The following is a 56925-nucleotide window of genomic DNA, read 5'->3' on the forward strand; positions in this document are numbered from 1 at the left end:
GCTGTGTGGAGGTTATGCAAATGTGAGGATCAGACTTCCGTCAGGGTAGTTTCCTGCGGCAGACGTGATTTTGGCAGCGCGGCGTTGAAGTCTTCTACGCTGTGGTGGCCCACCGGGACGATAACCACGCTGGTGAATCCTTTATCTTGCAGACCAAATTCTGCATCGAGAACCGCGGCATCAAAGCCTTCGATGGGTACCGCATCGAGATCCATTGCAGCCACGCCTAACAGGAAGTTACCGACGTTCAGGTACACCTGTTTTGCCATCCAGTGCGCATCATCTTTGAGCTCTTTGCGGTGCAGATCGGCAAAGAAGGTTCGGCCTTTGTGGTTGGCGGCTTTGGCTTCCGGCGTGGCGAAACGACCATCGACTTCTTCTTGATCCACTACACGTTCCAGCCAAGCATCGTCCATCGCTGTTTTGGCGCAGAACACTACGACGTGGGACGCGTCGAGGATTTTACGTTCGTTGAACACAAAACCGCCGGCGGCGGCTTTGGCTACGCGCGCTTTGCCTTCGTCAGTGCTGGCCACGATAAAATGCCACGGCTGCGAGTTGGTGCTGGACGGACTGAACTGCAGCAGCGTTTTTAATTTTTCTGCCTGCTCAGCGGTCAGTTTTTTGGTCGGATCGAATGCCTTGGTGGAGTAGCGTTTTAAGGCGACAGAAACAATATCCATAAAAACTCCTGGTCGTTTTTCTTACCCTGCGGGTGCGTTTTGTTTCAGCAGGGTACAGGGAAAGCGGCAAAAAGATAAGACAGAAAAAGGCATAAACACTTATCGGGGTTAGCGATAAATCAGACGGGACGCAGGCGTTTTTGTTCCCGCTTAGGTAGGCCGTCCACCACCCGATGCCACGAGTCGTTCACCAGGTCTGCCAGTAAGGACTCGGTAATATCGTCACCGGGATAAACTGAAATCCAGTGCTTTTTATTCATGTGGTAACCGGGTTCGATACTGGGGTAGATCTGCTGATTGAGCAGCGACTTTTGCGGGTCTGACTTCAGGTTGACCAGCGGGCGTCCGTGATGCTCTGAGACCAGCATAAAAATCTTGCCGCCGACCTTAAAGACGTCGTATTCCGGGCCAAACGGCCAGCAGTGTTCGGTAAACGGCAGTTCAAGCGCAAGGCGTTTTGCGCACGCATGTAATGTCTGACCGTCCATTATTTTTCCTCGCGGGTGAGGGCGCGCCACATGGTTTCAAACCCCATGGCAATGTATTCATCGGCGCGGGCAGGGGTGCGGGTAGCAAATTCCATTGTGGTTTCAGCCAGTGACAGGAAAAACGCGTCACCAAAGGCGCGATACTCGTCGGACATAAACTCCGGGCGCACCGAGCGATGACAAAAATCACGCAGTTCGGGGAACATATCCTCAGCCCGTTGCTCGGTTTCTTTGGTGATTTTCTCGCTGACGGCAAGCTGACGGATGGCGCGATGTCCGGCGGTGTGATGCAGGCCCCAGCTAATGTAGCTATTCCAGATGAAGTGAATCATGGTTTTGGCATCGGTCACTGAACGGTCCAGATTGGCCATCATTGACTGGCACATATCGTGCTTTAAATGGAGGTAAAGTTCGTTGATGAGGTCATCTTTTGTCGCGAAATAGCGAAACAAAGTTCCCTCAGCAACGCCTGCATTGCGGGCAATGACGGCGGTAGAGGCCGCAATGCCGGACTGCGCAAATGCTGTGGTTGCTGCTTCCAGTAATGCCAATTTTTTATCTTCACTCTTCGGACGAGCCACTACACTTTACCCTTAAGCCTGTTAAAAACACGATTGAATCACGGCCTTCGCAGCACCGCAACGGTGAATGTCAAAGATTGAAAATCATCTTGACGGCGAACTTGCGATTTCTATAATGAGTGCTTACTCACTCATAATCAAGAGTCAGTCGCGCAAACCAGCGGAAAGGGGCGCGTTTAAGGTCAGGATATGAGGCGTCTCACCGTTTGTGTGGTTGTTATTATGCTCATTGCTGCAGCTGCAAGTTTACCGTTTGTACTCAATGCCGGATTCGGTCAGGCGCCGCAAGGGGCACAACTGAGTGAGGTTGAACAGTCACCACACTACCGTGACGGACAGTTTCATAATCAGGTGCCCACGCTGGGTTACACCGGCAACAAAAGCATGCTGGCAGCATGGTGGGAATTTCTGGTCGCGAAGCGCGAAAATGCCCGCCCTGCGCAACCATTGCCGCTGGTGGCAACCGAACTCGCGCGTCTGTCACCGCAGCAGGATACTCTCGTCTGGCTGGGTCATTCCTCGTGGTATTTGCAGCTGGCGGGTCAACGCATTCTGATCGACCCGGTATTGAGCAACTACGCTGCGCCGTTTTCATTTCTGAATAAAGCCTTTGCCGGGGAGTATCCGTGGACGGCTCAAAACATGCCCGAAATCGATCTGCTCATCATCTCGCACGACCACTATGACCATCTGGATCTTGCCACCATAAAGGCGTTGATGCCGAAGATTAAGCGGGTGATTACGCCGCTTGGCGTCGGGTCGCATCTGCGGTACTGGGGAATGAACAGCGAGATAATTGAAGAGCGGGACTGGAATCAGTCCGTCAGAGTGACGGACTCACTGATTGTGCATGTCCTGCCGGCACGGCATTTTTCAGGGCGCGGCATCAAGCGTAACCAGACCCTGTGGGCCAGCTTTATGTTGGAAACGCCAGAGCAAAATATTTATTACAGTGGAGACTCCGGCTACGGGCCGCATTTTAAAGCGATTGGCGAGCAGTTCGGCACGGTCGATGTGGCGATTATGGAGAACGGTCAATATGACCAGGACTGGAAGTTCATTCATATGATGCCGGAAGAGACCGCGCAGGCATCCGCCGATCTCCATGCCAAAGCCGTTGTGCCCGGTCATGCCGGTCGTTTTGTACTGGCGAAACATAGCTGGGACGATCCCTACAAGCGTCTGGCGCTGGCCAGCCGTCTCAAAGATTACCGTCTGCTGACGCCGATGCTGGGTGAGCCGGTAGTACTGTCCGAACCGGACCAACCGTTCACGGCCTGGTGGCAGCCAGCGGCTCAATGAAAAAAGGGAGATAACGATGACGATTTCTGCACAAGTTATCGAGACGATTGTCGAATGGATTGATGATAATTTGAATCAACCATTGCGCATTGATGATATTGCCCGCCACGCGGGATATTCAAAATGGCATCTGCAGCGTCTGTTTATGCAGTATAAAGGCGAGAGCCTTGGGCGCTACATTCGCGAGCGTAAGCTGCTGCTGGCGGCGCGTGATTTGCGTGATACCGACCAGAAAGTGTACGATATCTGCCTGAAGTACGGCTTCGATTCGCAACAAACCTTTACGCGTATCTTCACCCGTACGTTCAGCCAGCCACCTGGGGCGTACCGCAAAGAAAACCACAGCCGTACGCATTAACGACGAAGGGTTCTCGCGGGGCTAATCCGCCAGCGAGAACCAGCGTCGCCAGATAAAGCGCAGAATAAAATACTCAATCACCCCAAGCAGTAAAAACCACAAGCAAAATAGCAACGTATAAAACTGGTTAAGATCCATCAAATGTAAAGTGGCGACGAGTTTTTGCGCCAGCACCAGGCCAAGCGAAGGCGCGGGCAGCAGCAGGCAGGACAGAAAGGCCAACAGCAGGATCCCGGCGGCGGTCATCAGTGATTCAAGCGGGTGTTTCATAACATTGTTAAACTTGAGTTAAAATACCATTGTCCGGGATCTCCTGTGCTAACGCAAACCCCTCGCTTAACGCCCCGCCCAGATTTCACAATGTTTTTTCACCAGTCCGCTTAGCGATCCGCCATCGGCCACAAAATCACGCATGCGCTGCGCTTCGTTGTGCCCATTTTTTACCTGCTGGTGTAAGGCGTCAATGGCACTGGCGGCACCCACTTTATCCGCCGAGGGGGCGATAAGCTCCAGCAATCGAAGTGTGTCATCCGCCAGTCGGTGATGAGTGCCGGTATGCACGTCGGTAACGATCCCCTCCATACCAAAGCGGCAGGCCTGAAAACGGTTAAATTTATACAGCAGGTAATCACGCTCCTGATGTTTGAAGGGACGCTCTTTCAACAACCAGTGGGCCGTAGCCTGAATGAGCCCGGCCATGTTGATCGCATGCTCGAGGGTGAGCGGGGTGTCCATTACGCGAACTTCTACCGTGCCAAAGTGCGGACTGGGGCGGATGTCCCAGTGCAAATCCTTAATGCTGTCAACGAGGCTGGTGTAGGCCAGTCGACGAAATAATCCCTCAAACTCCTGCCAGTTGTTAACCCACGGCATCGGACCGTTATCGGGAAATCCTGAGAAGATATTGAGTCGAGCACAGGCAAATCGCGTATCGGCTTCTTGCATATACGGTGAGGCGGCAGAGAGCGCAATAAAATGCGGCACAAAGCGTGACAGGCCGTGCAGCAGGTAAATGGCGTCGTCGCCATGGGTACAACCTATGTGAACATGCTGGCCAAACACCGTTGCCTGCTGGATGAGATAACCAAAGTTCTCCAGGTTGCGCCGGTAGCGCTCGTCATCGCACACCTCCTGACGCCGCCATGTCTGAAACGGGTGAGTGCCGCCGCCGCAGATGTCGAGGTGATACTCCGCCGCGGTCTGCAGGATTATCTGCTGCATGGCGGAAAACTCTGCTGCCGCTTGATCAATATTACGACAGACGCCGGTTGCCATCTCCAGCATACTTTCGGTGATATCGTGCTTCACTTCTCCGGCGGTGAGCTGCGGTTTTACGGTGTCAATCAGTCGGGAAGAGTCCTGGCTCAGGTCATAGCCTGGCGGATTAACCACCTGCATTTCCAGCTCAATGCCCAATGTAAACGGTTCGGAGACATGAAAGTCGGGTAGTGACATAGCGTTCCCTTGAGCGTTGATTTTTAATCAGTATTTACTCGTCGTCTTTCGAGCCGCAGGTGCGTTGACAGCGCTTGCTCATCCTGGTCACTTACTTTAGTAAGCTCCCAGGAATTTGCAGTCTTGTCGCCTTCCTGCAACTCGAAATCCTTAGAGTATAGAAGGACTGGCGGTTTTCCGTACGATAAGGGAAATCCACATCCTGCGCTTTGAACGCAAAATGACAGGTGCTATAACTGTTTTTTGCTTTCACAACGGGGGTGAGCAGTGCCGGAAATTAATCTGTATGGACAGACGGTAGGCGATGTCCTGCCGGACTGGAATGGGGCGTCAGTGCTGCCTCGGGTTGTACTGGAGGGTCGTTATTGCCGTCTTGAGGTGCTGGATGCAGACCGCCATGCCGCCGATTTATTTGACGCCTATGCGCAAGCGCCGGACGAACGTGACTGGACCTGGCTTGCTAGCGAGCGGCCGACGAGCGTTGCGGCAGCGGCCCACTGGGTGAAGGGAAAATCTACTGACGCCGGGCTGGTTCCCTACGCGGTTATCGATTTGCGCTCGGGGCGCGCCGTCGGGCTGGTGTGCTTTATGGCGATGGACCGCGAGAACGGCTCGGTCGAAATTGGTCATGTAACCTGGTCGCCGCGGATGAAAAATACGGTGCTGGGGACGGAAACCGTCTGGCTGCTGCTGCGTCAGGCATTTGCCCTCGGGTATCGTCGTGTGGAGTGGAAATGTGACTCGCTGAACGATGCGTCGCGACGGGCGGCAGAACGCTTAGGTTTTGTCTTTGAAGGGCGTTTCCGCCAGAAAATTGTGCGCAAGGGCCGTAACCGCGACAGCGACTGGCTATCGATGATTGACGGTGAATGGCCACAACGTGATGCCGTTTTACAACGCTGGCTGGCCGCGGAAAACTTTGATGCGCAGGGTCAGCAGCGTCAGTCGCTGGCTGCGTGTCGGCAGGGATAACGCCGTCATCCGCCATAACCGTTCAGACAGATTATTAGCAACGGCTATACTCTTTCGCGAAACGGTTCAACGGAGAACGTACCATGAAATCAGGTAGCCGATTCGGGTTATCCGGCAAGGCCTTAGTTCAACCCGCCGCAGTCGCCATGGCGGCGAGTCTTTTCAGCGCAGCGGTCAGCGCCGACGCGTTGCAGGAGCAGCAACAGCGCTATCAGCAACGCTGGCAACAGGAACATGGCCCGCTGACGCAAGCCCCGCCAGCACCTCTGGCGGCATTTCTCGCCGCCCAACCCACGACGGATAAACCGGTTTACGACACGCTCAGTTCGCGAGCAGGATTAGCGGCGCTGACCAAAGCCAACGTCACCACTTCTGACCCCATGGCAGCGGTCATCAATGATGAAGTGGATACCGGGGAACGTCGCATCCCGGTACGTATTTATCGTCCGTCATTAGCCGGTTCGCCTGCGGTGCTGGTGTTTATTCACGGCGGCGGACACCTGAGTGGATCAGTGGAGGTCTACGATCCCGTAGCCCGGCATCTGGCGACGGCAACCGGCAATACGGTGGTGTCGGTCGACTATCGGCGGTCACCGGAAAACCCGTATCCGGCGGGTCTCTCCGATGCCAAAGCCGCGGTTGAAAGTGTCTATTCAGTGCTCGAGCGTCAGCACATACCCTATCAGCGTCAACTGACCCTGGTCGGTGACAGCGGTGGTGGTGCTTTCAGCGCAACGCTCGCCGCGTCGCTTTCCCGTCATCAGCCGGGGCTGATTAATCGGCTGGTGCTGATCTACCCGAGTCTGGATTACACGCTAGGCTGGCCGTCCGTGAAGGAAAATGGCACAGGGAAACTGCTCGATGAAAGCAAAATACGCTGGTACTTCCAGCAGTATTTCCAGAATGATGAAGATCGTAAACTGGCATCACCGCTCTATTTTCCATTGCATAAAGATTTTCCGGCCACATTACTCTTTAGCGGCGGGCTGGATCCGTTGCGCGATGAGGACTTTGCCTTTATTGCCAAACTGCAAGCTGAGGGCATTCCCGTACAGCACGTTCACTTTCCGGGGATGACTCATGCCTATTTGATGCTGGAAGATAAAGTCCCGCAGGAAGCACAGGCCACGTATCAGGCGATTGGTGAGTTTGTTAAAAAGTAGCGTCACACAGGGTAATGACGCTGTTATCGCGAGATGCCCAGCGCACGTTGACGTTCAGTCCGCCGAGGTTTGCCGAAAATGACGGCATTATTTGCACCGTTAAGTGCGTGGCGGTGAGGGCGATGATTTTGGCGCTGGCAAAGCCCGGCAGTCCGCGAGTTTGCGCACTGAACGCTTTATATACGCTCTCTTTGGCGGAGAACGCCAGGGTTAAAGCGAGCGGAAAGGGGACCGGGCAACCTTGCAAAACCTGTCGTTCATGGTGGTCGATAATGCTGTCAGCCAGTTCGGCAGCGGTGTCGGGTGTAAAAATAGCGTCAATGTCTAGCCCTATGGGGCGCGGCGAGACAACTGCTAACGCGGTCGAGGCGCTATGGCTGATGCTGCCAAACAGACCCGGTGGCCACAGCGGTTGGCGGCGCTCGCCGATGGCGGGCACGGCTTTACTGCCATATTCACGCAGCGCATGGACGGCGGCAATACGCCCCGCTAAATGCTCCGCTTGTCGTTTACGCCCGCAGGCTGCGAGCTGGGCGTAATGAGGAAGCCACAGCAGATCGTGTTCATGCAGGCTGTCGGGGGCAAATTCAACGAGATGCAGCGTATGGCTGGCGAAGGACAGTGGAATGTGGGTTGTGTGCATGATGGCTCACGAATTCCCTCTCCTCGATGGAGGAGAGGGAAAAACGTTATCAGAAGTGCGTGTTAACGCTCATGAACCAGGTGCGGCCCGGTTCGTTATAGGTGTACGCGCCTGCGCCCGCCATATAATTTCCGGTCACAATATCACCCGTGGTCTGGGCATTCCCTTCGCGCCATAGGCGTTTGTCAAAGACGTTATCCACGCCACCGGTCAGGCTGACGTTTTTGGTGACATCCCAGGTCGCGTTCAGGCCGACAATGCTGTACGGGCTGACTTCATCAGCCGAGCTGCCGGTCACTGGTTTGCCCTGGTAATCGTATTTCTTCGGCTGCTGTTTGCCATACCAGGTGAGGGTGGACTGCAAGGACAGATCGTCGCGCGCCTGCCAGCTCAGCGTGGAGTTCAGCGTGTACTGCGGAATAATCGACAGACGTTCACCGGTCTCTTTATTCTTACTTTGCAGCATGTAGGTGATGTTGTTGGTCCAGTTAACGGTTTGGCTAACCGGGACGTTCAACGTACCTTCCAGGCCTTCTACTACCGCTTTAGGAATGTTTTCCCACTGGTAGATATCTGTTTTACCGTTGTTAATACGGTTCAACGGCACGGTACCGGCTTCGATTTTATCGCGGTAATCGTTGCGGAACCAGGTGACTCCGGCCAGCCAGCCGTCGCGTTTGAACTCCAGGCCAATTTCTTTGTTGATGCTGGTTTCCGCTTTCAGGTCGTCGTTGCCCATCATGTAGCAGCCGATGCCGCTGGCGGAACCGGTGGCGTAGCAGCCCTGGCCTTTACTGTACAAAATATAGTTCGGGTTGAGCTGGTACAGGCTCGGCGCTTTATAGGCCCGCGCGATGCCCATTTTCAGGGTAAAGTCGTCGCCCAGTCCCTGAGACAGGTTCAGAGACGGACTCCAGTTATTGCCCACGATGCTGTGGTGATCGAAACGCAGGCCCGGCGTCAGCATGGTGCTGTCGGTCAGTTCCATGTTGTTTTCGGCGAACAGAGAGAAGATCTCGGCATCCGAGTACGGGCTGCGGTTGGTGCTGCTAAAACCAGGAATATTACCGCCCATAAAGGTTTGCGAGTTGGACAGCATGTCTTTCATACGCTGCTGGTTCCACTCGGTACCGAGCGTCAGATTTTGGTTGACCAGCAGATCCAGCGGAATGCTGACCTCACTGTGCAGCATGACGTCACTCAGGTCGGCGTCGACATATTTTTGCGACGCTTTCGGATCGAAGATCCCTTCCGTACCGCCAGCTAATCCTTCCGGGGTGCGGGAGTTACGCGTGTGTTCGTACTGTACCCAGTTGCTGGTGGTGACGCCGTTATCCCAGCCGCCGTTCCAGGTCAGGGAGTAGTTCTGGCGATAAAGACGGTTGGTCTCTTTACCGTAGTTATCTTTCACCAACTGGTTGGTGTTGGTGTTTTGGGTGTCACCCGCGTACAGGTTGCCCTGACGGCTGTAACCGGCTTCCAGTTCGAGAGACTGGAGTGGGGCAAAGTCCCATCGCACTACGCCGTTAATGTCTTTGTTGATGACCCCTTCACGACCCGCCGGTAAGGTGTTGGCATAGGTCCCGGTACGTTCTGACTGGTGACCCTGGTTGATGTCCCAGGCGTCAGCCTGCGTTTTATCAAGATTACCGTACAGACGGAAGCTGAAATCCCCGCCCAGTGGGCCATTCAGGCTGAAGTTGGTGCGTTTGGTGGAGCCTTCTTCTTTGTGTTCCGGGGCGTTGAAATAGGTATCCCAGGAACCATGCCACTCGTTGCTACCTTTTTTGGTGATGATATTTACCACACCACCCGCAGCACCGTTACCGTAACGCGCCGCAGCAGGACCACGCAGCACCTCAATACGCTCGATCATTTCCGGCGGCACCCAGGCGGTATCGCCACGGGTATCACGCTCGCCGCGCCAGCCCTGACGTACGGAGTTGCGGCTGGTGACCGGCTTGCCGTCGATCAGAATCAGGGTGTTTTCTGGCCCCATGCCGCGAATATCAATCTGACGGTTGTTGCCGCGCTGGCCGCTGGTTGAGTTACCGGTCAGGTTAACGCCAGGCATGGTACGGATGATTTCCGCCACATCGCGCGCGGGAGGATTCTTACGGATTTCATCAGCGGTGATGGTGGAAACACCTGGCGCCTGCAGGTTCTGCTGGGCGGCGGTAACGACGATGGTATCTTCATGCGAGACGGCGGTGCTATCGGTTTTATCTTCTGCCATGGCTGGCAGCGCTATCCCGTAAATCCCTAAATTGACCAATAAGGCCAGTGAATGAATCTTGTTGTTCATTGTATGTCCTGCTTTCTTTTAGCCACGTGAACCAATGTGCCGTTGTGGGGCATTTGGCCTGATGTCGCCCGCTCCTGCGAAAACCATCCGTTCCAGAAAAAGTTCGCAGCGTCAGGTCGGTTTATGAGTGGTGAAAAACTGTACGCGCTTCCCACAGCGCGACAATACGCTATTGCAAATGCAAATAGTTATCAATAATATTATCAATATATTTCACGATTAGATTTAAAATTGCACAATAAACATGGGGTTATGACGGTGGCGGCGTTAATGATGGGAAGTGAGGCGTGGTGGCAGTCAAAAAATGGCCCGGAATGGGTGTGTGAGGACAGCGGCGATTACCGCGTGACGTTTTGGTGGCGTGACCCGCAGGGAACGGAAAAACACTCAACAATTCGTCGCGTGTGGGTCTACATTACCGGCGTGACCGACCACCATCAAAATGCCGTTCCCCAGTCGATGCAACGTATTGACGGTACAGATGTTTGGTGCTGGAGCATTACCCTGAACTCCCGCTGGCGCGGCAGTTACTGTTTCATCCCTTCTACACGAGACGACATTTTTGCCACGTTGAACGCAGGCGACACTCCGGACAGAACGTTATTACGCGAAGGCTGGCGACAGTTGCTGCCGCAGGCCATCGCCGATCCCCTCAATCCTCAAAGCTGGCAAGGCGGGCGCGGGCATGCGGTCTCAGCGCTGGAAATGCCCGACGCCCCCGTTCAGCCTGGCTGGGACAGTCCCCAACCTCCGGATTCACCAGCGCTTTGCTTGCAATGGCACAGCGAAAGGTTAGGTAATACGCGCCGCGTGTGGGTGTTTACCACCGGCGAGGCAAATCCCGGGGAACGTCCGCTGGCAGTCCTGCTGGACGGACAGTTTTGGGCGCACAGCATGCCGGTCTGGCCCGCGCTGACCTCACTGACGCGACAACATCAGCTCCCTCCTGCCGTTTATCTCCTGATTGATGCCATCGATACGCCTCATCGCAGTTGCGAGCTGCCGTGCAATGCCGATTTCTGGCTGGCGGTACAGCAGGAGTTATTGCCGCTGGTGAACGCGACTGCCGCGTTCAGTGACGATCCGCAGCGCACGGTCGTCGCCGGGCAAAGCTTTGGGGGATTATCCTCGCTGTATGCCGGTCTGAACTGGCCGGAACGTTTTGGCTGCGTGCTCAGTCAGTCCGGATCTTACTGGTGGCCGCATCGCGCAGGGCATCAGGATGGGATCGTGATTGAACAACTGAGGGCAGGAACGTTGAGCGCGCAGGGGCTGCGTATTGTTCTGGAAGCCGGAATTCGTGAACCGATTATTTTTCGCGCCAATCAGGCGCTCTTCGCACAGTTACCGCATGCACCACGGTCTATTTTCTGGCGTCAGGTTGAAGGTGGACACGACGCGCTTTGCTGGCGCGGCGGCTTAATGCACGGGCTGATGACGCTCTGGCAGCCGCTCACCGATACGATTTAACCGGACGATGTTCCACGACAGGAGTTGAGTATGGAATTCAGTAACCCTTTCGATAACCCGCAGGGTCAGTTTTACATTCTGCAAAACCCCCAACGTCAGTTTAGCCTTTGGCCGCAGCAGTGCTCGCTTCCTGCTGGCTGGGCCATCGCATGCGAACCGCAATCCCAGGAAGCCTGCCAGCAATGGCTCGCGGAAAACTGGACCACGCTAACACCTGCAAATTATGCCGATGTACAGGAGGCAGAATGACTCAGCGCTTACCGTTAGTCGCGGCCCAGCCGGGGATCTGGATGGCGGAAAAACTCTCCACGTTGCCTTCAGCATGGAGCGTCGCGCACTACGTGGAATTAACCGGGGAACTGAACGCACCGCTGCTGGCGAAAGCGGTTGTTGTCGGTCTGGGGCATGCTGATACCCTGCGTATGCGGTTTTGCGAAGACAACGGCGAGGTTTGGCAGTGGGTTGATCCAACGTTCACTTTTACGCAACCCGAGATTATCGATGTCCGTGACATGGCCAGTCCGCACGACGCCGCTCGGGCGTTGATGCAGGCTGACTTGCAGCAAGACATTCGTGCCGATGGCGCAAAACCCCTGGTCTGCCATCAACTTATTCAAGTGGCAGATAACCGTTGGTACTGGTATCAGCGCTATCATCATTTGCTGGTGGATGGTTTCAGTTTTCCTGCCATCACCCGCCAGATAGCCGCCATTTACCGCGCATGGCAGCACGGCGAACCGACGCCGGAATCACCTTTTACCCCTTTTGCCGAGGTGGTGGAAGAGTATCAGCAGTATCGCCAAAGCGAGGCGTATCAGCGTGACGGCGCATTCTGGGCCGGGCAGCGAGAGCAGTTGCCGCCACCGGCTTCGCTGTCGGGCAACCCCCTGCCGGGCCGGGCGACCAGCGCGGATATTATTCGCATGCAGTTGACCGCCCCCGACGGCGTATTCCGCCAGCTTGCCGCGCGCATGCCTGACATTCAGCGTGCGGATTTAGCACTGGCGCTGGTGGCACTATGGTTGGGGCGTTTATGCAGCCGGATGGATTATGCCGCCGGGTTTATTTTCATGCGCCGCATGGGATCGGCGGCGCTAACGGCAACCGGGCCTGTGTTGAATGTGCTGCCATTCGGTGTGCATCTTGATGCCGCGGAAAGCCTACCTGAACTGGCGAAACGACTGGCCGGGCAGCTCAAGAAGATGCGTCGTCATCAGCGTTATGATGCGGAGCAAATTGTGCGCGACGGCGGCCGAGCGGCCGGTGAAGAGGCGCTGTTTGGTCCGGTACTGAACGTGAAAATCTTTGACTACCAGCTGGATCTTCCCGGCATCCAGGCGCAAACCCATACGCTGGCGACCGGGCCGGTTAACGATCTGGAACTGGCGCTGTTCCCGGATGAAAACGGCGGTCTGAGCATTGAAATTCTCGCCAATAAACAGCGTTATGATGAGGCGACGCTGGCGCAACATGCGTCGCGTTTAACCGCGCTGATGGGCCAGTTTGCCGACAACCCGGCGCTGCGCTGCGGCGATGCCGATATGTTGTTGCCGTCAGAGCAAGAACAGCTGGCGCAAATAAACGAGACGGCGATTGATATTCCGTTCACCACGCTCAGCGCGCTGGTGGCGGAACAGGCCGCGAAAACACCGGATGCGCCGGCGCTGGCCGACGCTCGCTATCAGTTCAGCTACCGCGAAATGCGTGAGCAGGTTGTTGCACTGGCGCAGGTGCTGCGTGAACGCGGCGTGCGACCAGGCGACAGTGTTGCTGTGGCCTTACCGCGCTCTGTGTTCCTGACGCTCGCATTGCACGGCATTGTGGAAGCGGGTGCCGCCTGGCTGCCGCTGGATACCGGCTACCCGGACGATCGTCTGCGGATGATGCTGGAAGACGCACGTCCTACGTTGTTGATCACTACCGAAGAACAGCTGTCCCGCTTTCGCGATATTCCGGGGCTGGACAGTGTGTGCTATACCACGCCGCTGCCAACGGAAAATAGCGTCCCGCTGGCGTTATCGCGTCCAGAGCATACCGCTTACATCATCTTTACCTCGGGTTCGACCGGCAGACCAAAGGGAGTGATGGTGGGGCAAACCGCCATCGTTAACCGCCTGTTGTGGATGCAAAATCACTATCCGCTGACCGCCGATGATGTGGTGGCGCAAAAAACGCCATGCAGTTTTGATGTCTCGGTGTGGGAGTTTTTCTGGCCGTTTATTACGGGCGCAAAGCTAGTGATGGCGGAGCCTGAGGCGCATCGTGACCCGCTGGCGATGCAGCAGTTCTTTGCACAATATGGCGTGACCACTACGCACTTTGTACCGTCGATGCTGGCGGCGTTTGTTGCCTCGCTGACGCCGGAGACGGCGCGGGAAAGCTGCGCTACGCTGAAGCAGGTGTTCTGCAGCGGTGAAGCCCTGCCAGCAGAACTATGCCGCGAGTGGGAACGGCTGACCCATGCGCCGCTGCACAATTTGTACGGCCCGACCGAAGCGGCGGTGGATGTCAGCTGGTATCCGGCATGCGGAGATGCGCTTGCCGCCGTGACCGGTAACAGCGTGCCGATTGGCTATCCGGTCTGGAATACGGGCCTGCGGATCCTTGATGCCATGATGCGCCCGGTGCCCGTCGGCGTGGCGGGCGATCTGTACCTGACAGGGATCCAACTGGCGCAGGGGTATCTGGGGCGCCCGGACCTGACGGCAAGCCGTTTTATTGCCGATCCGTTTGCGCCCGGTGAACGCATGTACCGTACCGGGGACGTGGCGCGCTGGCTGTACAGTGGTGCGGTGGAATACCTCGGGAGAAGCGATGACCAGCTAAAAATTCGCGGGCAGCGCATTGAACTGGGTGAGATTGATCGGGTAATGCAGACGCTACCGGATGTCGATCATGCCGTGGCCCATGCCTGCGTATTCAATCAGGCGGTAGCTACCGGCGGCGATGCGCGCCAGCTGGTAGGGTATCTGGTGTCGCATTCGGGGTTACCGCTGGATATTCCCGCACTACAGGCGAGACTGCGTGAAACGCTGCCTGCGCATATGGTGCCGTCCGTGTTATTGCAGCTGGCGGAGTTACCGCTCAGCGCCAACGGTAAGCTGGATCGTAAAGCCTTACCGATGCCGCAGTTGACGCCGCGCACGGCAGGACGCGCGCCATACCCGGGCACGGAGACCACCATTGCCGAGGCCTTTTCCGCGCTGCTGGGCTGTGAAGTTAATGATGTAGCAGCAGACTTCTTCGCGCTCGGCGGTCATTCGTTGCTGGCGATGAAGCTGGCGGCGCAGTTGAGTCGCATATTTGAACGTCAGGTGACGCCAGGGCAGGTGATGGTTGCTTCCACCGTTGAACAACTCAGTACGCTGTTGGACAGCAACGATGACGCACAGTCACAGCAACTGGGGTTTGAAGCGCTGCTACCGCTGCGCACCAGCCACGGCCCAACGCTGTTCTGTTTCCATCCAGCGTCCGGCTTTGCCTGGCAGTTTAGCGTGTTATCGCGCTATTTGAACCCTGAGTGGTCAATTACTGGCATTCAGTCGCCACGGCCTAGTGGGCCGATGCAGACGGCAGCAAATCTCGATGAGGTCTGTGAATACCATCTTAAAACGTTGCTGGAGCAGCAGCCTCACGGCCCCTACTATTTACTGGGGTATTCGCTGGGCGGCACGCTGGCGCAGGGTATTGCGGCACGCTTGCAGGCCAGGGGAGAGAAGGTTGCATTCCTGGGGTTGCTGGATACCTGGCCGCCGGAAACGCAAAACTGGCAGGAAAAAGAGGCCAATGGGTTGGATCCTGCCGTATTGGCGGAAATCGAACGCGAACGCGAGGCGTTTCTGGCGGCGCAGCAGGGCAATGCGTCCGACACGCTGTTTAGCACCATTGAGGGTAACTATGCCGATGCGGTGCGTCTGTTAACCACCGCGCACAGCGTGGCTTTTGACGGTCACGCCACGCTGTTTGTCGCTGAGCGTACCTTACCGCCGGGTGTCAGCCCTGAACATAGCTGGTCGCCGTGGATAGCCAGTCTGGATATCTACCGTCAGGACTGCGCGCACGTTGATATTATTTCGCCGTCGGCGTTTGAGAGTATTGGGCCGATAATAAATGGACTAATCGATAATCATACATAGAAAATATTTGGTTATTGTATGATTTTAGTAACTCCATAATGCAAGATAAATGTTATGGAGTTGTTTTTTTGTGTCACTGAAACTTGATTGCAGGCATTAATAAATGCTGAATGTTATTTTTGGTAGCCAGTATGAAGAAAAGAGTGTTTCGGAAATTTCTGACTAGCTGGTAGACTTCGCCTACAGAAGCACATTTCTATAGCGAAGACTTCAGGTTACACAACATGTCATCATTAAAAATAAAGAAAGATAATGATTCAGAATTAGCTGCGTATCCGCAGACTACGGTAAGCGGTAATGAAATTGATTTATTCAACCTGCTCGAGATTTTGTGGCGCGCCAGGAACAAGATTATTGCTACCGTCTTCGCGTTTGCCTGTGTGGGGATTCTGGTGTCTTTCCTGCTTCCGCAGAAATGGACCAGTGAGGCAATTGTCACCCCGGCCGAAGCTGTACAGTGGCAAGGACTCGAGAATACGTTGACCAGTTTACGCGTACTCGATATGGATATTAACGTAAGCCGTGATGATGTATTTAACCTGTTTATCAAGAAATTTCAGTCGCCATCGCTGCTGGAAGAGTACCTGCGCTCTTCACCTTATGTGATGGATCAGTTGAAAGGCGCTGACATTAACGAAATGAATTTGCATCGGGCGATAGCATCACTCAGTGATAAAATGAAAGCGGTTGATGCAAATCAGGGCAAGAAGAATGAAACCTCGCTGTATACCGCGTGGACGCTAAGTTTTACCGCACCGCTGGCTGAAGAAGCGCAGGCCGTGCTGGCAGGGTATATCCAGTTTATTTCTGACCGTGTTGTGACAGAAACGCTGGAGAATATTCGCAATAAACTGGCCATCAAAACCAGCTTTGAGAAAGAACGACTGGCGATGGACCGAATCAGACTGAAGAATCAATTGGATGCAAACATTCAGAGATTGAATTACTCACTCGAAATTGCGAATGCGGCTGGGATCAAAAAACCGGTTTACAGTAATGGACAAGCCGTGAAGGACGATCCTGATTTCTCTATTTCGCTGGGTGCAGATGGCATTGCGCGTAAATTAGAAATCGAAAAATCAGTAACCGATGTAGCAGAGATCAACGGTGAATTGCGTAACCGCCAGTATCACGTTGAACAGCTCTTGGCGATGAATGTCAGTGACGTCAAATTCGCACCGTTTAAATATCAACTTGCCTCGTCCCTACCGGTGAATAAAGACGGTCCCGCGAAATCCAGGATCGTTATTCTGGCGGTGCTGTTGGGGGGAATGGTGGCGTGTGGCGGAGTGCTGCTGAATTATGCCATGCTATTGCGTAAACGTGATATTGCGATCCTTGGGCAGCAACTGGTGTGATTTATTATTGTATGGCGACGAATATGTCGCCATACAATAAATAACGTTATTTCTGACGCCCGAGAGGCACCACCAGTGGTGTTCCGGCCACCGGGTCGTCAATAATCATGCAGCGCAGTCCGTAGATCTTTTCGATAAGCTGCGGCGTAACAATTTCCTTCGGCGCACCCTCGGCAATAATCTTCCCTTCACGAAGCGCGATTAAATGCGTGGCATAACGGCAGGCCTGGTTCAGATCGTGCAGCACGGCGGCCAGCGTATAGCCCTTCTCGCGGTTTAACTCGCTGAGCAGTTCCAGCAGATCTATTTGATGGCTGATATCCAGCCAGGTGGTCGGCTCGTCAAGCAGCATGATTGACGTTTCCTGCGCCAGCACCATGGCGATCCACGCTCGCTGGCGCTGTCCGCCGGAAAGCGTATCTACGCTTTGTGCTGCCAGGTGGGTGATCCCGGTAGCCTTCATGGCGTTCATCACCGCGTCTTCATCTTCTTTACGCCAGCGGGTGAACAGCGGCTGATGCGGATAACGGCCTCTGGCGACAAGCTCTTGTACGGTAATATCGCCCGGCGTAGTGGCGTTTTGCGCCAACAGGCCAATGCGACGCGCCACCTCTTTACTGGCGTAATGTTGAATATGTTCGCCATCCAGCCACACCTTGCCGTGCGCCGGCGTCATCAGACGGCTCAATGTGCGCAGCAGCGTTGATTTCCCGCAGCCGTTGGGGCCAATAATGGCGGTGAAGTGGCCGTCGGGGATCGATACGTCGAGGTTTTCTGCCACGGTAAACTTGCCATACCCTAGCGTTAACTGGTCGCCACGCAAACGGGCTACTGATTCGGTCATTTTTTGCGGGACTCCTGAATTAACAAGACGATAAGATAAATACCGCCGAGGCTTACGGTGACAACGCCGACCGGAAGCTGATAAGGCAAAAATAGCTGCTGGGCGCATAAATCGGCCATCAGCAGTAACAGTGCGCCGCACAGCGCTGACTGGGTTAATCCCCAGCGTGCAGTGCCGCTAAGGCGACGGGCAATATGCGGTGCGACAAGGGCAATAAACGAGATAGGCCCCGCCAGCGCAGTGGCGGCGGCGGTCAGTACTACCGCCACCAGCATCATCATTAAACGCGAACGTTCGACGCTGACGCCCAGCGCACAGGCGCTGTCATCACCCATTTCCAGCAAGCGCAGGCGGCGCACCAGCAGCGTGGCGCACACCAGCATCAGAATAATCAGCGGCGCGGATGGCCAGGTTTTCGCCCAAGTCAGACCATTGAGCGATCCGGCGTTCCACAGTCCGGCCGTCAGCGCGGTTTCTAAGGAGGCTTTCAGTAGCAGCCAGGTGTTAAACGCCACCAGCATGGCGCGAATGCCGATGCCGATGATAATCAGGCGGAACGTTTCTATACCGTTGCGCCAGGCCAGCGCCCAGACGACCAGCGAGGTCAGGACCCCGCCGAGCATGGCCGCCAGCGCAATGGCGGTAAGATGCTGGCCAAATAGCACCATCGCCACAAGCACGCCGCTCCAGGCGCCGGTATTGAAGCCCATCACGTCCGGGCTGCCCAGCGGGTTACGCATCAGTGACTGGAATATTGCGCCACTGACGCCCAGAGCCGCGCCAATCAGTAGTGCCATCAGCACGCGCGGTAAACGCCATTCCGTCACTACCAGCGTAATGTTGCGCGGTGCATCGCCCAGCAGGGCGGCAATGATCTGCTGCGTTTCCAGCGTCACAACGCCGCTACGCAGGCTCCATAATCCGACGGCGATACAGCCCACAACCAGCAGCAGGCAACTGATCATCAGTCGACGAGAAAGGTGCATCATGCACCACCTCCACGCTGCTTACGGCGTACCAGAAAAATAAGCACCGGCGCGCCGATAAACGCACTGACCACCGATACGCGCAGCTCACCGGGCACAATCAGGCGACCGATAATATCGGCAATTAACAGCAGGGAAGGCGTTGCCAGTAAGGTGACGGGCAGCGACCAGCGGTGATCGGCTCCCACCAGCCAGCGCGCCATATGCGGCATCATCAGGCCGATAAAAGCGATAGGGCCGACAATCGCGGTCGCGCTTCCGCACAGGACGGTGATTACCAGCAGACCGATAAACTGCGTACGGGCGACTTTACTGCCCAGCGCAGTGGCGGTATCCGTGCCCAGGCTCAGACTGTTCAGACCACGGCTGAGGAACAGGGCTACGGCTCCGGCGATCAGTACCGGGATCAGGACCACTTTCAGGGTTTGCAGACTGCGAATGTCCAGCGAACCGGCCTGCCAGAAACGCAGTTGATCGTAGACGTCAGGGTTGAGCAGGGCGATGCCGCTGGATAATCCCTCCAGTACTGCCCCCAGCGCCACGCCAGCCAGCGTCAGGCGAACCGGGCTGAGCTGACCACCCCCTTGGCTGCCGGTAAAGGCGACAATCAGCGACGCGGCTAGCGCCCCGGAAAAGGCCATCAGCAGTTGCTCTTGCGGGGAGGAGAAACCGAACAGCGAGGCCCCCAGCACAATGGCGAAGCTGGCACCAGAATTGACGCCAAGAATACCGGGGTCGGCCAGCGGATTCCGGGTCAGCGTTTGCATCAAGGCACCCGCCAGTCCCAGCGCGCCGCCTGCGAGCAATCCTGCCAGCGTACGCGGGAGCCGCGCGTCCAGCACAATGGTGCAATCAGCGCTATGACAACTGCCGGTGAGCGCATCCAGCACCACGGAAGCAGGGAGCGACCTGGCGCCAATAACCAGACTTAATACCGTGGTGACAACAAGTAATAACAACAGTCCGGGCACGGCAAAGGCGCGTGTCGCGGAAACAGAGCATGACATATCAACTATCCTTGATAATGATAGTAATTATCGTTATCGATCTTATTTAGGTATGTTAGCATGTGCAGCCATTGAATGGATATTGAAAAAGTACCTGGTAAGGCTCTGTAATGAATCGACAATCCTGGCTGCTCAATCTCAGCCTGCTAAAGACCCACCCTGCATTTCGCGCCGTTTTCCTTGCCCGTTTTATTTCCATCGTCTCTCTGGGACTACTTGGCGTGGCGGTGCCGGTACAGATCCAGATGATGACCCAGTCGACCTGGCAGGTTGGTTTGTCGGTAACGCTCACCGGCAGCGCGATGTTTATTGGCTTGATGATCGGCGGCGTGCTGGCCGACCGCTATGAGCGTAAAAAAGTGATCCTGCTGGCGCGTGGTACCTGCGGCATTGGTTTTATTGGTCTGTGTCTGAACGCGCTGCTCCCGGAACCGTCGCTGCTGGCAATTTATATCCTCGGTTTATGGGACGGCTTTTTTGCTTCATTGGGCGTTACGGCGCTGCTGGCGGCAACGCCGGCGCTGGTTGGGCGTGAAAACCTGATGCAGGCGGGGGCCATCACCATGCTGACGGTGCGCCTGGGATCGGTGATATCGCCGATGGTAGGTGGGGTACTGCTCGCCACCGGCGGCGTGGCCTGGAACTATGGTCTGGCGGCGGCAGGCACTTTTATTACCTTACTGCCGTTGTTGAGCCTTCCTGCATTACCGCCGCCGCCTCAGCCACGTGAACACCCATTGAAATCCCTGCTGGCAGCATTTCGTTTCCTGCTTGCCAGTCCGCTGATTGGCGGCATTGCGCTGTTGGGCGGCCTGCTGACCATGGCCAGCGCTGTGCGCGTACTTTACCCGGCGCTGGCGATGAGCTGGCAGATGTCGAGCGCCCAGATTGGTCTGCTGTATGCGGCGATCCCGCTGGGTGCCGCCATCGGCGCATTGACCAGCGGGCAACTGGCGCACAGCGTGCGTCCTGGTTTGATTATGCTGACGTCGACCGTGGCGTCCTTCCTCGCAATTGGTCTGTTTGGACTGATGCCGGTCTGGCAATTGGGCGTGGTCTGCCTGGCGCTGTTTGGCTGGCTGAGCGCGGTGAGTTCTCTGTTGCAGTACACCCTGTTACAGACGCAGACGCCGGAAGCGATGCTCGGGCGTATTAACGGTTTGTGGACCGCACAGAACGTCACCGGTGATGCCATCGGCGCAGCGCTGTTAGGCGGTTTGGGTGCGATGATGACGCCGGTCGCGTCGGCAAGCGTCAGTGGATTCGGCCTGGCTATCGTTGGTCTGTTGCTGCTGTTGCTGTTGAGTGAGGTCCGTCGTTTTCGGCAGATGCCGGTGAATGCCGGATAAGGCGTAAACCTCATCCGGCACTAAAGATTAAAACAGTGCGGAGAGGCGTTGCAGCAGCAGCGTGGCGCTGTAGTAATCCAGACGGAAGGTTTCAGTGCCCAGTGCGTAGACGCGTTTATTCTGCACGGCTGGCAGGTGTGCCAACAGCGGGTTCGCGTAAATGGCGTCGGCATCTTTGCTGTCGCCCGCAAACAGGAACAGCGCCTCGCCGTTCAGTCCGGTTGCCAGGTTTTCACCGCCAAGTTGCACAATGTCGTGACGTTTACCCTGACTCTGGCTGGTATGCAGTCCGGCAGGCAGCGGTGCCAGCGTGAAGCCGAGCTGCTCCATCAGCTGGCCCTGCGCAGACTCTGGCGTCCACAGGTTGGCGCTGTGCGCGGCGGCGGTGTACACCAGCGCGCTGACCGGCTGTGGCGGCAGGGTAATGCGCTGCTTAACCGCCTGCAACTGCTTATCAAACTCGGCAATGCGTGCCGCCGCCTGTTGTTCATGCCCGGTGATCTCACCTAACTGCGTCAGCAGCGACTGCCAGCTTTTGTCGTCGTAATTAATAATAAGCGTGGGGGCAATGGTGGACAGCTGATCGTACAGGGCGAGGGCAGAATCACCGCCGGTGGCGCTGATCAGAATCAGGTCCGGCATTTGTGCGGCAACGGCCTCGGCGCTCGGTTCGCCAATATACAGACGGCTCAGCTTGCGGGCTTTTGCCACCTCGCTCCACTGGCGTAAAAAACCCTGTGCATCGCCGATGCGGTTATTCGGCGTGGTGGCCCCGCTGGCGATAATTGGCGCATCAATGGCCAGCAGCGACCCGGTCAGCGTCACGCTGGTGGAGACAATGCGCTGTGGCTTCTGTTCCAGCGTATGAATCCCACGGCTGTCGGTGACCTGACGCGGCCAGTCAGCAGCATGGCTTAAAGAAATTCCTGAAAGAGACAGCCCAACCAATAAGAGCGCCGTTCGGTAAAACGCGGGGAGTCGCACGAATAAGTTTCCTGTTATCAATGTAGTTAATGCTTCTCATTTTCATTGTTAGCGGACAGGGATGCAAGCCTAAGTCGCACATTGTGTGACGGCAAGAGTTGACATACCGGCGCTTTGCTTTTAGGTTAGCGACCGAAAATATAAATGATAATCATTATTAAAACCTTTATCATTTTTGGAGGATGATATGGATACGTCACTGGCCGAGGAAATACCGCAGACTATGGCAACACTCGCTCCCGACAGTTTTTTCTTTATGTCGCCGTACCGTAGCTTTACGACGTCAGGATGCTTTGCCCGCTATGCGGAACCGGCAGTTGATGGGGATTCACCGGACAGCCCGTTCCAGCAAAAAATGCACGCCCTGTTTGCCGATGCCAAATCGCAGGGTATCGCTAATCCCATCATGGTTGGGGCCATCCCCTTTGATACCCGCCAGCCATCGTCGCTGTTTATCCCCCGGTCCTGGCAGAGCTTCTCCCGCACGGCGAAGCAACAATCGTCGCGCTACTTTACCGCGCATCAGTCGCTGAGCGTCGTGGAACGTAAAGCGATTCCTGAACAGGACGTATTTGAACACATGGTCGCCCAGGCGGCGGCCCGGACCGCCACCCCGGAAGTGGACAAAGTGGTGTTGTCGCGGCTGATCGATATCACCGCCGACGCCAACATTGACAGCGGTGCGCTGCTGGAGCGTCTGGTGGCGCAAAATCCGGCAAGTTATAACTTCCATGTGCCGATCGAAGATGGCGGCGTATTGATCGGCGCCAGTCCGGAGTTGCTGTTACGTAAAGACGGTGACCATTTTAGTTCATTGCCACTGGCGGGTTCGGCGCGGCGTCAGCCGGATGACGTATTGGACAGAGAAGCCGGGATCCGCCTGCTGGCCTCCGAGAAAGACCGCCATGAACACGATCTCGTGACGCAGGCTATGAAAACGGTACTGCGCGATCGCAGTCGTGAACTGCAACTGCCGTCTTCTCCTCAACTGGTCACCACACCCACGCTCTGGCATCTCGGTACGCCATTTGAAGGTCAGGCTAATCCCGAGGAAAACGCCCTGACGCTGGCCTGCCTGCTGCATCCGACGCCAGCGCTGAGCGGTTTTCCACATCACGTTGCGCAGAAACTGATTGCCGAGCTGGAGCCGTTCGAGCGCGAACTGTTTGGCGGCATTGTCGGCTGGTGTGACGCGCAGGGCAACGGCGAGTGGGTGGTGACGATCCGCTGCGCGAAGCTGTTGCGTAATCAGGTGCGTTTCTTCGCCGGTGCCGGCATTGTGCCTGCCTCTTCCCCGGTTGCCGAATGGCGTGAAACGGGTGCCAAGCTTTCGACCATGTTGAATGTTTTTGGACTGCATTAAGAGCCTTATTGACCAGGCCTCTAAGGAGCGATAATGAGTATTCCTTTCACCCGTTGGCCGGAAGAATTTGCCCGCCGTTACCGTGAAAAAGGCTACTGGCAGGATCTGCCGCTGACCGACATTCTGACCCGTCATGCCGACAGTGACCATACGGCGGTGATTGATGGAGCGCGGCATCTGAGCTACCGCCAGCTTAACCAGGCAGCGGACAATCTTGCCAGCAGCCTGCGTCGTCAGGGCATTAAACCCGGTGAAACCGCGCTGGTGCAGTTGGGCAATGTGGCGGAGCTGTATATCACCTTCTTTGCGCTGCTCAAGCTGGGCGTGGCTCCGGTTTTTGGGTTGTACAGCCATCAACGCACTGAGCTCAACGCCTACGCGACGCAAATCAAACCGGTGCTGCTGATTGCTGACCGCGCACATGCGCTGTTTGCTGCGGATGATTTCCTGAACGCATTTGTGAGTGATCACAGCTCGCTACGCGTGGTGCTGCTGCTCAATGACGAGGGTGAACACAACCTGCAAAATGCGATAAGCCAGCCTGCTCACGATTTTACCGCCACGCCATCGCCTGCCGATGAAGTGGCGTATTTCCAACTTTCCGGTGGCACCACCGGGACGCCGAAGCTGATCCCGCGTACCCATAACGATTATTACTACAGCGTGCGGCGCAGCAACGAAATTTGCCATTTTACCGAAGAAACGCGCTATCTGTGTGCGATCCCGGCCGCGCATAACTACGCCATGAGCTCACCGGGCGCGCTGGGCGTGTTCCTCGCCGGTGGAACCGTGGTGCTGGCGACGGACCCGAGCGCCACGCTGTGCTTCCCGCTGATTGAGAAGCATCAGGTTAACGTCACGGCGCTGGTTCCCCCGGCGGTAAGCCTGTGGCTGCAGGCGATTGCAGAATGGGGCAGTCATGCGCAACTGGCATCGCTGAAACTGTTGCAGGTCGGTGGGGCGAGGCTTTCTGCTTCGCTTGCCGCCCGTATTCCGGCAGAGATCGGCTGTCAGTTACAGCAGGTCTTCGGCATGGCGGAAGGGCTGGTGAACTACACCCGTCTGGACGACAGTCCTGAGCGAATCATCAATACCCAGGGACGCCCGATGTGCCCGGATGACGAGGTCTGGGTGGCTGATGCCGACGGTAATCCTTTGCCGCAGGGTGAGACCGGACGCCTGATGACGCGCGGGCCGTATACCTTCCGCGGCTATTTCAACAGTCCTGAACACAACGCCAGCGCCTTTGATGCCAACGGGTTCTACTGCTCAGGCGACCTGATCGCCATCGATCATGATGGTTACATCACCGTACAAGGGCGCGAGAAGGATCAGATCAACCGGGGCGGGGAGAAGATCGCCGCCGAAGAGATAGAAAACCTGTTACTGCGCCACCCGGCGGTGGTTCATGCGGCGCTGGTCAGCGTGGACGATGAGTTGATGGGCGAGAAAAGCTGTGCCTGTCTGGTGGTGAAAGAACCGCTGCGCGCAGTTCAGGTGCGTCGTTTCCTGCGTGAGCAGGGCGTGGCGGAGTTCAAATTACCGGACCGCGTCGAGTGCGTGGCGTCGCTGCCGCTAACCCCGGTCGGGAAAGTGGATAAAAAACAATTACGTCAGTGGCTGGCATCACGTTCACTGGCCTGAAGGAGAAAAGAGATGGCAATTCCTAAACTGCAGGCTTATGCGCTGCCCACCGCGCTTGATGTTCCCGCCAATAAAGTTGACTGGGCGTTTGAACCCGAGCGTGCTGCGCTGCTGATCCACGACATGCAGGACTATTTTATCGGTTTTTGGGGCGATAACTGCCCGATGATGGAGCAGGTAGTGGCTAATATCGCCGCGCTGCGCCAGTACTGCAAAGCGCATAACATTCCGGTCTATTACACGGCCCAGCCGAAAGATCAAAGCGATGAAGACCGTGCCCTGTTGAACGATATGTGGGGACCGGGGCTGACGCGCTCGCCGGAACAGCAGAAGATTGTCGACGCGCTGGCCCCGGACGAAGCGGATACAATCCTGGTGAAATGGCGCTACAGCGCGTTTCATCGCTCCCCGCTGGAACAGATGCTGAAAGAAACTGGGCGTAATCAGCTGATTATTACCGGCGTCTACGCGCATATTGGCTGTATGACCACCGCAACCGACGCGTTCATGCGCGACATTAAGCCGTTTATGGTGGCCGATGCGTTGGCTGACTTTAGCCGAGACGAACACCTGATGTCGCTGAAATATGTTGCCGGACGCTCTGGTCGGGTGGTGATGACGCAGGAACTCTTGCCAACGCCGGTGCCTGCCAGTAAAGAGGTGCTACGCAGCGTAATTTTGCCATTGCTGGATGAATCTGATGAGCCGCTGGATGACGAAAATCTGATCGACTACGGTCTGGATTCGGTACGGATGATGGCGCTGGCCGCCCGCTGGCGTAAAGTGCATGGCGATATCGACTTCGTGATGCTGGCGAAAAATCCGACCATTGACGCCTGGTGGAAACTGCTTTCCCGCGAGGTGAAGTAATGGTTGGGTTTGATTTCACAGGCAAAACCGTCTGGGTCACCGGCGCAGGAAAAGGCATTGGTTACACCACGGCGCTGGCGTTTGTTGACGCGGGTGCGCGGGTGACCGGCTTCGATCTGGCGTTTGACGGTGAAGCTTATCCGTTTGCCACCGAGGTAATGAATGTGGCGGACGCACCGCAGGTGGCGCAGGTGTGCGAGCGCTTGCTGGCGAACACCGAGCGGCTGGACGTGCTGGTCAACGCCGCCGGGATTTTACGTATGGGGCCAACCGACGCGCTGAGCGCTGAGGACTGGCAGCAGACCTTCGCTGTCAATGTGGGCGGCGCGTTCAATCTGTTTCAGCACACCATGGCGCAGTTTCGCCGCCAGCAGGGCGGGGCGATAGTCACCGTTGCATCGGATGCGGCACATACGCCACGCATCGGTATGAGCGCTTACGGCGCGTCAAAAGCCGCGCTGAAAAGCCTGGCATTGACCGTCGGTCTGGAACTGTCTACGAGTGGCGTGCGCTGTAATGTAGTTTCGCCGGGGTCGACCGACACCGATATGCAACGTACGCTGTGGGTCAGTGACGACGCCGAACAGCAGCGTATTCGCGGGTTTGGCGAGCAGTTTAAGCTTGGCATTCCGTTGGGTAAGATTGCTCGTCCGCAGGAAATCGCCAACACTGTCTTATTCCTCGCCTCCGATCTGGCCAGCCATATCACCTTGCAGGATATCGTGGTGGACGGCGGCTCGACGCTGGGAGCGTAATGATGATCTGGAAACGACACCTCACGCTCGATGAACTCAATGCCACCAGCCAGAACACGTTGGTGGCGCATTTAGGCGTGGTCTATACCCGGCTGGGCGATGACGTGTTGGAAGCTGAAATGCCGGTGGACCATCGTACCCATCAGCCGTTTGGTCTGCTGCACGGTGGCGCGTCGGCGGCACTGGCGGAAACGCTGGGATCGATGGCGGGCTACATGATGACCCGCGATGGACAATGTGTGGTCGGTACGGAACTCAATGCTACCCACCATCGTGCGGTATCGCAGGGAAAAGTGCGCGGCGTTTGTCAGCCGCTGCATCTCGGGCGGCAGAACCAAAGCTGGGAGATCGTGATTTTTGATGAGCAAGGACGGCGCTGCTGTACCTGTCGCTTAGGCACGGCGGTGATGGGGTGACATTGCCGACATCGTAAAATGAAATTGCAGGCTTAACAGGTAAATGAAGTGATCTAGTTAACAATGCAATGTAAATAGTCAGTGGAGTCTCGGGTTTATGTAGTTGTCAGGTTGTTAAATTCAGGAAAGGTGTTATAGAAACAAAATGTAACATCTTTCTGGATCACGCAAACGGACAACAACCATGAATAAATCAGGGAAATACCTTCTCTGGACATTGCTCTCCGTTATCGGAGCATTTGCCCTGGGATATATTGCGTTAAACCGTGGTGAACAGATCAACGCGCTGTGGATTGTGGTGGCGTCGGTCTGTGTCTATCTTATTGCCTACCGTTTTTATGGCCTGTACATCGCGAAAAATGTGCTGGCACTGGACCCGACGCGTATGACGCCAGCCGTGCGGCATAACGACGGCCTGGATTACGTTCCTACCGATAAAAAAGTATTGTTTGGTCACCACTTTGCGGCGATTGCCGGAGCGGGTCCGTTAGTCGGACCGGTGCTGGCAGCGCAAATGGGCTACCTGCCGGGCATGATCTGGCTACTGGCCGGGGTGGTACTGGCGGGCGCGGTGCAGGACTTTATGGTGCTGTTTGTCTCCACCCGTCGCGATGGTCGTTCCCTGGGCGAACTGGTGAAAGAAGAGATGGGCCCAACGGCGGGTGTGATTGCGCTGGTGGCCTGTTTTATGATCATGGTGATTATCCTTGCGGTGTTGGCGATGATCGTCGTGAAAGCGCTGACCCACAGCCCGTGGGGAACCTACACCGTAGCGTTTACCATCCCGCTGGCGATCTTTATGGGCATTTACCTGCGCTATCTGCGTCCGGGTCGCATTGGTGAGGTGTCGATTATCGGCCTGGTATTCCTGGTGTTTGCCATTATTTCCGGCGGCTGGGTGGCTGAAAGCCCAACCTGGGCACCGTACTTTGACTTTACCGGTGTACAGCTGACCTGGATGCTGGTGGGTTACGGCTTCGTGGCCGCCGTACTGCCGGTGTGGCTGCTGCTGGCACCGCGTGACTACCTGTCTACCTTCCTGAAAATTGGTACCATTGTCGGCCTGGCGGTGGGCATTCTGATCATGCGTCCAACGCTGACCATGCCTGCGCTGACCAAATTCGTTGACGGCACCGGTCCGGTGTGGACGGGCAACCTGTTCCCATTCCTGTTTATAACCATTGCCTGCGGGGCGGTTTCTGGCTTCCATGCGCTGATTGCGTCCGGCACCACGCCGAAGATGCTGGCAAATGAAGGGCAGGCTTGTTTTATCGGCTACGGCGGGATGCTGATGGAGTCCTTTGTCGCCATCATGGCGCTGGTCTCTGCGTGTATTATCGATCCGGGCGTGTACTTTGCGATGAACAGCCCGATGGCGGTGCTGGCACCTGCAGGCACGGTGGATGTGGTCGCTTCTGCGGCGCAGGTGGTCAGTAGCTGGGGCTTTGCCATTACCCCGGATACCCTGCATCAAATCGCTAACGAAGTGGGCGAGCAATCCATTATTTCTCGTGCGGGCGGTGCGCCTACGCTGGCGGTAGGGATGGCGTACATTCTGCACGGTGCGCTGGGTGGCATGATGGATGTGTCGTTCTGGTATCACTTCGCTATTCTGTTCGAAGCCCTGTTTATTCTGACCGCGGTCGATGCTGGTACACGTGCTGCACGCTTTATGTTGCAGGACCTGTTGGGCGTGGTGTCACCAGGCCTGAAGCGTACTGATTCACTGCCTGCGAACCTGTTGGCAACGGCGCTGTGCGTGCTGGCCTGGGGTTACTTCCTGCACCAGGGCGTGGTGGATCCATTAGGCGGTATCAACACCCTGTGGCCGCTGTTTGGTATCGCCAACCAGATGCTGGCTGGCATGGCGCTGATGCTGTGTGCGGTGGTACTGTTCAAGATGAAACGTCAGCGCTACGCATGGGTGGCGCTGGTGCCAACCGCCTGGCTGCTGATTTGTACTCTGACCGCCGGCTGGCAGAAAGCGTTTAGCCCGGATACCAAAATTGGCTTCCTGGCGATCGCCAACAAGTTCCAGGCGATGATCGACAGCGGTAACATTCCGGCGCAATACACCCAGTCGCAGCTTTCACAATTGGTGTTTAACAACCGTCTGGATGCTGGACTGACCATCTTCTTCATGGTGGTGGTGGTGGTTCTGGGTCTGTTCGCCATTAAAACGGCGAGGGCTGCGCTGAAAGAGGACAAACCGACGTCAAAAGAAACGCCGTACGAACCGATGCCAGAGAATGTCGAAGAGATCGTGGCGCAGGCGAAAGGCGCGCACTAATATTCTCATAACCCACAAGCCCTCTCCGCAGCGGGGAGGGCGTTTGCATGACAGGGAATGACTATGTTTGAAACACTCGCAAAAGCCGGGAAGTATTTAGGTCAAACCGCCCGCCTGATGATTGGTGTGCCGGATTATGACAACTATGTTGAGCATATGCGTGTCACGCATCCGGAGCAGGCGCCGATGACCTACGAAGAATTCTTCCGTGAGCGTCAGGATGCGCGCTATGGGGGCAAAGGCGGCGCGAAGTGCTGTTGATTTTTTGCCGGATGGCGCTGACGCTTATCCGGCCTACAACACCGCATTGCGTAGGCCTGATAAGGCGAAGCCGCCATCAGGCAACCCACCATCAGGTAACCCACATCGCACTCACACCGTAAGCGATTCCACCTTCTCAAACGCCGCGCGCAGGGTTTCTGGCGTTAACGTGACCGGCAGTGCGTGAATAGATTCCACCGGGCGCAGCGTGTGCGCAATCACCTTATCGATCTCAGCACGGTTATTTATATCCACGTCTAACTGGGCCAACCGGGTGGGTAAATTGAAACGCTGGTAGGCTGAAGTGAGTTGAGCCAGTACATCGTCTTGCCCCAGCAGCGCACTCTGTACCAGGATGCCGTAGGCCACTTTGGTACCGTGTAAAAACGCCTCCGTCTGCGGGAGCACCGTCAGACCGTTATGCACCGAATGTGCCGCCGCCACGCGGGTATAACGCTCGCCCAGACCGCCCACCATGCCGCCGCCGGCAATGATTGCATCCACCACATCACAAAACGCCTGACTCAGTTTCCCCTGCTTTTTATCAGCCAGCGCCTGTTCGCTGTATTCCAGCAGCACGTCGCGAATAGCCAGCGCGCCGTTGATCCCCAGACGCACGGTCAGCGGCAACGTTTCAGGCTGCGGAGCCAGCACGACTGCTTCGTACCACTTCGCCAGCGTGTCGCCGATGCCCGCCAGTAAGTATTCCTCTGGTGCATTGAGGATTATCTGCGGCTCCACCAGCACCAGAAAGTTGGCGTCATCGAAAATGTCGAAGTGCAGCGCCTGACCGGCATCGTTGTACCACACGGAGAGTGGCGTCCAGGCCGCACAGGTCGCGGCAATGGTTGGGATCGCCACGAAAGGCAAACCGAGGCGACGGGCCAGCGCTTTGGCGGTGTCGAGTAATGTGCCGCCGCCCACGCCGATCACCACGCTGCGGTGATCACCGGCATCTTCTGCCAGTTGCTGAACGTCTGTTTCGCTGCAATGACCGGTAAACAGCAGGTGCTTTGCCCCGTCACAATTAAATGCGCCAGGCAGATAGGGACGGGCAGCGGCGATAGCACGCTCGCCATACACCCAGACGGCGCGCGACAGTATGTCGGCGGTGAAGAAATCATGCAGTCTGGACAGGCTGCCGGTATGGGAAAAGTAATTGGCCGGGCCGACGACGACGCGAATTTCGCTCTGACTCATGTTGTGTTGTCCTTTTGGCTGTCCTGTCCACGCAGGTTATTTTTATATAGACGTCTAAACGTCTTGATTGCCAAATACTAACATCGTGTTATAGTGGCTTCAACCACAACATCACACGTCAGGATAACAATAATGAGTAATAACTCGCTGATTGTGCAAAGCAAACTCCCCAATTTAGGCACTACCATATTCTCGCAAATGAGCGCCCTGGCGCAGGAACATCAGGCGATTAACCTGTCGCAGGGATTCCCGGATTTTGACGGCCCACACTATCTGCAAGAACGCCTGGCGTACCATGTAGCACAAGGGGCGAACCAATATGCCCCCATGACAGGTGTGCAGCCGCTGCGTGAAGCCATCGCCGACAAAACCGCCGAGTTATACGGCTATAAACCGGATGCTGACAGTGAGGTTACGGTGACGGCGGGAGCGACGGAAGCATTGTACTCGGCGATTACGGCCTTAGTGCGACCCGGCGATGAGGTGATTTGTTTTGACCCGAGCTATGACAGCTATGCGCCCGCGGTGGCGCTATCTGGTGGTGTGGTTAAACGTATCGCGCTGCAGCCGCCATCTTTTCGCGTGGACTGGCAGGCATTTACCGCGTTGTTGAGCAACAGGACCCGACTGGTGATCCTCAACACACCGCATAACCCCTCTGCCTCCGTCTGGCAAAAAGCAGACTTTGATGCGCTGTGGCAGGCCATTAAAGCACGCGATATTTTTGTGGTAAGCGATGAAGTCTATGAACACATCTGCTTTGCCGCGCAAGGGCATGACAGCGTGCTGGCACATCCGCAGCTGCGCGAGCGTGCGGTTGCGGTCTCATCATTCGGCAAAACCTACCATATGACCGGCTGGAAGGTCGGGTACTGTGTGGCGCCAAAAAACATCAGCGTCGAATTACGTAAGGTACACCAGTATTTGACCTTCTCGGTCAATACGCCAGCGCAGTTGGCACTGGCGGCTATGCTGCGGGCCGACCCAACGCATTACCGCGACCTGCCCGCGTTTTATCAGCGAAAACGTGATGTGCTGGTGAACGCACTCCGTGACAGTCGTTTGGACATTTTGCCCTGCGAAGGGACGTATTTTTTGCTGATCGATTACAGTGCCGTCTCGGATCTCGATGATGTGGCGTTTTGCCAGTGGCTGACCAAAGAGGTGGGGGTAGCAGCGATCCCTCTGTCGGTTTTTTGCGCCGATCCTTTCCCACACAAGTTGATTCGCCTGTGTTTTGCCAAGCAGGAATCGACGCTGTTGGCAGCAGCAGAACGCCTGGCCGTGCTGTAATTACTTCACCGTCCAGGCTTTGGAGAATCGGCGGTCGGCGAACAATTCTTGCAGACCGTTGATTTGCTTGAGACGTAATACCTCATCACTGTCCATCCCGAGGTCTTTACCGATTTTTTCTTCACTCCAGCCGAGGAGTGATAATTCACGGACAATTTCAGACATGGCGTGGATTTGATGCCGTCCGCGAGCACGGTTGTGACGAATCGTTGCCGCCATGCGTTCATGGCGTTCACGCTGCAAGCAGGTGATGGGTAAATAACCTTTTAGTCGGGATCTCAGCGAGGGTTTGCTTTTGCCTAATTCATGTCGATGAAAACCATCAATGATTTCATATTCTTCTTCCGTTGAGTGAACCACAACGATGGGTTGGGTAAATCCATCTGCCTCGATGGATTTCAGCAGCAGTCTTTTCTCCGGCGGCGCCACGTTATTAGGGTTGTAGTCGTTAGGCGTAATATGATTTCCTTCGACCCATAACACACAATCTACCGGCTCTTCGCGAAAAGGACTGACGCTGTGGATGGCTATTCTGAATTCATTTATGGCCTCAATTCGCTCTTTTTCGGGGAGTTCAGAAAGAAAACCGAGGAGCTCCTGTGTTAATCGTTGTTGCATAAAATCCCCCATTCCTGACGTTTTGTTTTCATGCGTTCGTTATAGCGTTGGTAGCTTTTTGACTTTGTTGGACTAAAAGAAAGCGCCCGACACCAGTAATCATTATTCAGCAGGACTTTGCAGATCCGTCGCCATGAGGGGATATCTTTGGACCCAATATCACCGTCTTGATTTTGCGGGATATCGGTCATACCTTTTTTCTTATACCACTGAATATAGACGGCGATTTTGTTGCGATAGTGCTCAGCTGTCTGTTCTGGCATGCTGTTTAGTAGCAGCATGGCGTACTCTTGCCAGCTTAAATGTTCCGGTTTTAATATTTTCCGGTGTCCGTAAAAATGGTTGTCATGACCGGCATAAATACCCCCACTTTTAACGCCGCTCACGCGGGCGCACATGGCTGCCCATCGCTGCGGTTCAATAACGTGATAGAGCCAAAGGCCCTGGCGTTGTTCCGGGCCAAAGGGCTCGCAAATGCGCATGTATCTCGTCGGGACACCGGCCTGGTACATCAGGTTATACAAGGGGTTGCATGTCATATTGGTTTTAGCAAACCAGGTCCAGATATCGGCCGTTTTCCAATCATAGATGGGATAAATGTACCAGGTATGTCCCCCAGGCGCGGCGGTGGTCCAGGGTTTATCATCGGCAAACCGCTGCTTATGTGAATTGGCAATCGCGACAAAGCGATTATATGACTCGTCGGCACGGATCCCGACCAGCATTGCGGCCGGCCGCTTTTCTGAAAACCAGTCAGCGAACTCGCGAACGAATTGTTCAAAGGTCATTCCGGTCTGATAGAAATGGAAGAACTCGGGATCGGTAATGGCATCTGCTGGCGGTTGACGAACCCATTGCGTATTCGGCTCCCAGCACTGCCATTCCGGCTGAAATTGCGAGAGTGAATTTTGCGTGGTTAACGGCAAGGCGACCCAATAAAACCGTTCAATAACGTCGGAGTAATGTTCGCGCAATGCCTGCACATAGTCGATAGTGCAGGAAAACTGGGCCTCCCAGTCGATAAATAATACGTGAATTTTTTTATGCATCTGACGGGCCAGTGTGGCCGTCAGATGCAACATCACCCCTGAATCTTTGCCACCTGATAATGAAACACAAATGCGCGGCAGCGTTTCCAGCGTCCACGTAATGCGCTCCTGAGCGGCTTCAAGTACATTTTTACTTAGCGGTATTTTATAAACAGACATATCAAGCTCAGGTCGTAACTTTATTATTTTTATACATAATAAATGGTTGCAATAAGATATGCTAATTTACGGGTCACGCAACTTTTTTAAATATATTTACTTGGTGTATGGGTTCCATTGATTCATATCGCGCATGCATTGAATTAAAAAATAAACGATGTTGGCTCATTCGCTCTCGGGTATAATTCTTTTTATATATTCAGCAAAACCGCTGTTGTTAAGTGAGGCGCGATTATACATCAGAAAAAGTTCGGCTGACGGTATCTTTATACCAATATCTATTTCTTTTAGATTGAAAATAGGTGCGTAGTGCTCGAAAATGACTCTGGGAATAATACCGATGATATCAGTGCTGGAAATGACGTTGGTAATTGAAATAAGAGAGTCGCTGCTAAACCCTATATTACGATTGGCCATAAATTCGTTAGTTTTTGACTGGTACTCTTTCATACCCAGTTCTTCAGAGAGAAGAGAGGTAAACTGTTCTTCCAGTACTTGTTTAAGTGTGCTTGAAGCATTTATTCTGGGGTGGTTGCTACTGCAAACCAATACACCTTCGATGGTTTTGAACGGGGCGCAGATAATGGAACGATTGCGCACGGGTACAATAGTAGCGACCAGATCTGCTTTGCGATAAGCCAATATGTTTTCAGCCGTTTCTGCTGACATTAATATATCATGATGTTCAATTTCGACATCGGCATCCTCTCTCAGATAATGAATTAACTCTCTTATATTAAAACCGGTAACAAGTTGTGGGCAGTAAATGACAAACTTCTTTTTCAGGCTGGAGCTATGCATGATATTTATCGTTTGCTCCAGATTGTTAAGATTTTGCTCAAGATGATGGTGCAGGTTGATGCCTGTCACCGTAGGCGTGATCCCTTTACCAGACCGAATAAATAGAGGGTCATTAAACTGTGTGCGTAGTCTTTGCAACGACTGACTTACGGCGGATGGTGTGATATACAGCGTTTCGGCGGCCTTACTGATACTCAAATGTTGATAAATACACTCAAAAATAACCAATAGGTTGAGATCGAATTTTTTAAGGTCATAGAGGTTAGCCATATGTATATTCTCATTGTTATTTTATGTGGAAATATTTCATTTTTATATATTTGAATTGCAAATTATTTATTTTAAGAATCTTTTATACGCTTAATGAATAGTTAACTTAAACTAAAGTATCACAGTCAGTATTAATTTGACGAGTAGAAAATGCATCATGAGTGATTGAAATGAGAATGATAACAATCACTCATAATATTAGTTTTAGTTATTACCCATTATAATGTCCAGTTTTTCTTTATCCGGCAGCCCGACGGCCTGTTGTAATGTGTTGTCTTTGCTCATGTAGTAGATTGCCGGCGTGACGTTAGCGCCCAAGTCATCCATCAATTTTTGGTTGATATTCAATACCTTCAGCTGCTCGGAAGGGGGCGTCTCTGGCATTTTCAGCGTGAGTTTACCGCCAGAGGCCTCATAGTCATGCCATGTTTTAGCCGGATCTTTGCTGGCCAGAATTGCTGCGGCGGTTGCCGGACTCTCGGGCTTGATTACGCCGACCAACAATGTCCGGAGTTGTACTTTTCCTGAATCAACCCATGGACGTGCCTGTTGCCAAAATTGTTTGCAATATGGGCAGAAGGGATCGGCGAAAACATAGACAATAATCGGCGCGTCTTTTTTCCCGTCCAGAATCCACGACGCTTTTTCCATGCGCTGCCACATTTCACGGCCTGCAGGTGCATAGATTTCTTTTTCTATCAATGTATTACTGAGGTTTTCGCCTTTTTCATTATACATGTAGCCGGAAATGGCGTGTTTCCCGTCAGGCGTGACATAGATAGTCACTCCCATATCCTGGTATTTTCCCAGGTAACCTTTCATTCCACCTGGCGCGTCAAACGGCTTGAGGATGGTAATGCCCTGTTTTTCGATGGCTTTTACCGGGGCAGGGAGTTCTTCGGCGTGCACGACGGCAGGGAGCAAAGCGAAGAGTAATGTACGTTTAAACATTGATTTTCCTTATAAAATCAAAAGGAAAGGGGGCTGAATTGCAAAACCTATCACAGCCATAGGTAAGACCGACGGTCTGTCGATTGCCCTTTCTTGAGTGGGGTGATGTAATCCCAATCGCTGTTACAACCTTTGTTAAGGTAATGTAGAGCGCAACACTTAGCCAGTCCGCTGGCACTGAAGTTATCTGCGGGTAACTCGGGTAATGGGCTCCCTGCAAAGGGGGCCTTTTTACTTTTTGCTACGGTTTCACAACATTTTGTTGAGTCGGTTGTTAGTTAACGCTTATTGATTTGATAAAGGAAACGCATTAGCCCTGATGAAAGATTTTCGTTAACTTATCCCTCAACGAAAACACGGAGGAAGTACAGATGTCTTTGATTAATACCAAAATTAAACCTTTCAAAAACCAGGCGTTCAAAAACGGTGAGTTCATCGAAGTTACCGAGAAAGATATCGAAGGTCGTTGGAGTGTTTTCTTCTTCTACCCGGCTGATTTTACGTTCGTATGCCCGACTGAACTGGGCGACGTGGCAGACCATTACGAAGAACTGCAGAAGCTGGGCGTAGACATTTACTCTGTATCTACCGATACCCACTTTACGCACAAAGCCTGGCACAGCAGCTCTGACACCATCGCCAAAATCAAATACGCGATGATCGGTGACCCGACTGGCGCCCTGACCCGTAACTTCGACAACATGCGTGAAGATGAAGGTCTGGCTGACCGCGCAACGTTCGTTGTTGACCCGCAGGGTATCATCCAGGCGATCGAAGTTACCGCTGAAGGTATCGGCCGCGATGCGTCTGACCTGCTACGTAAAATTAAAGCCGCGCAGTATGTCGCTTCTCACCCTGGCGAAGTGTGCCCGGCGAAGTGGAAAGAGGGTGAAGCTACATTAGCGCCGTCCCTGGACCTGGTCGGTAAAATCTAAATTTCCGTCGTCTTTCACGTCATCGCCGTGTTGGCGTCGCCTGCTCACCCCGGTCACTTACTTCTGTGAGCTTCCGGGGATTATCAGGCTAGCCGCCTTGCTCTGACGCGAAATACTTAGGAAATTACGTCAGTCATGGGCGCAGGCGCGCCCATTTTATTCCAGCATCATGACGCAAGTTGCATTGATGCAGTCCCGTGAAATCGGCTTGCATGATGATGTTTTCAGAGAGGGAAGAACAATGCTCGACACAAATATGAAAACCCAGCTCAGGGCTTACCTTGAGAAACTGACCAAACCTGTTGAGCTGATTGCTACGCTGGATGACAGCGCTAAATCGGCAGAAATCAAGGAACTGCTAACTGAAATTGCTGAACTGTCAGAGAAAGTAACCTTTAAAGAAGACAACACGCTGGCAGTACGTAAGCCATCGTTTCTGATTACTAATCCAGGTTCTCACCAGGGACCGCGTTTTGCCGGTTCTCCACTGGGCCACGAGTTTACGTCTCTGGTTTTGGCGCTGCTGTGGACCGGTGGTCATCCGTCAAAAGAAGCGCAGTCTCTGCTGGAGCAGATCCGCGATCTCGATGGCGATTTTGAGTTTGAAACCTATTATTCACTGTCCTGCCACAACTGTCCTGACGTGGTGCAGGCGCTGAACCTGATGTCGGTGCTGAACCCGCGTATCAAGCATACGGCGATTGATGGCGGTACTTTCCAGAATGAGATTACCGATCGCAACGTGATGGGTGTTCCGGCCGTGTATATGAACGGCAAAGAGTTTGGTCAGGGGCGTATGACGCTGACGGAAATCGTCGCCAAAGTCGATACCGGTGCTGAGAAGCGCGCGGCAGAAGAGCTGAATAAACGTGATGCCTATGATGTGCTGATCGTCGGTTCGGGTCCTGCAGGGGCGGCGGCGGCAGTGTATTCCGCACGTAAAGGTATTCGTACCGGCTTGATGGGTGAACGCTTTGGCGGTCAGGTGCTGGATACCGTTGATATCGAAAACTATATCTCGGTGCCGAAAACCGAAGGTCAAAAACTGGTAGGCGCGCTGAAAGCACATGTTGATGACTATGATGTTGATGTGATTGATAGCCAGAGCGCCAGCAAGTTGGTTCCTGCTGCGCAGGAAGGCGGCTTGCACCAGATTGAAACGGCCTCCGGCGCGGTGCTAAAAGCACGCAGCATTATTATTGCCACCGGTGCCAAATGGCGCAACATGAACGTACCGGGCGAAGATAAGTATCGGACCAAAGGCGTAACCTATTGCCCGCACTGTGATGGCCCACTGTTTAAAGGCAAACGCGTGGCGGTGATTGGCGGCGGTAACTCGGGCGTTGAAGCGGCTATTGATCTGGCCGGTATAGTTGAACATGTGACGCTGCTTGAGTTTGCGCCGGAAATGAAGGCTGATCAGGTTCTGCAAAATAAAGTGCGTAGCCTGAAAAACGTCGACATTATTCTGAATGCGCAAACTACTGAAGTGAAGGGTGACGGTAGCAAGGTGACCGGTCTGGAATACCGCGATCGCGTCAGCGGCGACGTCCACAATGTGGAACTGGCGGGTATTTTTGTGCAGATTGGCCTGCTGCCAAACACCAACTGGCTGGAAGGTGCCGTTGAGCGTAATCGCATGGGCGAAATTATTATTGATGCCAAATGTGAAACCAGCGTGAAAGGGGTTTTCGCTGCGGGTGACTGCACCACCGTGCCGTACAAACAGATAATCATAGCTACCGGCGAAGGTGCAAAAGCCTCACTGAGCGCCTTTGATTACCTGATTCGCTCCACCGTACAATAAGAAAGAAAGTAAGACTCACCTGCAAAAGAAGGAAAATGCCTGAGGTCGCAAACGCGTTTCAGGCTTACCGATTCGGTGAAATAACATCGATGCGGAATAAAAAGGGGCTACCGAAAGGTAGCCCCTTTTTTTAACGAACGACCAGCACCGGCAGGGTGGCGTGGCGGACTACGCTGGAGGCGTTAGAACCCAGCAGATGGGTGCTGATTGATGGGTTGCGCGATCCAATGACCACCACATCGGCGTTCAGCTCTTCGCCCAACTCGTTGACTACATCACGTACGCTACCAAAGCGAACGTGCTGTTTGATGCGAGAAGGATCAATACTGAAGTGACCGACCATCGTTTGCAGGCGGGTTTCCGCTTCGTGCTGCAGATGTTCCTCAAAACGGCGAACGTCAGCAGCAAAACGATGCAGGCTCAGGCTGGCGGAGCCAGGAAGCACATGCAGAAGATGGATAATCCCATTTTCCTGTGCCAGAAATTCTGCATGGCGAACAGCCTTGTCGCTCAGTTCCATTTCGAATACATCAACAGGCATTATGATTGTGTTGTACATAAACATTCTCCTTGTCATTACATGAACACATAACAGCATAGTATTAAAAATGATTCTGTCAGTCACGACACAGATTTATGTTTTGCGAGCAGGAAAGGGAAAGCAGCAATAATGTCAATGAGGGGCGGGGATATCATCGGAAAGAGGATGCGTAAGCATCCCCTGTAAGATAAAGCGAGTAGCTTTGCTATAACAGAGTTAGCGCAGGTAGTCGCCCGCAGCTTCAGGCTGGTACTCAAGTTCGATGACTTCGAGATGGGTTGATGTACCACCTGGTAGTTCCCAGTGGATCGTGTCGCCAACGCGCAGACCCAGAAGGGCAGCACCTACCGGGGCCATCACCGACAGTTGAGTACTGCTGTCGGTCATCGTGGCCGGATACACCAGGGTACGCACTCGGACTTCACCATCGCTCAGATTGCGGAATTTCACGCGGCTGTTCATGGTGACGACATCGTGCGGCATGGTTTCTGGAGAACACATTTGGGCGCGATCCAGCTCGGCGTTTAAGGCGTCAGCAATCGGTAAACCCGCAAACGCAGGTTGCTCCAACAGGCGGTCAATGCGCTCAGCATCGAGGTCGTTAATGATGATAGTTGGTCTGGACATTTATTACTCCATGTCGTCGATACTGCGGGTGCGCAGGTAAATAATCCCAAAAGAAAACCCTCACCGTCAGGCGGCAAGGGTTTAGCTTTTATGATGATACTGAGACTTACCCCAGGTTTGAAGTGATTTAGTTCACATTCAGGCGATCAATAACCGACTTTGTCGAGGATAAACTGCTTGCCGCAGTTTCCAGGATGCGCTTGCGGCAGGAACGATGCTGCGGAAAGCGGGGCATTAATGGTGGCTGCCTTGAGCGTAAACTGGATTTCAGTCAGGTAGGCCGGATTACCGTGACAGCTTAACTTCACTGCCTTCACGCTTTCTTTACCCCAGGTTTTCGCGACGGCGGCGTCAAATGCGTTGCGGCTGACGGTTTTTCCGTAATTGTCGGCAATAAATTTGCCGAGTTCGGTATTTTTTATCTCGCTATTCATTCGCACCATAGTGCCAAAGTACGCGTCAGGATCGAAACCAAAACAGGCGCCGTGCTTGGCATATTCGTAACGTTCGAGACACGATGTTCCGCCAGCGCCGGGCATCACAGCGCTCAGTTTTGCGGCGCTTTCCAGCGAAAGCCCCGTTTCTGGCGCGGCGCATTTGCGACTGGCACGAGCCTCCGGCAGGTTTGGTATAGGGCGTGTGGCGCAGCCAAAGCGCATCCACCGACGATTATCTACACCGCGGGCAGCAATCGATTTTGGCAGGCCAGGCCACAGACCGTGAACGGTCAGGAAATCTGCTTTATTTGCGGTTTCTTTTTGCAGGCGGCATTCGTCGGGTTCCTGACGATTACGTTCGTGTTGGCTCTGACAAAAACCGGTTTGCCAGGAGAGCGCCAGCACATAGCGATCAAAGTCACCGTACTGTTTTGCCTGAAGTTGTTCGGCCTGGGCCGCAGAAACCGGCAGCAGAAGTGCCGTCAGCAAAGAGCAATAACGCCATGTCGATGTCATGATGAATTCGGATACTTATATAATTTCTGAATGTCATCTATTAAATCATAAAAAAAGCCGCTCAGGTTTAGCTGAGCGGCATCATTTTCGTTACGCGTTTTTGCTAAGGACTAAGAAGTACGATTAGCTCCACATTGCCAGAATCGGCCAGCCGACCAGCAGAAGCATGGCGATATAGATAACGCCGAAGATGGCGCCCAGACGCCAGTAGTCTTTGGACTTCACATAACCACAGCCGTAGATGATCACGCCAGGGCCGGTGGCATACGGTGTCAGACAACCCATGATACCGATGGACAGCACCAGCAGAATACACAGATGCTCCATTGGCACGCCCGGGATCCCTTTACCGACCGCCAGAATTACTGGCAGCATGGTCGCGGTATGCGCAGACAGGCTGGCAAACAGGTAGTGAGCAAAGTAGAACACCAGCACCAGCACGATCACGGTCGCGTTAGGCGAGAAGCCTTCCAGGTGTGAGCTCATGGTGTTAGCGAACCAGTCGATAAAACCGGAACGGGTTAAGCCGTTGGCCATTACCACCAGGGTGGCAAGGTTGACCAGCGTGTTCCATGCGCTGTTATAGCGGGTGATGTCTTTCCACGGTACCACGTGCAGAGCCAACATCAGAGAAACCGCCAGCAGACCCACGGCGGTGGCATCAATCAGCTTGCCGCCGAATACCCACAGACCCAGGCTCAGCAGCACCAGACCGATCAGGGTCATCTCTTTACGGGTCAGTTTACCCATGGTTTTCAGTTCGTCACCGGCCCATGCGGCAACTTCTGCACTGTGAGTGACTTCGGGTTTGTACAGAACGTAGGATAACCACGGCGCAACGATCAGCAAAATAATACCGACTGGCAGGAAGCTGAGGAACCATTGCAGCCAGCTGATCTGAATACCGGCAATTTTGTTAACGAATTCCAGACCCAGTACGTTTGGCGCAGCGCCGGTAACGAACATAGAGGAACTCAGGCTGGTACTGATCACCATCATCCACATCAGATAACCGCCGATACGGCGTGCTGATGGATCGTTAGGGAATGATTTAAACAGCGGCGGCAGGTTCTTGATAACCGGGAAAACGGTACCACCGGTACGCGCGGTGTTCGACGGTGTAAATGGCGCCAGCAGGATGTCGATTATAACAATCGCATAGCCCAGTGTCAGGGTACGTTTCCCCATGAACTTCACCAGGAACAGCGCGATACGACGACCCAGACCGGTGACTTCATAACCCAGTGCGAAGATGAACGCACCAAACACCAACCAGACGGTGGTGCTGGAGAAGCCAGCCAGACCCCACTTCAGCGCCTGTTTGCCGGCGTGAAAGGTGGGGTCCGCCAGTTCTGTGGCATCAAACAGCAGGTAGTTGCTGCCGATAACGCAAATTGTCACGGCGATAAAGCTGATCGCTGTTGCCGGGATTGGCTCGAGGATCATACCGACAATCATGGCAACAAACACGGCAAAGTAGTGCCAGGCCTGCGGGGGCATTCCATCAGGGACGGGGATAAGAAACATGACACCCATGACGACCAGCGGGGCCAGTAACTTCCATATACTATCTTTTGATAAAGACATGAATGATTCTCCGGAAAGGATCTTTAATGGTGATAATGATGAACTTGTGAAATCTGAGCTAAGAACCAGGTGACAATCAGCAGATCGGCACAGCCCCCGGGACTGAGGTTGCGTTCAATGCACTGTTGATCGAACTGGTGCAGGTAATTGAGATCGGCGGGGGTGCGAATTCCCCCTTGCTGCAATAATGTGGCAGATTGCTGCTGTAACCAGCGCAGACCTTCAGCGCCACCGCGGGAAGCTACGTTGGTATCGCCGTTGATTGCCATAAGCAGCAGTAAGGTATCGAGCAATGCCAGTTCAGGATCGCGACCCTGAGCCAGCAACGCGCGGTAGTGCGGTAACGCGTGGTGGATCACTAATGGATAGCCCGCTTCGGCTTCACCGCGAGCCCCGGTTAATCCCAGTTGTTGATACAGACGTTGGCCAGCCGTGAGTTGTTGATTGTTCTGGCGCAGTTCGCGCTCGGTCAGGCCGCGGCAAAAGGCTGCTGCTGTAGAGCAAATGGTTTCAGGTGTGACGGTCTGGCTGAGCTGGTGCAGGCGACCAATGGCGGCGCACAGCAATCCCAGCGAAAAGATACTGCCTTTATGGGTGTTCACCCCGGCAGTGGCGCGAAACATCTCGGCCTCGCAGGCCATCCCCACCGGACGCAGTCCTTTCAGCACATCTTCAGGTACCAGTTGCGCGCTGAAGGCCCCGTATTCGACGAAACGCGGCAGCCAGGCGTGGATCGCCTCGGCGCTGCGGTGAAAGTCATCCAGCGCCATGTCTTTGTGCGCGCCGTTGTTAATACGATCCACCAGACCGGGTTTGGGAGACAGGTTGACTTCCGTCAGCATGGCACGCCACGCGAGCGTCGCGTACGCTTCTGGTAAATCCTGAGGAAGAACGGCGGATTTAGTCGATGTTGCGGGAATCGGCATCATGCAGCAGTTCCTCCATGCGAATAAGTAACTCGGAAAGCGTGTGGGTTTTACCCCGCGCGCAGTCGGCTGCGCTTTGCTCGCACAGCAGGCAGCGGCGGGCAGGGAGCGTGAAATGACGGCGAGACAGGATTTCTCCTTCCGGAGTCAGGACATCGAGGTCCCATAACCGTCCCAGCGGGTGTGAATGCTCAAGCTCTATGGTGGCGAGCTTGAGGTCGTGTGCCGGGGCCTCTATAGACAACAGACCTTCCGGCCCGCTGGCAGAAACCCGCGTAGATTGCTCCCTGACTATCCAGCCCGATTTTTCCGCCAGCGTGAGCAAGGCAGTGATACCGTGATTAAAAATGCGACGAGTGAGTTCGCTGTCTTTAATCGGACCCGGTGCGACCACGGTAAAAGAGACCAGTGGCGCGCAGTGGCGGGTGAGCCAGGCATGCTGCCGTGCTTGTCTCTCATCGCGGCTGGCGAGCAGCTCGGGAATAGAAACCGCGTGGCAGGTGGCATGTTCAGGGAGCAGGCGCATGGCTTATTCCTTCACCTGATGCACAACGTCAATCACCGAACCATCGCGGTAACGCACAACGGCAATCACCCGGTCGGTGAATTCGATGGCGCGTGGCTGGCCGGTAAGCTGCTGTGCACGCTCGCGCAGCCATTCAATAGACACCACTTTCATCCCCGCTTCCTGCAAACGTTCTGCCAGTTCAGGGCGTGCAGGGTTGACGGCGATACCGTGGTCAGTGACCAGGATGTCAATGCTGGAGCCAGGGGTGACGCAGGTCAGCACGTTATCAACCAGCGTCGGGATGCGACCGCGAACCAATGGGGCGACGATAATCGACAGTGCAGCACCGACAGCGGTATCGCAGTGGCCACCGGATGCGCCGCGCAGCACACCGTCGGAGCCGGTCAGCACGTTGACGTTGAAGTTTGTATCCACTTCCAGTGCGCTCAGCACCACGACATCCAGACGGTCAACCGATGCGCCTTTCGAACCCCAGTTAGCGTACTGGTTAGCGCTGATCTCAATATGGTTTGGATTGCGGGCCAGGGATTTTGCGGCGGCACTGTCGAAGCTCTGTACATCCAGCAGTTTGCGGATTAACCCTTTTTCATGCAGGTCAACGATGGTGGCAGTGATGCCGCCCAGTGCGAAGTCGGCGCGGATGTCGCGGCTGCGCATTTTGTCTTCCAGGAAGCGGGTTACGGCCAGCGAGGCGCCACCGGTACCGGTCTGCAAAGAGAAGCCCTCATTGAAGTAACCGGAATTGGCAATCACCTCTGCCGCGCTGCGGGCGATCAGCAGCTCACGCGGGTTGGTCGTCATGCGGGTTGCATCAGCGCCAATTTTGTCCGCATCACCGACCTGCTCGATCTGCACGATCAGATCCACCTGATCCTGGGTGATACTGGCCGGATTATGCGGGTAGCTCAGCAGTTGTTCGGTCAGCAGGACCACCTGTTTAGCGTTATCGGCATCGACACGGGCGTAGCCGAGTGAGCCACAGCAGGCTTTACCGGTGTAGCCGTTAGCATTACCAAACTGGTCGCAGGACGGTACGCCGAGGAAGGCGACGTCAATGCTTAACTCACCGCTTTGTACCAGGTGTACGCGACCGCCGTGAGAGTGGACCTGCACAGGTTCAGCCAGTAAACCGCGGGAGATCTCTTCCGCCAGCGGACCACGCAGACCGGAAGTATAAATGCGGCTGACGACGCCCTGACGAATGTGTTCCACCAGCGGAGCGTGACAGTCGCTCAGGGAGCTGGACGCCAGCGTCAGGTTTTTAAAGCCCATGGCGGCAATGGTATCCATCACCAGGTTAATGGTCAGGTCGCCACCGCGGAAAGCGTGGTGGAAAGAGATGGTCATTCCATCCTGTAAACCTGAACGGCGAATAGCGTCTTCCAGGTTAGCGCACAGTTTTTTGTCGCGGGTTTTTTGCGCCTGTAAAGCGACTTTTGCGCTGCTGTGGAAAGCGGAAAGGTCGCTTTCAGCATGACGGCTCCAGGTCGCCACGCGATCCTGTCGTTGAGACTGTTCGATTTTCTGCGTCATTTTTTTGCCTTATTCTTCGCGAATGCCGGAAAGTTCTGCACGGGAGATAACCAGAAGGGCGCGCTCGATAACCGGGCTGTCGACCATCTTGCCGTTAAGGGAGACAACGCCACGGCCTTCGCGAGCGGCGGCTTCAGCGGCTTCTACAACCAGACGGGCGTGCGCCAGTTCTTTGCGCGTTGGCGCATACAGGTTGTGCAGGAGGTCGATCTGACGCGGGTTGATGAGCGATTTACCGTCAAAACCCAACTGCTTGATGTGTGCGGCTTCATGCAGGAAACCGGCTTCGTTATTGGCATCGGAATAAACGGTGTCAAATGCCTGAATGCCCGCAGAGCGTGCCGCCTGCAAAATAGAGCAGCGGGCAAACAGCAGTTCGGTGCCTTCCGGCGAACGCTCGGTGCGCAGGTTACGCACGTAATCTTCTGCACCCAAGGCAATACCGATCAGACGTTCAGAGGCGTGAGCGATTTCAACGGCGCGGGTGATGCCCAGCGGTGATTCAATAGCAGCGAGCAGACCGGTGCTGCCAGGTTCGCGACCGCAGGCGTTTTCGATACGCAGAATTTCGCTTTCGATGTCGATAACATCCTGCGCAGTATCCGTTTTAGGTAAACGCACGATGTCAGCGCCACCGCGAACGACCGCTTCGAGGTCATTGATACCCCATTCAGAATCGAGGGCATTTACGCGAACAATGGTTTCAACGTCGTGATACAGCGGGTGCTGCAGCGCGTGGTACACCAGACGACGCGCGGTATCTTTCTCGCGCAGTGCGACGGAGTCTTCCAGGTCGAACATCAGCGCATCTGCCGGGTAGATAAACGAGTTGCTGATCATTGCGGCATTGGCGCCCGGTACGAACAGCATGCTACGGCGTGTGCGGGATTTACGTTGTTGCAAAGATTCAGAAATCACTGGCAATCCTCCCATGGCAGTGCCGGAATGCCGCTGGCGCGGGCCAGTAATGCTTCCAGTCGCGCACGTAAAATGCAGTCCAGTGCGCCTTTATCATCAACATTTAATTGCACGCCGCGTACGTTGTAGCGGGACAGAACGTCGAGGATGGTGGTGCGAATGGCATCACCAAATTGTTTTTCAACGCTACTGTTAACCTGCAGGTCGATATCCTGCGTATCGAGCGGGGCGATGCGAATCATCACATCACCGGACTCGAGAGTGCCTGCGACGGCTGCCTGCTTTATTTTCATTTTTCACCTGTTGCTAATGCGGGGGTATTTTGGCGGACTACCGCGCCTGGCGAGGTTCTCTCAAGCATGTTTTGCAGGTAGTGCAACGTGGCTTCAGGAACCAGAGGGGCGATAGCCGTGAGATCTTTTTTAACCAGCAGCTTGCGTACCCAGGAGGCGGAAATCGGCATCTCCTGGAAGCACAGCCGCTCAATTTCCACCAGTTCAATCGGTGGGGCGGGGAGCGTTGGGGTCTCCAGCCAGTAGCGCATGTCATTGTTGTACTGGGAGGTGACGGTGCAATACGGTTCGGTACCGACGAAGCGGTGCGTGACGCCAAGTGCCGGGGCCAGATACTGGCGGAAGATTTTCAGGTCTATTTCGGTGTAGCAGTGGTTAATGACGCTCTGCTCTTTAATGAAGTAGCACGGGAACGTGGCGCGAGAAATGATGTATTCCGATCCGCGATGCACGGTTAAATGCGGAATATCTTTTGTTCCCTTAAGTACCAGATCCAGACGGTCTTCATACGGAAAGCGTGAGGTGTCTTCTTTTACCAGAAACAGATGTAGCCAGTCGCACTGTGCCGCTGCCTGTTGGATCAGAAAACGATGACCGTTGGTAAAAGGGTTGGCGTTCATGACGATACAGCCAATTTTTTTTCCTTCGCGACGCTGTTTTGTCAGCGATTCGGCGTAACGCTTCAGACGCGTGGTGCTGTTTTCCATCAGTACCATAATGCCCGGTACGCTGGTCAGCGTAGAGAAGCCACACTGCTTAAACAGCGCTTCGTATTCGGTTTTGGTATAAATGAAGAGATGCGTACAGTGACGCTCATACGCGAGATTGATCAGCTCAGTGGCGAGGGTCAGGGCTAAGCCTTCGCCGCGCACGGTTTCGCTGATAGCCACGCATTTAATGATATTTCCGGCAATACCGCCGCAGGCAATCAGGCGGTCATCACGGGTGACGGTGATAAATATTTCAACGGTCGTATCCACGCTCAAATCATTCTCTTTCAGAAATTGAGCGATAGCCGCCATCTTTTTATTTTCTGAGCGCTTCACGTGCGAGAATATATTATTACCGAACATAGTAAAAAGTGTCCTGATGGTATATTTGTTACTGGCTTTTGGGTTTTGTTGCCAGGCTTAGCAACCTGATAACGTTTTGTTTGCAAATGAAGGGAAGGTTTTTTTATTACGGAGTATTTCTTTTTTTCCCTACTGCATACATCGTAAGGGGTATTTTAGAGGTAAATTTTGATTTATTTCACAATACGTTAGAAGGTTTTTATGTGTTTTATGGTTTTAAGTTTTTTAATTAATTTAACTCTGAAATAGCGCGTGGTTTTAATTTGTTTAATTGATTTAAGGTGGGGAATCTGTAACGATCCTATTTTATGCCGTGACTTGTAAATAAAACATTTTCATTACAAATACAAAAAAATAAGTTGCGGTTAACGTCGTTGAGGAAAAATTATGTCACAACATAAAAATAAAACACGGTTTTCTTTTTTCCGCAGACTGGCGTTTCCATTGCGTATTTTCCTGCTGATCCTGGTCGTTTCCATTTTTATCATCGCCGCGCTGGCGAAATACTTCACCGCCAGTTTTGAAGACTACCTGACAACGCACGTCCGTGATATGGCAATGAACCAGGCGAAAATCATCGCCTCTAACGACAGTATCATCACTGCGGTGAAGCATCGCGATTACACGCGTCTGGCGACCATTGCCGACAAGCTTCAGAGCGGGACTGATTTCGATTATGTGGTGATCGGTGATGAGAACTCTATTCGTCTCTACCATCCGAATCCGCAAAAAATTGGCTACCCAATGCAGTTCACCAAGCCCGGTGCGTTGGCAAATGGGGAAAGCTACTTTATTACCGGGACGGGATCTATTGGGTTGGCAATGCGCGCTAAAACGCCCATTTTTGATGATGATGGCAAGATTATTGGCGTGGTTTCGATAGGTTATTTGATCAGTAAAATCGACAGTTGGCGATCGGATTTTTTACTGCCGATGGCGGGTGTGTTTCTTCTGCTGCTGTTGTTACTGATGCTGCTCTCCTGGTTTTTTGCCGCCCATATTCGCCGCCAGATGCTGGGAATGGAGCCCAAACAAATTGCCCGCGTGGTGCGCCAACAGGACGCGTTATTTAGCTCGGTATACGAAGGCTTGATTGCCGTTGACCTGGACGGGTGCATAACTGCTATCAATCGCAGTGCGCGAAAAATGCTGGGGCTTCCGTCGCCAGGGCGGCAGTGGTTGGGGAAAACCATTGATGAGGTTGTTAATCCGTCGGACTTTTTTACTCAGCAGATTGCGGAGCAACGTCAGGATGCGATGGTGAATTTTAACGGGCTAAGCGTTATCGCCAACCGTGAGGCTATTCGTTCCGGCGATGAATTACTCGGGGCGATTATCAGTTTTCGTAGCAAAGATGAAATAGCCACCCTCAATGCCCAGCTGACACAAATCAAACAATATGTTGAGAGCCTGAGAACACTGCGTCATGAACATCTGAACTGGATGTCGACCATTAATGGCCTGCTGCAAATGAAAGAATACGATCGCGTGCTTGAGATGGTGCAGGGGGAATCCCAAGCCCAGCAGCAGCTGATTGATGACCTGCGCGGTGCCTTTGCCGATCGCCAGGTTGCCGGTCTGCTGTTTGGTAAAGTCCAGCGTGCGCGGGAATTGGGGCTCAAAATGACGATTGTTCCCGGAAGTCAACTTCATCAACTTCCCGAAGGGCTGGATAGCACAGAGTTTGCAGCAATTGTTGGCAATCTGCTTGATAATGCATTTGAGGCCAGTTTACGTACCCAGCAAGGGAATAAGGTTGTTGAACTGTTTCTGAGTGATGAAGGGGATGAGGTCATCATTGAAGTTGCCGACCAAGGGTGTGGCGTACCGGAAGCGTTACGTGAAAAAATATTTGAACAGGGTGTGAGCACCCGTACCGATGAACCAGGTGAACATGGCATCGGTTTGTATCTGATTGCAAGTTATGTGAGGCGCTGTGATGGGGTTATTACGCTTGAAGATAACACCCCCTGCGGCACTTTATTTTCTCTATTTCTTCCGAAAGTGAAAAAAAACGATGACGGAACCATTAACGCTATTGATCGTTGAGGATGAAACGCTGCTGGCGGAGATGCATGCTGAATATATCCGCCATATACCCGGTTTCAGCCAGATTTGGTTGGCGGGGAACCTGGAGCAGGCGCGGATGATGATCGCGCGTTTTAAGCCCGGTCTGATTCTTCTGGATAACTATTTACCGGACGGTAAGGGCATTACCCTTCTACATGAGTTGACTCAGGCACGCTACCCTGGCGGCGTGGTGTTTACTACGGCTGCCAGTGACATGGATACGGTGTCAGAGGCGGTGCGCGGCGGGGCGTTTGATTATCTGGTCAAACCGATTGCCTACGAGCGACTGGGGCAGACGCTGACGCGTTATCAGCAGCGCAGACGCATGCTGGCGGGTAACGACAGTGCCAGTCAAAAGCAGATTGATGAAATGTTTAACGCTTATGCGCGGGGTGAACCAAAAGGGGATTTGCCTACGGGTATTGATGCGCTAACGCTGAATGCGGTGCTGAAATTATTCGCCGATCCGACGGTACACCATACTGCGGAGACCATTGCACAGGCGTTGACCATCAGCCGCACAACCTCCAGGCGTTATCTGGAGTACTGTGCCAGCCGGCATTTGATTATTGCGGAGATTATCCACGGGAAAGTTGGGCGGCCGCAGCGTATTTACCACGGCGGCTAAATGCAGATTTCTGACGTAGGCCGGATAAGATGCTTTAGCATCGCCATCCGGCAACGTGCGGTTGCAATGCCGGATGGCGGCGTAACCGCCTGATCCGGCCTACATTTTGTTCGCTATCAACCTCCAATCACGGCGGTTGTAGCGGGCACCATCACTTCCGTGGCGATAATGACAATCAGTAGCCCGACCATCACCGGCACAGACGTGCGCTTGACCACTTCAAACGGTGAAATCTTCGCCATACCCGCAACGGCAACGACCACACCAGAGACCGGGGAGATCGTACGCCCCAGGTTCGACGCTTGCAGCATCGGGATGGAGAGGTAAGCGGGGTTAATGCCTGAAGAGTGCGCCAGTTTTGGGATCATCTCAACGAAGGCATAGAACGGGGCATTACCGGAGCCGGTGGTCATTGCTGCCAGCATGGTCAGAATAACCAGCACCAGCATCAGAATAATGCTTGCGGAGCCAAACGAGGTGGCGATCGAGATCAGGCTCTGAATAAAGCCGATAGTGCTCAGACCCTGGGCGAAAACTCCGGCGGCAACTAACAGCATTACCACGTTAGCAAAGGCATCAGCCATGCCGCGGTAGGCCACTTCCAGACCTGAGAAAACCTTCTGGGTATTGAACCCGCGGACAAACTCCAACACTGCGGCAGTAAGCATGCACAGCACCAGAATGGTAATGATGTGCAGTTGCGGTCCCCACTTACCATCAAAAATGAGAACCCCGACAATCGGAGTAAACGGCAGGATGGCGTAAAACGATGGCGCGGTGGTGGTGATTTCGGCCACGTCTAACATTTCGTGAGAAACGTTCTCTTTTTTGTCCAGATAGCGCTGCCAGAAAAAGTGGGCAATCGCCATGCCGATAATGGCGGCAATGGAAATCGGCAGCGTGGTTTTAAATGCGAAGTCGATCAACGGCATTTCTGCGGCTTTGGCGGCGAGAACCACATCACCAGAAGTGGGGGATAGAATGATGGCGGCAGGGGAGGCGCAAATGGCCGCCGCAGCACCACGGCTGATACCCACGTTAACCATGACCGGAAAGAGGGTTGCCATCAGCAGTACGCCCAGCCCCGTCGCTGAAGAAACCGCCAGTGACATCAGGCAGGCGACAAAGTAGGCGGCAATCATTAACACATAGGGTGAGTTGATATATTGCAGTGGTTTGGAAGCCAGTTTAACCACCATATCGTTTGCACCAATATGCGTCATGTAGGCGGCAAAACCACACAGCATCATGATCATCATGCCGAGATCGCCACCGCGGCTCATCAGCAAAATTTTAATGTATTCAACGATGTCTGTTGCTGTGTAGCCTGTGCTTTCGGCACTACCAGGCAAAACTTTATGACCCATCAGGGCGCTAATAATCAGTAAAACCAGGCCACCGACAAACAGTACGCCGGTCGCGGAATAACCTTTAATGATGTAGCGCGCTACACCCACAATAACCATAACTCCGATAAGGAGTTCTATAAATGTCAACATTATTTCCCCTGTCACATTGACGCCCAGAAAGTAAAAAAACTAAAAAAAGCATAAAACGGTGAGAGAATGTGCCTAATAAACGGATAACCCTCGCTGATTGAAATCAATAAAAATACGGATTAAACCAATGGCTGAGCCATTTTTTCAACATAGCGGATGAACCGGGAATGCTGCAATCAAAAAGTGTGAAGTCGTCTGTGGTTGTGTGGGATTTGACATTGAATTGATCTTATTTTGTTTTCTAATTGTTAATTTATTTAACTTTTGCATGCAAAATGCACAATTTATTGATATTAATAGAGTAATGACCGTTTCAGATAAGGCTCAGGAAATATAAGGGAAATAAACTACGCGCATACGAAGGGAATATTCTGATTTTTAACCCTAAGCATTTTCGTTAAGTTAACATTAAGGATGGCTTTGCTACAATTAATGCAGAACCCCAGAATGGTAATTACGTTGTGATTGTCGCGAAGCGCTATTTCCTGTTTATTTCATTTATTTTTATTCAGTTGGCTGTTATTCCACAGGCCACCGCTGAAGATAAAGGTTGGTTTGATACCTTCACAGATAATGTCAGCGAAACCTGGCAGCAGCCGGAGCATTATGACCTGTACGTGCCCGCCATTACCTGGCATGCGCGATTTGCCTACGATAAAGATAAAACAGATCGTTACAATGAACGCCCCTGGGGAGCGGGATTTGGTCAGTCCCGTTGGGATGATAAAGGCAACTGGCACGGGCTGTATATTATGGCCTTTAAGGATTCCTACAATAAGTGGGAACCCATCGGAGGATATGGCTGGGAAAAAACCTGGCGCCCGCTGGCCGATGATAACTTCCATACTGGTCTGGGCTTTACCGCTGGTTTCACCGCGCGTGATAACTGGAACTACATTCCTGTGCCGGTGATACTGCCACTGGCATCGATAGGTTATGGTCCGGCAACATTTCAGATGACCTACATACCCGGTACGTATAATAACGGGAATGTCTATTTTGCCTGGATGCGTTTCCAGTTTTGATGAACGATGTGTATTGTTATGTAGCTAAGCATAAACTATTAAAAAACAATTAGTTACGAACGTTGCTGCAAAAATAACGCGACATTTATCACTTTTTGGCAAAGTTCGACTGGACAAAGTCCACCACAATTGTTGTACTGATACCCGACACAGCATTTGTGTCTATTTTTCATGTAAAGGTAATTTTGATGTCTAAGATTAAAGGTAACGTTAAGTGGTTTAATGAGTCCAAAGGATTCGGTTTCATTACTCCGGAAGATGGCAGCAAAGATGTGTTCGTACACTTCTCTGCAATCCAGACCAATGGTTTTAAAACTCTGGCTGAAGGTCAGCGTGTAGAGTTCGAAATCACTAACGGTGCCAAAGGCCCTTCTGCTGCAAACGTAACCGCTCTGTAAGCATACGACAGCAAGAATTCAAAACCCGCTTAATTGCGGGTTTTTTTATCTTCAGTGTGCCGAAGAAGCGGAAACCAGCCAGAACGCCAGGGCGGTCATCGCAAAAGACCCCAACAGATTGATCAGTACGTTCACCATTGCCCAGCCAAAACGTCCGTCTTGCAGTAAAAACACTACCTCTGCGGAGAATGTTGAGAAGGTGGTCAGCCCGCCGCAAAAGCCTGTCGTAATCAATACCTTCCACAGTGGGTCAATGTGGGTCATGCGATTGAACCACGCCAGCCCCATACCAATGATAAACGCCCCAATTAAGTTTGCAGCCAGCGTGCCGAAGGGAATCGCTTGATGAAGGGGGTTAAATCGCATACTCAACAGCCATCTGGCTACGCTACCTGTACCACCGCCAATAAAAACCGCTAAAAGGAGTTGTGACACTGCATAATCCTGCTATTTGATTGTATATAGTGTGAGTGTAACGCTGAATAATCATTATTGGCGAGCCTAACCGTTTTTTCAGGAGGGAGTATGTTCGTTGCTGCAGGGCAATTCGCCGTGGGTCCCTCATGGGAGAAAAATGCCGAAACGTGCGTATCATTGATGTCCCAGGCCGCGGGCGAGGGCGTCTCATTGTTGGTCTTACCCGAAGCGTTGCTGGCCCGTGACGATCTTGACCCTGACCTGTCAGTGAAATCTGCTCAATGGCTGGAAGGGGGATTTCTGACGCGATTACTGCGAGAAAGCGTGCAGAATGAGATGACAACGATCCTGACGATTCATGTTCCCTCGCTGCCGGGACGGGCGTTTAACATGCTGGTGGCGCTACGAAGAGGTCAGGTTGTGGCTCATTACGCCAAATTACATCTCTATGATGCTTTTTCGATTCAGGAGTCGCGTAATGTTGATGCAGGCGATGTCGTACCGCCGCTGTTGGACGTGGAAGGTCTTAAAGTCGGTTTGATGACCTGTTACGATTTACGCTTCCCTGAGCTGGCATTAGCACATGCTTTGCAGGGGGCAGATATTCTGGTACTCCCTGCGGCCTGGGTACGCGGTGCACTAAAAGAACATCACTGGGCTACGCTGCTGGCGGCCAGAGCGTTGGATGCGACCTGCTATCTGATTGCTGCCGGTGAGTGTGGCAATAAGAATATTGGTCAAAGCCGGATAATCGATCCGTTTGGCGTGACGATTGCCGCTGCCGCAGAAACACCCGCGCTGATTGTTACTGAGGTTTCTGCCGAGCGAGTGCGACAGGTCAGGGCGCAACTTCCGGTGTTACGCAACCGACGCTTTGCGCCACCGCAATTATTATGACGTTTTTTTAAACAAGACTTGATTCACCTTGTTACAGATTGCTATTGTGTGCCCGCGTCGAAAGGCCGTTAAAATTCTCAGGTTAATATGGCGCTTTATGCAGCCTGGTTTAAGTGAAGAAGGTATCTATGGGTGAGATTAGTATTACCAAACTGCTGGTGGTTGCCGCACTGGTCGTTCTGCTGTTTGGTACCAAGAAGTTACGTACTCTGGGTGGAGACCTGGGAACGGCAATTAAAGGCTTCAAGAAAGCGATGAACGATGAAAATGCCGATGCGAAGAAAGATGCAGATGGTAGCGTTCAGGCTGAGAAGCTTTCTCATAAAGAGTGATGTCAGGAGCATGATGCTCGTACTGCAAACTCTGCATGAAAAAAACCGGCAATTTGCCGGTTTTTTTATTGCTGAAATGTAAGTGAGTATTACGCGATCACTTCACTTCCAGCCCTTTTGCCTGCATGTCTGCATGATATGAAGAACGTACAAATGGACCGCAAGCTGCATGGGTAAAGCCCATTGCCATAGCTTCTGCTTTCATTTCATCGAACTCATCCGGGCTAACATAGCGCTGAACCGGCAGATGGTGACGGCTTGGCTGTAAATACTGCCCCAGCGTTAGCATGGTAACGCCATGACGACGCAGGTCACGCATGACCTCAATGATTTCCGCGTTGGTTTCACCCAGACCCACCATCAGACCTGATTTGGTTGGGATCTCCGGATGGGCTTCTTTGAAACGCTCCAGAAGCTTCAGTGACCAGTTGTAATCTGCACCCGGACGTACATTGCGGTAAATACGCGGTACGTTTTCAAGGTTGTGGTTAAACACGTCTGGCGGCGTTGCGGTGAGGATATCCAGCGCGCGGTCCATTCGACCACGGAAGTCAGGTACCAGCGTTTCGATTTTAATCGACGGACTTTTCTCACGGATAGCTGTGATGCAGTCCGCAAAGTGTTGAGCACCGCCATCGCGCAGATCGTCGCGATCGACGGAGGTGATGACGACATAGCGCAGCGCCATGTCCGCAATAGTTTGAGCCAGTTTTAACGGTTCGTTGGCATCCGGGGCAACCGGACGACCATGGGCAACGTCACAGAATGGGCAGCGGCGGGTACAAATCGCGCCGAGGATCATAAAGGTTGCGGTGCCGTGATTGAAACATTCAGCCAGGTTAGGGCAGGACGCTTCTTCGCAGACAGAGTGCAGGCCATTTTTGCGCATTGCCGCTTTGATGCCCTGGATGCGAGTGGAGTCCGCTGGCAGTTTTATTTTCATCCATTCCGGTTTACGCAGCAGGGCTTCACGCTCTGTTGCCACATTTTTTACCGGGATAAGAGCCATCTTATCGGCATCGCGGTATTTAACACCGCGTTCCATCACAATGGGTTTACTCATAGCTTGCGTGTTCCAGTTGCGAATAACGAAGGAAAGCGTTTTAATTCAAGGGAATGTTGTATTTATCAACTATTTTTGAATTAGTGATACGCAGTATATCATTGAAACGGGCCAGAAAGCAGCCTGACAGGCTGGCAAAATGTAAAATAGTTGTTGTTTTGTGCCATTTGCCACAACATATGCTGCGGCAATGTCTGCCCCGTTTTTAGTCTGCGACGTACTCGTGTGGTGGGTTACCGAGTAGCGCTAATATGTTTGCCAGCAAACGAGGACGAACGCTTTCGGTGGTGGCATGACTGTCCCACTGTGAAACTTTCGCCATCTCCATTCCGGCGTAGCCGCAAGGGTTGATGCGCAGGAAAGGCGACAAATCCATATCCACGTTAAGCGCTAAGCCATGGAATGAACATCCTCTACGAATCCGTAACCCTAACGAACAGATTTTCTTTTCACCGACGTAAACGCCTGGCGCATCGGCTCGTGGGTGTGCATCGATACCCATTTCTGCAAGCGTGTTTACCACGGTTAGTTCCAGCAGCGTGACCAGTTCGCGAACGCCCAGTTTTCGGCGTTTGAGGTTCAACAGGACATACATCACCTGTTGCCCTGGACCGTGGTACGTTACCTGACCGCCACGATCGCTCTGAATAACGGGGATATCACCCGGCACCAGAACGTGTTCTGCTTTGCCTGCCTGCCCCTGAGTGAAGACCGGATAATGCTCTACCAGCCAGATTTCATCATGACTGTTTTCATCGCGGGTATCGGTGAATTCGTGCATGGCCTGAGAGACGGGCTCGTAAGGCTGAAGACCGAGCTGGCGGACAAGAATTTTATCCTGATACAAAAC

At 53.7% G+C, this 56925-nt stretch carries 55 protein-coding genes; 25 read left to right on the plus strand and 30 right to left on the minus strand.

Translation table 11 applies throughout. The annotated features are described in order from the left end of the window. Nucleotides 1–29: 29 nt before the first annotated feature. From nfsB to M2374_RS00265, 3 genes are all read right to left on the minus strand, one after another. The gene (gene nfsB / locus M2374_RS00255; protein ID WP_115259145.1) at nt 30–683 is read right to left on the minus strand and encodes an oxygen-insensitive NAD(P)H nitroreductase; all 654 of its coding nucleotides are present in this window, start codon (nt 681–683) and stop codon (nt 30–32) included. A gap of 119 nt (nt 684–802) precedes the next feature. Beyond that, on the minus strand, nt 803–1171 hold the full coding sequence (locus M2374_RS00260; RefSeq protein ID WP_096757953.1) for an MmcQ/YjbR family DNA-binding protein: 369 nt from the start codon (nt 1169–1171) through the stop codon (nt 803–805). Continuing rightward, nucleotides 1171–1752: a TetR/AcrR family transcriptional regulator gene (locus tag M2374_RS00265; protein ID WP_135912414.1), complete on the minus strand. Its 582-nt coding sequence runs from the start codon at nt 1750–1752 to the stop codon at nt 1171–1173. Before M2374_RS00265 ends, M2374_RS00260 begins: the two co-directional genes overlap by 1 nt. A 189-nt stretch (nt 1753–1941) precedes the next feature. Here M2374_RS00265 and M2374_RS00270 point away from each other — a divergent pair, with 189 nt between their 5' ends. Together M2374_RS00270 and M2374_RS00275 are read left to right on the plus strand one after the other, a co-directional pair. Continuing rightward, nucleotides 1942–3054 (plus strand): MBL fold metallo-hydrolase, encoded by a 1113-nt coding sequence (locus M2374_RS00270; RefSeq protein WP_117342189.1) that lies wholly within the window; start codon nt 1942–1944, stop codon nt 3052–3054. Between the two features lie 16 nt (nt 3055–3070). Beyond that, nucleotides 3071–3412, plus strand: a complete 342-nt coding sequence (locus M2374_RS00275; protein ID WP_045440915.1) for a RamA family antibiotic efflux transcriptional regulator — start codon at nt 3071–3073, stop codon at nt 3410–3412. 21 nt (nt 3413–3433) lie between these two features. Here M2374_RS00275 and M2374_RS00280 read toward each other — a convergent pair whose 3' ends face one another. Both M2374_RS00280 and M2374_RS00285 read right to left on the minus strand, forming a co-directional pair. Then, nucleotides 3434–3682 carry a DUF1158 domain-containing protein gene (locus M2374_RS00280; RefSeq protein ID WP_115259141.1) on the minus strand — a complete coding sequence of 83 codons (249 nt, stop codon included), beginning with the start codon at nt 3680–3682 and terminating at the stop codon, nt 3434–3436. 66 nt (nt 3683–3748) lie between these two features. Next, complete coding sequence (locus tag M2374_RS00285; protein ID WP_181688387.1) at nt 3749–4867, minus strand: YbdK family carboxylate-amine ligase; 1119 nt, start codon at nt 4865–4867, stop codon at nt 3749–3751. 267 nt (nt 4868–5134) lie between these two features. Between M2374_RS00285 and M2374_RS00290 the strand changes: the two genes are divergently transcribed. After that, entirely contained in the window at nt 5135–5839 is a 705-nt protein-coding gene (locus M2374_RS00290) for a GNAT family N-acetyltransferase (RefSeq protein WP_137362451.1), read from the plus strand. A gap of 83 nt (nt 5840–5922) precedes the next feature. Then, nucleotides 5923–7002, plus strand: a complete 1080-nt coding sequence (locus tag M2374_RS00295) for an alpha/beta hydrolase (RefSeq protein WP_181688386.1) — start codon at nt 5923–5925, stop codon at nt 7000–7002. Here M2374_RS00295 and entD read toward each other — a convergent pair. Together entD and M2374_RS00305 are read right to left on the minus strand one after the other, a co-directional pair. Further along, the gene (entD, locus tag M2374_RS00300; protein ID WP_181517436.1) at nt 6992–7645 is read right to left on the minus strand and encodes an enterobactin synthase subunit EntD; all 654 of its coding nucleotides are present in this window, start codon (nt 7643–7645) and stop codon (nt 6992–6994) included. The genes M2374_RS00295 and entD overlap by 11 nt on opposite strands. Before the next feature lie 49 nt (nt 7646–7694). Further along, nucleotides 7695–9950 carry a TonB-dependent siderophore receptor gene (locus M2374_RS00305; RefSeq protein WP_181688385.1) on the minus strand — a complete coding sequence of 752 codons (2256 nt, stop codon included), beginning with the start codon at nt 9948–9950 and terminating at the stop codon, nt 7695–7697. Between the two features lie 252 nt (nt 9951–10202). On the opposite strand from M2374_RS00305, the gene fes reads away from it, so the two are divergent. The 4 genes from fes to wzz(fepE) all read left to right on the plus strand — a co-directional run bounded on the left by fes (nt 10203) and on the right by wzz(fepE) (nt 16914). Then, nucleotides 10203–11420, plus strand: coding sequence for an enterochelin esterase (fes, locus tag M2374_RS00310; protein WP_181688384.1), 1218 nt, complete (start codon nt 10203–10205; stop codon nt 11418–11420). A 30-nt stretch (nt 11421–11450) separates the two neighbouring features. After that, nucleotides 11451–11669, plus strand: a complete 219-nt coding sequence (locus tag M2374_RS00315; protein WP_096757939.1) for an MbtH family protein — start codon at nt 11451–11453, stop codon at nt 11667–11669. Further along, the gene (gene entF / locus M2374_RS00320) at nt 11666–15556 is read left to right on the plus strand and encodes an enterobactin non-ribosomal peptide synthetase EntF (protein WP_181688383.1); all 3891 of its coding nucleotides are present in this window, start codon (nt 11666–11668) and stop codon (nt 15554–15556) included. Before M2374_RS00315 ends, entF begins: the two co-directional genes overlap by 4 nt. A 224-nt stretch (nt 15557–15780) precedes the next feature. Further along, a complete protein-coding gene (gene wzz(fepE) / locus M2374_RS00325) occupies nt 15781–16914 on the plus strand; it encodes an LPS O-antigen length regulator Wzz(fepE) (RefSeq protein ID WP_181688382.1) in 1134 nt (377 codons plus the stop codon). Between the two features lie 46 nt (nt 16915–16960). Here the strand turns inward: wzz(fepE) and fepC are convergent, their stop codons facing one another. Genes fepC through fepD form a run of 3 tightly spaced genes read right to left on the minus strand, consistent with a single transcriptional unit; the run spans nt 16961 to nt 19751 of the window. Beyond that, nucleotides 16961–17758 (minus strand): iron-enterobactin ABC transporter ATP-binding protein, encoded by a 798-nt coding sequence (fepC, locus tag M2374_RS00330; protein ID WP_115259131.1) that lies wholly within the window; start codon nt 17756–17758, stop codon nt 16961–16963. After that, nucleotides 17755–18747 (minus strand): iron-enterobactin ABC transporter permease, encoded by a 993-nt coding sequence (gene fepG, locus M2374_RS00335; protein ID WP_161959009.1) that lies wholly within the window; start codon nt 18745–18747, stop codon nt 17755–17757. The genes fepC and fepG overlap by 4 nt, the downstream gene beginning before the upstream one ends. After that, a complete protein-coding gene (gene fepD / locus M2374_RS00340) occupies nt 18744–19751 on the minus strand; it encodes a Fe(3+)-siderophore ABC transporter permease (RefSeq protein WP_096757936.1) in 1008 nt (335 codons plus the stop codon). Before fepD ends, fepG begins: the two co-directional genes overlap by 4 nt. 110 nt (nt 19752–19861) lie before the next feature. Between fepD and entS the strand changes: the two genes are divergently transcribed. Further along, on the plus strand, nt 19862–21100 hold the full coding sequence (gene entS, locus M2374_RS00345) for an enterobactin transporter EntS (RefSeq protein ID WP_096757935.1): 1239 nt from the start codon (nt 19862–19864) through the stop codon (nt 21098–21100). Between the two features lie 27 nt (nt 21101–21127). Here entS and fepB read toward each other — a convergent pair whose 3' ends face one another. Then, nucleotides 21128–22084, minus strand: coding sequence for a Fe2+-enterobactin ABC transporter substrate-binding protein (gene fepB, locus M2374_RS00350; protein WP_115259129.1), 957 nt, complete (start codon nt 22082–22084; stop codon nt 21128–21130). Between the two features lie 187 nt (nt 22085–22271). Here fepB and entC point away from each other — a divergent pair, with 187 nt between their 5' ends. The 7 genes from entC to M2374_RS00385 all read left to right on the plus strand — a co-directional run bounded on the left by entC (nt 22272) and on the right by M2374_RS00385 (nt 29683). After that, nucleotides 22272–23447: an isochorismate synthase EntC gene (entC, locus tag M2374_RS00355; protein WP_117342200.1), complete on the plus strand. Its 1176-nt coding sequence runs from the start codon at nt 22272–22274 to the stop codon at nt 23445–23447. 33 nt (nt 23448–23480) lie between these two features. Further along, complete coding sequence (gene entE / locus M2374_RS00360) at nt 23481–25091, plus strand: (2,3-dihydroxybenzoyl)adenylate synthase EntE (RefSeq protein WP_135912405.1); 1611 nt, start codon at nt 23481–23483, stop codon at nt 25089–25091. Between the two features lie 12 nt (nt 25092–25103). Further along, a complete protein-coding gene (locus tag M2374_RS00365) occupies nt 25104–25961 on the plus strand; it encodes an isochorismatase (protein ID WP_117342202.1) in 858 nt (285 codons plus the stop codon). Beyond that, a complete protein-coding gene (gene entA / locus M2374_RS00370; RefSeq protein WP_181629114.1) occupies nt 25961–26716 on the plus strand; it encodes a 2,3-dihydro-2,3-dihydroxybenzoate dehydrogenase EntA in 756 nt (251 codons plus the stop codon). Before M2374_RS00365 ends, entA begins: the two co-directional genes overlap by 1 nt. 2 nt (nt 26717–26718) lie before the next feature. Beyond that, nucleotides 26719–27132 (plus strand): proofreading thioesterase EntH, encoded by a 414-nt coding sequence (entH, locus tag M2374_RS00375; RefSeq protein WP_115259979.1) that lies wholly within the window; start codon nt 26719–26721, stop codon nt 27130–27132. A gap of 184 nt (nt 27133–27316) precedes the next feature. Continuing rightward, nucleotides 27317–29422: a pyruvate/proton symporter CstA gene (gene cstA, locus M2374_RS00380; protein WP_096757929.1), complete on the plus strand. Its 2106-nt coding sequence runs from the start codon at nt 27317–27319 to the stop codon at nt 29420–29422. A gap of 63 nt (nt 29423–29485) precedes the next feature. After that, nucleotides 29486–29683 (plus strand): YbdD/YjiX family protein, encoded by a 198-nt coding sequence (locus tag M2374_RS00385; RefSeq protein ID WP_096757928.1) that lies wholly within the window; start codon nt 29486–29488, stop codon nt 29681–29683. Nucleotides 29684–29794: 111 nt separating this feature from the next. On the opposite strand, the gene M2374_RS00390 is transcribed toward M2374_RS00385, so the two are convergent. Further along, nucleotides 29795–30883 (minus strand): oxidoreductase, encoded by a 1089-nt coding sequence (locus tag M2374_RS00390; RefSeq protein WP_181688381.1) that lies wholly within the window; start codon nt 30881–30883, stop codon nt 29795–29797. A gap of 132 nt (nt 30884–31015) precedes the next feature. On the opposite strand from M2374_RS00390, the gene M2374_RS00395 reads away from it, so the two are divergent. Beyond that, on the plus strand, nt 31016–32176 hold the full coding sequence (locus tag M2374_RS00395) for a pyridoxal phosphate-dependent aminotransferase (RefSeq protein WP_259153288.1): 1161 nt from the start codon (nt 31016–31018) through the stop codon (nt 32174–32176). On the opposite strand, the gene M2374_RS00400 is transcribed toward M2374_RS00395, so the two are convergent. From M2374_RS00400 to dsbG, 4 genes are all read right to left on the minus strand, one after another. Beyond that, nucleotides 32177–32794: a ParB/RepB/Spo0J family partition protein gene (locus tag M2374_RS00400; RefSeq protein WP_096757924.1), complete on the minus strand. Its 618-nt coding sequence runs from the start codon at nt 32792–32794 to the stop codon at nt 32177–32179. Beyond that, a complete protein-coding gene (locus tag M2374_RS00405) occupies nt 32779–34002 on the minus strand; it encodes a phosphoadenosine phosphosulfate reductase (protein ID WP_181688379.1) in 1224 nt (407 codons plus the stop codon). The genes M2374_RS00400 and M2374_RS00405 overlap by 16 nt, the downstream gene beginning before the upstream one ends. Nucleotides 34003–34167: 165 nt before the next feature. Further along, nucleotides 34168–35073, minus strand: a complete 906-nt coding sequence (locus tag M2374_RS00410; protein ID WP_117342209.1) for a DNA-binding transcriptional repressor CitR — start codon at nt 35071–35073, stop codon at nt 34168–34170. Between the two features lie 204 nt (nt 35074–35277). Next, complete coding sequence (gene dsbG, locus M2374_RS00415) at nt 35278–36024, minus strand: thiol:disulfide interchange protein DsbG (protein WP_153880595.1); 747 nt, start codon at nt 36022–36024, stop codon at nt 35278–35280. 371 nt (nt 36025–36395) lie between these two features. Here dsbG and ahpC point away from each other — a divergent pair, with 371 nt between their 5' ends. Next, entirely contained in the window at nt 36396–36959 is a 564-nt protein-coding gene (gene ahpC / locus M2374_RS00420; RefSeq protein ID WP_181688378.1) for an alkyl hydroperoxide reductase subunit C, read from the plus strand. Nucleotides 36960–37200: 241 nt separating this feature from the next. Next, the gene (gene ahpF / locus M2374_RS00425) at nt 37201–38766 is read left to right on the plus strand and encodes an alkyl hydroperoxide reductase subunit F (RefSeq protein WP_181688377.1); all 1566 of its coding nucleotides are present in this window, start codon (nt 37201–37203) and stop codon (nt 38764–38766) included. 130 nt (nt 38767–38896) lie between these two features. On the opposite strand, the gene uspG is transcribed toward ahpF, so the two are convergent. From uspG to citC, 10 genes are all read right to left on the minus strand, one after another. Beyond that, nucleotides 38897–39325 (minus strand): universal stress protein UspG, encoded by a 429-nt coding sequence (uspG, locus tag M2374_RS00430; protein ID WP_096757918.1) that lies wholly within the window; start codon nt 39323–39325, stop codon nt 38897–38899. Between the two features lie 198 nt (nt 39326–39523). Further along, nucleotides 39524–39934 carry a nucleoside diphosphate kinase regulator gene (gene rnk / locus M2374_RS00435; protein WP_003022104.1) on the minus strand — a complete coding sequence of 137 codons (411 nt, stop codon included), beginning with the start codon at nt 39932–39934 and terminating at the stop codon, nt 39524–39526. Between the two features lie 146 nt (nt 39935–40080). Continuing rightward, nucleotides 40081–40887 carry a ribonuclease I gene (rna, locus tag M2374_RS00440; protein WP_115259114.1) on the minus strand — a complete coding sequence of 269 codons (807 nt, stop codon included), beginning with the start codon at nt 40885–40887 and terminating at the stop codon, nt 40081–40083. A gap of 123 nt (nt 40888–41010) precedes the next feature. Continuing rightward, complete coding sequence (citT, locus tag M2374_RS00445; RefSeq protein ID WP_115259113.1) at nt 41011–42474, minus strand: citrate/succinate antiporter CitT; 1464 nt, start codon at nt 42472–42474, stop codon at nt 41011–41013. A gap of 23 nt (nt 42475–42497) precedes the next feature. Next, nucleotides 42498–43403 (minus strand): triphosphoribosyl-dephospho-CoA synthase CitG, encoded by a 906-nt coding sequence (gene citG, locus M2374_RS00450; protein WP_117342211.1) that lies wholly within the window; start codon nt 43401–43403, stop codon nt 42498–42500. After that, the gene (citX, locus tag M2374_RS00455; RefSeq protein WP_181688376.1) at nt 43375–43926 is read right to left on the minus strand and encodes a citrate lyase holo-[acyl-carrier protein] synthase; all 552 of its coding nucleotides are present in this window, start codon (nt 43924–43926) and stop codon (nt 43375–43377) included. Before citX ends, citG begins: the two co-directional genes overlap by 29 nt. Before the next feature lie 3 nt (nt 43927–43929). Continuing rightward, on the minus strand, nt 43930–45462 hold the full coding sequence (citF, locus tag M2374_RS00460) for a citrate lyase subunit alpha (RefSeq protein ID WP_181688375.1): 1533 nt from the start codon (nt 45460–45462) through the stop codon (nt 43930–43932). 9 nt (nt 45463–45471) lie between these two features. After that, entirely contained in the window at nt 45472–46380 is a 909-nt protein-coding gene (locus M2374_RS00465) for an aldolase/citrate lyase family protein (RefSeq protein ID WP_115259109.1), read from the minus strand. Beyond that, the gene (gene citD, locus M2374_RS00470; protein ID WP_096757911.1) at nt 46377–46673 is read right to left on the minus strand and encodes a citrate lyase acyl carrier protein; all 297 of its coding nucleotides are present in this window, start codon (nt 46671–46673) and stop codon (nt 46377–46379) included. Before citD ends, M2374_RS00465 begins: the two co-directional genes overlap by 4 nt. Further along, entirely contained in the window at nt 46670–47746 is a 1077-nt protein-coding gene (gene citC / locus M2374_RS00475; RefSeq protein ID WP_115259108.1) for a [citrate (pro-3S)-lyase] ligase, read from the minus strand. The genes citD and citC overlap by 4 nt, the downstream gene beginning before the upstream one ends. A 387-nt stretch (nt 47747–48133) precedes the next feature. On the opposite strand from citC, the gene dpiB reads away from it, so the two are divergent. Then, nucleotides 48134–49795: a sensor histidine kinase DpiB gene (gene dpiB, locus M2374_RS00480; protein ID WP_181688374.1), complete on the plus strand. Its 1662-nt coding sequence runs from the start codon at nt 48134–48136 to the stop codon at nt 49793–49795. Beyond that, a complete protein-coding gene (gene dpiA, locus M2374_RS00485) occupies nt 49764–50444 on the plus strand; it encodes a two-component response regulator DpiA (protein ID WP_096757908.1) in 681 nt (226 codons plus the stop codon). Before dpiB ends, dpiA begins: the two co-directional genes overlap by 32 nt. A 116-nt stretch (nt 50445–50560) precedes the next feature. On the opposite strand, the gene dcuC is transcribed toward dpiA, so the two are convergent. After that, on the minus strand, nt 50561–51943 hold the full coding sequence (gene dcuC, locus M2374_RS00490) for an anaerobic C4-dicarboxylate transporter DcuC (protein WP_181688373.1): 1383 nt from the start codon (nt 51941–51943) through the stop codon (nt 50561–50563). A 461-nt stretch (nt 51944–52404) separates the two neighbouring features. On the opposite strand from dcuC, the gene pagP reads away from it, so the two are divergent. Together pagP and cspE are read left to right on the plus strand one after the other, a co-directional pair. Further along, entirely contained in the window at nt 52405–52968 is a 564-nt protein-coding gene (gene pagP, locus M2374_RS00495) for a lipid IV(A) palmitoyltransferase PagP (RefSeq protein ID WP_115259106.1), read from the plus strand. Nucleotides 52969–53156: 188 nt separating this feature from the next. Next, complete coding sequence (gene cspE / locus M2374_RS00500) at nt 53157–53366, plus strand: transcription antiterminator/RNA stability regulator CspE (protein ID WP_000034826.1); 210 nt, start codon at nt 53157–53159, stop codon at nt 53364–53366. 51 nt (nt 53367–53417) lie between these two features. On the opposite strand, the gene crcB is transcribed toward cspE, so the two are convergent. Next, entirely contained in the window at nt 53418–53801 is a 384-nt protein-coding gene (crcB, locus tag M2374_RS00505; RefSeq protein ID WP_259153328.1) for a fluoride efflux transporter CrcB, read from the minus strand. Nucleotides 53802–53891: 90 nt separating this feature from the next. On the opposite strand from crcB, the gene M2374_RS00510 reads away from it, so the two are divergent. Continuing rightward, nucleotides 53892–54680, plus strand: a complete 789-nt coding sequence (locus tag M2374_RS00510; RefSeq protein WP_117342217.1) for a deaminated glutathione amidase — start codon at nt 53892–53894, stop codon at nt 54678–54680. Nucleotides 54681–54808: 128 nt separating this feature from the next. Beyond that, nucleotides 54809–55012 carry a twin-arginine translocase subunit TatE gene (gene tatE, locus M2374_RS00515; RefSeq protein WP_045441030.1) on the plus strand — a complete coding sequence of 68 codons (204 nt, stop codon included), beginning with the start codon at nt 54809–54811 and terminating at the stop codon, nt 55010–55012. 97 nt (nt 55013–55109) lie between these two features. On the opposite strand, the gene lipA is transcribed toward tatE, so the two are convergent. Together lipA and lipB are read right to left on the minus strand one after the other, a co-directional pair. Then, nucleotides 55110–56075 carry a lipoyl synthase gene (lipA, locus tag M2374_RS00520; RefSeq protein ID WP_049269752.1) on the minus strand — a complete coding sequence of 322 codons (966 nt, stop codon included), beginning with the start codon at nt 56073–56075 and terminating at the stop codon, nt 55110–55112. Nucleotides 56076–56280: 205 nt separating this feature from the next. Continuing rightward, nucleotides 56281–56922: a lipoyl(octanoyl) transferase LipB gene (gene lipB, locus M2374_RS00525; protein WP_117342219.1), complete on the minus strand. Its 642-nt coding sequence runs from the start codon at nt 56920–56922 to the stop codon at nt 56281–56283. Between the last annotated feature and the right edge of the window lie 3 nt (nt 56923–56925).

This window comes from Citrobacter sp. JUb117, assembly GCF_024809055.1.
In the GTDB taxonomy this organism is placed as follows: Bacteria; Pseudomonadota; Gammaproteobacteria; order Enterobacterales; family Enterobacteriaceae; genus Citrobacter; species Citrobacter gillenii.

Excerpts from the sequence above, each read along its gene's own strand:
- M2374_RS00385 (WP_096757928.1), top strand. The coding sequence starts at position 29,486 with ATGTTTGAAACACTCGCAAAAGCCGGGAAGTATTTAGGTCAAACCGCC.
- entA (WP_181629114.1), top strand. The coding sequence starts at position 25,961 with ATGGTTGGGTTTGATTTCACAGGCAAAACCGTCTGGGTCACCGGCGCA.
- M2374_RS00295 (WP_181688386.1), top strand. The coding sequence starts at position 5,923 with ATGAAATCAGGTAGCCGATTCGGGTTATCCGGCAAGGCCTTAGTTCAA.
- entH (WP_115259979.1), top strand. The coding sequence starts at position 26,719 with ATGATCTGGAAACGACACCTCACGCTCGATGAACTCAATGCCACCAGC.
- M2374_RS00390 (WP_181688381.1), bottom strand. The coding sequence starts at position 30,883 with ATGAGTCAGAGCGAAATTCGCGTCGTCGTCGGCCCGGCCAATTACTTT.
- M2374_RS00510 (WP_117342217.1), top strand. The coding sequence starts at position 53,892 with ATGTTCGTTGCTGCAGGGCAATTCGCCGTGGGTCCCTCATGGGAGAAA.
- M2374_RS00260 (WP_096757953.1), bottom strand. The coding sequence starts at position 1,171 with ATGGACGGTCAGACATTACATGCGTGCGCAAAACGCCTTGCGCTTGAA.
- M2374_RS00395 (WP_259153288.1), top strand. The coding sequence starts at position 31,016 with ATGAGTAATAACTCGCTGATTGTGCAAAGCAAACTCCCCAATTTAGGC.
- citC (WP_115259108.1), bottom strand. The coding sequence starts at position 47,746 with ATGTTCGGTAATAATATATTCTCGCACGTGAAGCGCTCAGAAAATAAA.
- M2374_RS00365 (WP_117342202.1), top strand. The coding sequence starts at position 25,104 with ATGGCAATTCCTAAACTGCAGGCTTATGCGCTGCCCACCGCGCTTGAT.
- entE (WP_135912405.1), top strand. The coding sequence starts at position 23,481 with ATGAGTATTCCTTTCACCCGTTGGCCGGAAGAATTTGCCCGCCGTTAC.
- M2374_RS00280 (WP_115259141.1), bottom strand. The coding sequence starts at position 3,682 with ATGAAACACCCGCTTGAATCACTGATGACCGCCGCCGGGATCCTGCTG.
- lipA (WP_049269752.1), bottom strand. The coding sequence starts at position 56,075 with ATGAGTAAACCCATTGTGATGGAACGCGGTGTTAAATACCGCGATGCC.
- citT (WP_115259113.1), bottom strand. The coding sequence starts at position 42,474 with ATGTCTTTATCAAAAGATAGTATATGGAAGTTACTGGCCCCGCTGGTC.
- M2374_RS00410 (WP_117342209.1), bottom strand. The coding sequence starts at position 35,073 with ATGGCTAACCTCTATGACCTTAAAAAATTCGATCTCAACCTATTGGTT.
- ahpC (WP_181688378.1), top strand. The coding sequence starts at position 36,396 with ATGTCTTTGATTAATACCAAAATTAAACCTTTCAAAAACCAGGCGTTC.
- fepG (WP_161959009.1), bottom strand. The coding sequence starts at position 18,747 with ATGATGCACCTTTCTCGTCGACTGATGATCAGTTGCCTGCTGCTGGTT.
- dsbG (WP_153880595.1), bottom strand. The coding sequence starts at position 36,024 with ATGTTTAAACGTACATTACTCTTCGCTTTGCTCCCTGCCGTCGTGCAC.
- rnk (WP_003022104.1), bottom strand. The coding sequence starts at position 39,934 with ATGTCCAGACCAACTATCATCATTAACGACCTCGATGCTGAGCGCATT.
- citX (WP_181688376.1), bottom strand. The coding sequence starts at position 43,926 with ATGCGCCTGCTCCCTGAACATGCCACCTGCCACGCGGTTTCTATTCCC.
- entF (WP_181688383.1), top strand. The coding sequence starts at position 11,666 with ATGACTCAGCGCTTACCGTTAGTCGCGGCCCAGCCGGGGATCTGGATG.
- M2374_RS00405 (WP_181688379.1), bottom strand. The coding sequence starts at position 34,002 with ATGTCTGTTTATAAAATACCGCTAAGTAAAAATGTACTTGAAGCCGCT.
- cstA (WP_096757929.1), top strand. The coding sequence starts at position 27,317 with ATGAATAAATCAGGGAAATACCTTCTCTGGACATTGCTCTCCGTTATC.
- dpiA (WP_096757908.1), top strand. The coding sequence starts at position 49,764 with ATGACGGAACCATTAACGCTATTGATCGTTGAGGATGAAACGCTGCTG.
- citF (WP_181688375.1), bottom strand. The coding sequence starts at position 45,462 with ATGACGCAGAAAATCGAACAGTCTCAACGACAGGATCGCGTGGCGACC.
- ahpF (WP_181688377.1), top strand. The coding sequence starts at position 37,201 with ATGCTCGACACAAATATGAAAACCCAGCTCAGGGCTTACCTTGAGAAA.
- entD (WP_181517436.1), bottom strand. The coding sequence starts at position 7,645 with ATGCACACAACCCACATTCCACTGTCCTTCGCCAGCCATACGCTGCAT.
- fepC (WP_115259131.1), bottom strand. The coding sequence starts at position 17,758 with ATGACCGAATCAGTAGCCCGTTTGCGTGGCGACCAGTTAACGCTAGGG.
- M2374_RS00270 (WP_117342189.1), top strand. The coding sequence starts at position 1,942 with ATGAGGCGTCTCACCGTTTGTGTGGTTGTTATTATGCTCATTGCTGCA.
- citG (WP_117342211.1), bottom strand. The coding sequence starts at position 43,403 with ATGATGCCGATTCCCGCAACATCGACTAAATCCGCCGTTCTTCCTCAG.
- M2374_RS00275 (WP_045440915.1), top strand. The coding sequence starts at position 3,071 with ATGACGATTTCTGCACAAGTTATCGAGACGATTGTCGAATGGATTGAT.
- cspE (WP_000034826.1), top strand. The coding sequence starts at position 53,157 with ATGTCTAAGATTAAAGGTAACGTTAAGTGGTTTAATGAGTCCAAAGGA.
- nfsB (WP_115259145.1), bottom strand. The coding sequence starts at position 683 with ATGGATATTGTTTCTGTCGCCTTAAAACGCTACTCCACCAAGGCATTC.
- rna (WP_115259114.1), bottom strand. The coding sequence starts at position 40,887 with ATGACATCGACATGGCGTTATTGCTCTTTGCTGACGGCACTTCTGCTG.
- fes (WP_181688384.1), top strand. The coding sequence starts at position 10,203 with ATGACGGTGGCGGCGTTAATGATGGGAAGTGAGGCGTGGTGGCAGTCA.
- dcuC (WP_181688373.1), bottom strand. The coding sequence starts at position 51,943 with ATGTTGACATTTATAGAACTCCTTATCGGAGTTATGGTTATTGTGGGT.
- tatE (WP_045441030.1), top strand. The coding sequence starts at position 54,809 with ATGGGTGAGATTAGTATTACCAAACTGCTGGTGGTTGCCGCACTGGTC.
- M2374_RS00285 (WP_181688387.1), bottom strand. The coding sequence starts at position 4,867 with ATGTCACTACCCGACTTTCATGTCTCCGAACCGTTTACATTGGGCATT.
- entC (WP_117342200.1), top strand. The coding sequence starts at position 22,272 with ATGGATACGTCACTGGCCGAGGAAATACCGCAGACTATGGCAACACTC.
- entS (WP_096757935.1), top strand. The coding sequence starts at position 19,862 with ATGAATCGACAATCCTGGCTGCTCAATCTCAGCCTGCTAAAGACCCAC.
- M2374_RS00315 (WP_096757939.1), top strand. The coding sequence starts at position 11,451 with ATGGAATTCAGTAACCCTTTCGATAACCCGCAGGGTCAGTTTTACATT.
- fepD (WP_096757936.1), bottom strand. The coding sequence starts at position 19,751 with ATGTCATGCTCTGTTTCCGCGACACGCGCCTTTGCCGTGCCCGGACTG.
- M2374_RS00305 (WP_181688385.1), bottom strand. The coding sequence starts at position 9,950 with ATGAACAACAAGATTCATTCACTGGCCTTATTGGTCAATTTAGGGATT.
- uspG (WP_096757918.1), bottom strand. The coding sequence starts at position 39,325 with ATGTACAACACAATCATAATGCCTGTTGATGTATTCGAAATGGAACTG.
- dpiB (WP_181688374.1), top strand. The coding sequence starts at position 48,134 with ATGTCACAACATAAAAATAAAACACGGTTTTCTTTTTTCCGCAGACTG.
- citD (WP_096757911.1), bottom strand. The coding sequence starts at position 46,673 with ATGAAAATAAAGCAGGCAGCCGTCGCAGGCACTCTCGAGTCCGGTGAT.
- M2374_RS00400 (WP_096757924.1), bottom strand. The coding sequence starts at position 32,794 with ATGCAACAACGATTAACACAGGAGCTCCTCGGTTTTCTTTCTGAACTC.